The following is a 50,352-nucleotide window of genomic DNA, read 5'->3' on the forward strand; positions in this document are numbered from 1 at the left end:
CAAGCTGCCGCTGTGCGCCGAGATGTGCTCGACCAAGGCGCTCATCGCCGGCGATGCCAACGTCGTGGCCGACATCTTCCGCGAGCGGGTGCTGCGCCGTGGCACGGGTGCCGAGGTGTGGGGCTGGGATGCCGCCTATGGCGGCGGCGAGCGCAAGCAGGAGCGCAAGCGGGAGGGCCGGTCATGAGCACGCCAATACTGAAGCGGCTGACGCTGCTTGCCGTGGCGAGCGGGCTGCTCGGCGGTCTGGCCGCCTGCAGCGAGGTGCCTCAGGTCACGGTGTACGAGCAGGGCCAGTACAGTGGCAAGACCGATACCCGGCCCTGGGAGGGTGGCGCGTTCAACGGCGACCGCGAGGCCTGGGAAAAGGCGCTCAGGGAGCGCGCACGCGGCCAGTCCGAGTACAACCGCATCCAGTGAGGAGAGCGCCATGAGTGAATTCTCGATGCGGTGGCGGCCGAGCCGGCAGATGGGGCCGTTCGCCCTGCTGTTGCTCGCACTGACGCTGTGGCTGCTGGCGCTGCCGCTGCAGGCGGCCGAGCGCCCGCCCGGCAGCTCGGCGCAGGACCAGGTCGAACGCCAGCAGGAGCGCCCGCTCAACAACGCACCGGTGTGGCGCGCGGTGCGTTCGGGCGAGGAGCACACCACCAATGTGCGCAGCCCCGAAGCGGGTGTGCTGATCCAGAGCGAGGGCAACACCTGGCGCCAGCTGCGCAACGGCCCGATCACCGAGTACGGCGGCTGGCTGCTGATCGTCGTCCCGGCTGCCATCCTGTTGTTCTGGCTGGTGAAGGGCACGATGAAGCTGCAGGAGCCGCGCACCGGGCGCCTGATGAAGCGCTTCTCCGGTTTCGAACGCTTCGTCCATTGGGGGACGGCCATCACCTTCCTGCTACTGGCGGTGACCGGCGTGGCGATCCTGTTCGGCAAGCACGTGCTGCTGCCGGTCTTCGGTCACGGCGTGCTCGCGGCCCTGCTCGAGGTCGGCAAGGCGGTGCATAACTACGTCGGCCCGGTTTTCGGGGTGTTCGTGCTGCTGATGATCCTGACCTTCCTGCGCGACAACGTCTGGCAGGCGATCGACGCGGTGTGGATTCGGCGTGCGGGCGGGGTGCTCGACGGTGGCCACGTGCCGTCGGGGCGCTTCAACTTCGGCGAGAAGACCTGGTTCTGGATCGGTGTCACCTTTCTCGGCCTGACAGTGGCGATCTCCGGCCTGATCCTGGACTTCCCCAATCTCGGCGACTGGACGCGGGCCGACATGCAGACGGCGAACATCGTCCACTCGATCGGGGCGATCCTGCTGCTGGCCTTGTCCTTCGGCCACATCTACATGGGCACCCTGGGCGTCGAGGATGCCTACCAGTCGATGAAGACCGGCTACGTGGACGAGACCTGGGCGAAGGAGCACCACGAGCTCTGGTATCGCGATATCAAGGCCGGCAAGTCGGGACGGCCGTAGGGCGACACGCGCTTCTCTCCCTGTCCGGGCCTGCTCCAACCCTCCCTCGGGTCCGGCACATTCGACCTCGCACGGGCCGTGCCCGCGCGAGGTCGCGTTTTCTCCGGCGCCGGTTTCGTGCTCAGTGCGTGCCTTGCGCGCTGCGGATGGCGCGCATCGCATGCGCAGGCGGCATCCGCAGCCAGGGGCAGATCTCGCCGGCGGGCAGCGGCTGGGCGAACAGGAAGCCCTGGGCGACATTGCAGCGGTAGCGTGCGAGAAAGCGCAACTGCTCCTCGGTCTCGACGCCTTCGGCCACCACCCGCATGCCCAGGCCGTGGGCCAGCGCGATGGTGCCGCGCACGATGGCGGCATCGTCGCTGTCGTCGCTGATGTCGCCGACGAAGCTCTTGTCGATCTTCAGCTCCGAGATCGGGAAGCGCTTGAGCAGCGACAGCGAGGAGTAACCGGTGCCGAAGTCGTCCACCGCCACGCCGACGCCCAGGCCGTGGATGCTGCGCAGCAACTCGGCGACGCGCTCGCCCTCACCCATCGCGGTCGATTCGGTGAGTTCGACCTTGAGCATCCTCGGGTCCAGGCCGCTGTCGCCGAGCGCGCTGCGAATGGTGTCGACGATGCCCATGTCCGAGCACTGGCGCGCCGACACGTTGACGGCGAGCGGAACGGCATCGAGGCCCTCGGCGCTCCAGCGTGCGACCTGGCGGGCGGCCTCGTGGATCGCCCATTCGCCCAGGTTGCGGATGATGCCGCTCTCCTCGGCGGCAGGGATGAACACATCCGGGCGGACCACGCCATTGCCCGGCCGGTGCCAGCGCAGCAGCGACTCCAGGCCGACCAGGCGACCGCTCTTGATGTCGATCTGCGGCTGGTAGAAGAGCTCGAATTCACCGTTGCTGAGGCCATGGCGGAGCGCGGCCTCCATGCCCAGGCGCTCGCGCGACCAGGTGTTCATCTCGGGCGAGTAGAAGGTGTAGCGGCTGCCGCCCTCGAGCTTGCCGCGATACATCGCCTTGTCCGCCATCGACAGCAGGGCATCGGCGTCGGCGCTGTCGGCCGGTCCGACGCTGATGCCGATGCTGCAGGAGAGCACGAGGACGGTGGCGCCTTCGGTCTCGACTTCGCGCTCGAGCAGTTCGAGCAGCTTGTCCGCGACCGCCACCACGTCGCCGCGGTCGTGCAGGTTGTCCATCAGGATGATGAATTCGTCGCCGCCCCAGCGCGCCACCGTGTCGCCGCTGCGCACCGAGGCCGTCAGCCGCTGCGCCACGACCTGCAGCACCTGGTCGCCGACGGCGTGGCCGAGGCTGTCATTGATGCGCTTGAAGCGGTCGAGGTCCACGAACAGCAGCGCCACCAGGCTGCCGCGGCGCTGGGCATGGGCCTGCGCCTGGCGCAGGCGGTCCATCAGCAGGGCACGGTTCGGCAGGCCGGTCAGCAGATCGTGGGTGGCCTCGTGCTGCAGGCGTGCGGTGATGGCCAGGGTCTCGGTGATGTCGTTGAGCACGAGCACGGCGCCGTCGCCTGCTGCGCCCACCGGGGTGACGGTCAGGCGCAGCGCATAGTGCCGGCCCTGCGGGCCTTGCCAGGGGATCGGTTCGGGCCGGCGGATGGCCTGGCGATGCTGGAGGCAGCCGAGCACGGTGTCCACGACCAGCGGGGCCTGGTCGGTGAAGTCGCGCAGCAGCTCGCCCACCGGACGGCCTTTGGCCGCGCGCAGGTCCAGTCCCGTGAAGGTCTCGGCGACCGGGTTGAGCAGCACGACGCGGGTGTCCTCGTCGATCGTGAGCACGGCGTCGGCGATCGAGCGCAGCGTGGCATCGGCATCGAGGCGGGCGCGAGCGAGCGAGCCGCGCGTGCGCTCGAGGAAGTGCAGCAGCCACAGCAGTGTGCCCAGCAGCAGGGCGCCCAGCGCCCCTGCCGGGGGAATCCACAGGCGCAGCCCATGGAGGGCTGCACCGCTGGCGAGCGGCGGCAACAGGCACAGGCCGCCGAGCACGAGTGCGCCGCGCAGGCCGAAGCGGGGTTGGATCAGGGCCGCGAGCGCGACGAAGAACAGACTGAAACCGAGCACAAGACCAGTGTCGGCGCTGCGGTACACGAGACCGCTGCGCAGCGCCTCGAAGGCGCGGGCGTGGAACTCGACCGCGGCCATCAGCTGGCCCTGGGGCGAGCTCGGCGTGGCGAGTCCGGCGTCGATGCCGCCGGCGGTGGCGCCGACGAAGACGGCGCGCCCCGCGAGTTCGTGGACGCGCTCGGGCTGGCTCAGCAGGGTGAAATACGACCGCTGTTCCGGCCTGCTGGCGGCGTCGGGGAAGGGCAGCAGCAGCTCGTCCGCGCGTACCCAGCCAGGCTGGTACGCGACCCGGTGCAGCCATGCCGGCTGTTGCGCATTGAGGCTCGCGCCGTTGCGCAGCTCGTTTCCGGTCGCGCGCTTCAGCGTGGCGAGCGCGAGTGAGTCCCAGCTCGGGCTGGGGCTGCCGGCGCGGGCGAAGGTGCGGCGGACCAGGCCGTCGGCGTCGAGTTCGACGTCGACGTGGCCGAGGCCGGCGGCGCTGGCGCGTAGCAAGGGGTTGGGCAACAGCTCTGCGATTGCTCCGGTCTTGGCCCCGCCATCGGCGGCGCGCGGCGCCAGCGCCAGGATCACCCGGCCCGAGGCCTTCATGGCCGCGGCGAGTTGGGCGTCACCAGGTGCGGGCTCGGGGAACAGGATCGACATCCCGATCGCCGACACGCCGACCGCAGTCAGACCGTCGATGAGCTCGGCATGGACGCTGCGGTTCCACGGCCAGCGCCCGAGCGCGTCGACGCTGGCCTCGTCGATCGCGACCACGGTCGACGCCGGAGCCAGCGCGGCGGCGCGGAAAACGGGCTCGATCGTGTCGTACAGCAGCAGGTCGAGGCGCTTCAGGCCGTTCCAGCCCGGCAGCACGAGCAGGCTGGCGAACAGGCCCGCCAGCAACCAGGCGCCGCGGTCACCGAGCATGCCCCCCTGGCGCCTGCCCGGTTTCATAGCGCCAGCAGCAGGGGCAGCAGGATCAGCAACGCGCGCCAGTGCGTGTGTGGCACCTCGATCTGTTGCGCCTTGCCCCAGGGGCCGGGCGGGCTGCCCGTTTCCTGGCTGCGGATGCGTACATGCCACACGCCCGCGGCTGGCGTGGCGATGCGCAACTCGGCGGCCTGGGTGTCCAGTTCGTACTCGGGGGCAGCGAAGTCGGCCGCGCTGCTCAGTTGCACCTGATAGCGCTGCGCGCCGTCGCCCGCGCGCCAGCGCAGGTGCAGGGTGTCGCCGTCGATCTCCGGTGCCTCGGGCGCCGGGCCGGGCGGTGGGCGACGGAAACGCTGCACGTCGGAGAACGGCCCGCGCCCCTCGGCGGCGGTGCTGACCGCGATGCGCCAGAAGTAGTCGCCGGCGGCCAGCGCCTCGTCCAGCACCAGGCCTGGCGCGGTGAGGTCGTCGCGCTGCAGCACCCGGTCCTCGAAGTGGGCGTCGCGCGCAAGCTCGAAATGGTAGCGCTCGGCCTCGGCGTTGGCCGCCCAGGCAAAGGCGACGCCTTCGTCGGTGGCAAAGCCGTCGGGCGCCGGCAGGCGGGGGAAGGGGGCCTCGGGACGGGCGTCGATGACGATGCTGCGCTCGGCGTCGACGCCTTCGAGGCCGCGGCCGTCGATGGCGCGCACGCGCAGGCGATAGCTGCCATCGGCGAGCCCGGCATGGCCGAGCACGGCCGCTTCCGCCCCGCTGCGGTCGGAGACGATGGCACTGAAGCCCGTCAGCGGCGCGATCTGGGTGCGGTAGCCGCGGGCCCCTTCGACGGCCGCAATCGGCACCCGGAAGGGGACGCGCTCGAGGCGCTCGGGCAGGGCCTCGAGCTCGGGCGCCGGCAGCAGCGCCGACGCCTTCTCGGGCGCGCGACCGCGCGCGCTGAAGGTGCCGGTGCCGGCCGGCAGGCGGGTCTCGCCGCGCCTGTTGCGCAACGCCACCTCGCCTTCGAGGGTCTCGGCGCGCACGCCATCGGCCTCGGCGCTGACGCGGAAGTCGGTCCCGCGCACCGCCGCCACCGCCGCCGGAGTCTGGATCATGAACCGCCCCCCGCTGCGCTTGCCAGGGGTGACGGCACTCTCGACATGGCCCTGCTGCAGTTCGATGTGCACCTGTTGCGCGCCCGAGGCCCTCAACCGGCGTATCTCATCGAGGCGCAGCTCGGTGTTGTTGCCCACCAGGCTGCGGCTACCGTCGGCAAATTCGAGCGTGAGGCTGCCATCGGCGCCGCTGCGGAGGTGCGTACCCGGCGCCAGCGTCATGCCCGCCGCGAGCGGCGCCATCGTCCCGTCGACCCAGCGCTCGACCGTGCCGCGCACGTCGAGCACGCGTGCCGTGCCCCTGTCGCCACGCATCCAGGCGACGGGAGTACGCAGCCGTGTTCCGGGTTGAATCGCCAGCGGGTCGACGATGCGGTTGTAGTCCTGGATGCGTGGCCAGTAGTCGATGCTCTTCAGGTAGCGCTCGGTGATGTTCCAGGGGTTGTCGCCGGGGCGCACGACATAGATGACGTCCTGCGCCAGCGCCGCATTGCAGCACGCCGCGAGCGCAAGACCGAGCAGGGTGGCGCGGGTTCGCGCCGGTCGCGCTGATTCGGGAGGGCAGGCCTGCATGGCGGTTCCTGGATATGCAAATCGAGCAGCGTTGTTCTTCCTGGGGGTCATCGCGAATTGCCCCGGAATAATACATTGCGCTTGCTTCGAACAATATGTCTCGGCGATGCCGGCGGGCGCGGCGGGCTGCTTGTCGTGCGCCAGGCACGCGGCGCGGCGGTGCGCAGCGGAGCGGGCGCTACAATGCTGGCCTTACCGGCAAACGGAGCCGCTCATGGCCGAAGTGTTCTTCTCCCCCTGCCCGCGCGGACTCGAGGCCCTGCTCGCTGCCGAACTCGAGCGCCTGGGCGGGCGCGAGCTGCGCGCGCTGCATGGCGGGGTGAGCTGGCAGGGCGACTGGACGGCCTGCCAGCGCGCGAACCTCGAAAGCCGGCTCGCCACGCGCGTGATGTGGCGCGTCGCCCAGGGGCGCTACCGGGCCGAGATCGACATCTACAAGCTGGCCTACAGCGTCACCTGGGCGAAATGGTTCACCGCCGATGACACCATCCGCATCTACGTCACCGCGCAGAAGTCCCCGCTGAAGAGCCTGGAGTTCATCACCCTGCGCGTGAAGGACGCGGTGTGCGATCACTTCCGCACCGTGGCCGGCAAGCGGCCGAGCGTGGACACCGCGAACCCGGGGGTGCGCATCCACGTCTTCCTCACCGCGGACACCGTCACCCTGTACATCGACACCTCGGGCGAGCCGCTCTACAAGCGCGGCTACAAGCCGGCCGCGGTGGAGGCGCCGGTCAAGGAGAACCTCGCCGCCGGCATCCTGTGCCTGAGCGGCTGGCAGCCCGGCGAGGCGCTGCTCGACCCGATGTGCGGCAGCGGCACCTTCCTCATCGAGGCCGCGCAGATGGCGCTCGACATCGCGCCGGGCTTGGGGCGCGGCTTCGCGTTCGAGCGTTTCCGCCACCACGACCGCGCGGGCTGGGCGGGCGTGCGGGCGGCGGCCGAGCGCCGGCGCCAGCCGTCCCGGGCGCTGGCGGTGTTTGGCTCGGATGTGGTCGGCGAATGGGTGCGGCGCAGCCGCGTCAACCTCGAGGCGGCCGGGCTCGCCGACTGCGTGCAGCTCGAGCGCGCCGACCTGCTCGAGCGCCGGCCGCCGGCGGCCGAGGGGGTGATGGTCGCCAATCCGCCCTATGGCGTGCGCCTGGGCGAGACGGAAGAGCTCGCCGCCTTCTACCCGCGCCTGGGCGATGCGCTCAAGCGCAGCTGGGGCGGCTGGCGCTGCTATTTCTTCAGCGCGGACCCGCAGTTGCCCAAGCTCATCGGTCTCAAGGCGAGCCGGCGCACGCCGCTGTTCAACGGCGCGCTCGAGTGCCGGCTGTACGAATACCGCATGGTGAGCGGCAGCAACCGCAGCCGCGTGGCGCCGGACAGGGCGGCAGGCTGAGCGCCGGGCGCGGGCTCAGAGCATGCCGAGATTCTGCAGGCCGGAGCCCGGGTCCTGCTCGCCGTGGCGGCTGTTGAGCTTGATCTGCAGGCGCAGGTCGTTGATCGAGTCGGCATTGCGCAGCGCGTCCTCGTAGGTGATGAGCTCGTCCTCGTAGAGCTGGAACAGCGACTGGTCGAAGGTCTGCATGCCCAGCTCGCGCGAACGCTTCATGATCTCCTTGATCGCCGGGATGTCGCCCTTGTAGATCAGATCGGAAATGAGCGGCGAGTTGAGCAGCACCTCGACCGCCGGCACGCGACCCTTGCGGTCCTTCATCGGCAGCAGGCGCTGCGACACCATGGCGCGCAGGTTTAGCGACAGGTCCATCAGCAGTTGCTGGCGCCGGTCCTCGGGGAAGAAGTTGATGACGCGGTCGATGGCCTGGTTGGCGCTGTTGGCGTGCAGCGTGGCGAGGCAGAGATGGCCGGTTTCGGCAAAGGCGATCGCGTAGTCCATGGTCTCGCGGTCGCGGATCTCGCCCATCAGGATCACGTCGGGCGCCTGGCGTAGGGTGTTCTTCAGCGCCGCCTCCCAGGACTCGGTGTCCACGCCGATCTCGCGCTGCGAAATGATGCAGTTCTTGTGCGCGTGCACGAACTCGATCGGATCCTCGATCGTGATGATGTGGCCGTAGGTGTTTTCGTTGCGGTAATCGACCATCGAGGCCAGCGAGGTCGTCTTGCCGGTGCCGGTGCCGCCGACGAAGATCACCAGGCCGCGCTTGGTGAGGGCGATGTCGGTCAGGACCGGCGGCAGCCCGAGCTCCTCGAACTTGGGGATGCGCTGCGGGATGGTGCGCAGCACCAGGCCGACCCGCCCCTGCTGCACGAAGGCGTTGGCACGAAAGCGGCCGATGCCGGAGGGGGAGATGCCGAAGTTGCATTCCTTGTGCGCCTCGAACTCCGAGGCCTGGCGATCGTTCATGATCGCGCGCGCCAGTTCGGCCGTGTGCTGCGGCTGCAGTACCTGATTGGACTGCGGCACGATGCGGCCGTCGATCTTGATCGCCGGCGGAAAGCCGGTGGTGATGAAGAGGTCGGAGCCATTCTTCTGCAGCATCAGCCGCAGCAGATCGTTCATGAACTTGAGGGCCTGGTCGCGTTCCATCGTTCCAACTCCTGGCGCCGGCGGTCGCCGGCGGCCTGTTGCGCTTCCGACCGGCCGCCGCGGGGCGGGCGCCGTCGGGCCATGGGGGCGTCGGCCGCGCGCCTTGCGGCCGGCCGTGTGCCGTTATGCGAAATTGTCCTTGTTCTGCGCGCGGATGCGGGCCTCGGTGGCCGACACCACGTTGCGGCGGACGAGGTCGGCGAGGCACTGGTCGAGCGTCTGCATGCCGACGTTCTGGCCGGTCTGGATCGACGAGTACATCTGCGCGATCTTGTTCTCGCGGATCAGGTTGCGGATCGCGGGGGTGCCGATCATGATCTCGTGCGCCGCCACGCGGCCGGCGCCGTCCTTGGTCTTGAGCAGGGTCTGCGAGATCACCGCGCGCAGCGATTCGGACAGCATCGAGCGCACCATGTCCTTCTCGGCCGCGGGGAAGACGTCGACGATACGGTCGATCGTCTTGGCCGCCGACGAGGTGTGCAGGGTGCCGAACACGAGGTGGCCGGTCTCGGCCGCGGTGAGCGCGAGGCGGATCGTCTCGAGGTCGCGCAACTCGCCTACCAGGATCACGTCGGGGTCTTCGCGCAGCGCGGCGCGCAGCGCGTTGTTGAAGGACATCGTGTCGCGATGCACCTCGCGCTGGTTGATCAGGCAGCGCTTGGATTCGTGCACGAATTCGATCGGGTCCTCGACGGTGAGGATGTGGCCGTATTCGTTCTCGTTGACGTAGTCGAGCATCGCCGCGAGCGTGGTCGACTTGCCCGAGCCGGTGGGGCCGGTGACCAGTACGATGCCGCGCGGCTGGTTGGCGATGTCCTTGAAGATCTTCGGGCAGTTGAGCTCTTCGAGGGTGAGCACCTTGGTCGGAATGGTCCGGAACACCGCGCCCGCGCCGCGATTCTGGTTGAAGGCGTTGACCCGGAAACGCGCCAGATTGGGCACGGCGAAGGAGAAGTCGCACTCCCAGGACTCCTCGTACTGCTTGCGCTGCGCGTCGTTCATGATGTCGTACACCATGGCATGCACTTCCTTGTGCTCGAGCGGCGGCAGGTTGATCCTGCGCACGTCGCCGTGCACCCGGATCATCGGCGGCAGGCCGGCAGACAGGTGCAGGTCGGACGCCTTGTTCTTGACGGCAAAGGCGAGCAGTTCGGTGATGTCCATGGTGTCGGCGGCGCGCGGCGGCGCAAAAAGGAGGCAACGCGGCAATGCTATACTTTTTGCGCTTTGCCCTTGAGGAAATAGGCCACGGAATATGACGACAATTGCCGAGCGACTGCACGCGGTGCAGGCCCGCATCGCTGCCGCCGCGCGGGCCTCGGGTCGTGAGCCGGCGTCGGTCGATCTGCTGGCCGTGAGCAAGACCTGGCCGGCCGAGGCGGTGCGCGAAGCAGCCCTTGCCGGTCAGCGCCGTTTTGGCGAGAACTACGTGCAGGAAGGCGTCGACAAGATCGATGCCCTGCGCACGCTCGGTCTCGAGTGGCATTTCATCGGTCCGCTGCAGAGCAACAAGACACGGCCGGTGGCCAATGCCTTCGACTGGGTGCACAGCATCGACCGCCTCCGGATCGCCGAGCGCCTGTCGGCGCAGCGCGACGTGCATCTGCCGCCGCTCAATGTGTGCATCCAGGTCAACGTCAGCGGCGAGGACAGCAAGAGCGGCATCGCGCCGGGCGAGACGCTCGCGCTGGCCAGGGCGGTGGCCGCCTTGCCCCGGCTGCGCCTGCGCGGCCTGATGTGCATCCCCGAGCCGAGCGAGGATGCGGCGCTGCTGCAGGCGCGCTTTGCCCTGCTGCGTGGCCTGCGGGATGAACTCGTGGCCGCGGGCCTGGCCGTCGACACCTTGTCGATGGGCATGTCGCACGACCTCGAGGCGGCGGTCGCCGCGGGGGCGACCGTGGTGCGTGTGGGCACGGCCATTTTCGGCGAGCGCCGCGCGCCGGCTTCAACCCGGGCTTCAAGCCTTTCCGCCTGACGCCGGCATGCGGCGTCGGCTCATCCATCCAGGTCAGCTCATGAAGATCACTTTTCTTGGCGGCGGCAACATGGCCACCGCTCTCATCGGCGGCATGATCGAACGCGGCTTCGAGGCCGCCGCCATCCAGGTCGTCGAACTGGGTGCCGCGGCGCGCGAAGCCCTGGTGCAGCGCTTCGGCGTGCGCGCGATCGAGGCGGCAGATGACGCGGCGATCGCCTGCGAGGTGCTGGTGCTCGCGGTCAAGCCGCAGCAGCTGAAGGCGGCGCTCGCGCCCTTGGCCGGGCGCCTGCAGCAGCAACTGGTCATCAGCATCGCCGCCGGCCTGCGCCTCGACGCGCTGGGCCGCTGGCTGGGCAGCGCGGGCGCGCCCTACACCCGCCTCGTGCGCTGCATGCCCAACACGCCGGCCCTGATCGGTGCCGGCGTAACCGGCCTGTATGCCCACCCCGCGGTCGACGCCGCCGGTCGCGAGGCGGCCGAGCGCATCCTCGCCGCGGTCGGCAGCACGGTATGGGCCGACAGCGAGGCCCAGATGGATGCAGTGACGGCGATCTCGGGCAGCGGCCCGGCCTACGTGTTCCACTTCATCGAGGCGCTCGAGGCCGCCGGGCGCGCGCTCGGCTTCGATGAGGCGGCGGCGCGCCGTCTGGCGATCGACACCGCGCTGGGCGCGGCGAAGCTCGCGGCGAGCGCCGAGGATTCGCCAGCGCTGCTGCGCCAGAAGGTGACCTCCAAGGGCGGCACGACCGAGGCTGCGCTCGCCAGCCTGGCCGCGGCTGGCTGGCACGATGCGCTGATCGAGGCGGTGCGGGCGGCCGCGGCGCGCGGCCGCGCCCTCGGCGACGAACTCGGCAAGGACTGACACGATGCTTGCCAACATAATGCTGCTGGTACTCAACACCGTCTGCGGCTTCATCACGCTGATGCTGCTCGCGCGCTTCTACATGCAGTGGCAGCGCATTTCTTTCCGCAACCAGATCGGCCAGTTCGTCGTCACCACCACCGACTGGGTCGTGCGCCCGCTGCGCCGCTTCGTGCCCGGGGTGTTCGGCCTCGACATGGCCAGCCTGCTGCCGGCCTGGCTGGTGCAGGTGCTGCTGGTGGCCTTCGAGCTCAGCCTGCGTGGCGCCGTGTTCAGCGGCAGCGCGGGCGCGGTCGCGCTGGGCCTGGTCGGCGTCGGCCTGATCGAGACCCTGCGCATGATGGTGTATCTGCTGTTCGCCATCGTGCTCGGTTCGGCCCTGCTGTCCTGGGTCAGCCCGCACGCACCGCTGGCGCCGCTGCTGCATGCGCTCGCCGACCCCTTCCTGCGCCCCTTCCGCCGCGTGGTGCCGAGCATCGCCAACGTCGACCTGTCGCCGCTGGTGCTGCTGCTGGTGCTGCAGATCGTGCTGATGGTGCTCGCCGGCATGCGCAACAGCTTCGCGCCGCTGCTGTTCGGGGGCTGAAGGCACCTCACGGGGGGCGGCCGGCACCGGCCGGCGCCGGCTCAGTCGCCGTCGTACATCACCTGACCTTCGACCAGGGTGTAGCGCACCTTGCCCGGCAGCTCCATGCCGAGGAAGGGCGTGTTCTTGCCCTGGCTCTTCAGGTTGTCGCGCGTGATGGCGATGTGTGCCGCGGGGTCGAACACGCACACGTCGGCGCGCGCGCCCACCGACAGGTGGCCGGCCTTGGTGATGCCGACGATCCTGGCCGCGTCCGAGGTGATGCGGGCCAGCCCGTCGAGCAGCGACAGCCCGGCGCGCTCCGCCCACTTCAGGGTCAGCGGCAGCAGCAGCTCCAGCCCGGTGGCGCCGGGCTCGGATTCGGAGAACGGCGCCTGCTTGCCGTCATCGTCCACCGGCGTGTGGTCCGAGCACAGGGCATTGATGCGGCCTTCGGCCAGGCCCTGGCACAGCGCCTCGCGGTCGCGCTGGCTGCGCAGCGGCGGGATCAGGTGGCAGTTGGGATTGAAGTAGCCGATGTCCATGTCGCACAGGTGCACATGGTTGATCGACACATCGCAGCTGACGTCCATGCCTTCGGCGCGCGCCTGCTCGATCAGCGCGAGGCCGGCCGCCGACGACAGGCGGGTGATGTGCAGGCGTGCGCCGGTGATCTTGGCCAGCTCCAGATAAGTGTACAGCGCGACCGTCTCGGCCGCGACCGGGATGCCGGCCAGACCCAGCCGGGTCGCGACCTCGCCGTCGTGGGCATTGCCGCCGCGGGCGAGAAAGGGCGCGATCGGCTGCAGCCAGACGCGGAAATCGAAGGTCGCCGCGTACTGCAGCGCGCGCATCAGCACGCCGTTGTCGACGATCGGCACGTTGGCCTGGGAGAAGGCGACGCAGCCGGCCTCGACCAGCTCGGCCATCTCGGACAGGCGCTCGCCCTTGAGGCCGAGGGTGAGCGCGCCGACCGGGTAGATGTGGGCGCGGTTCAGCTTCTTGGCGCGGTAGGTGAGCATCTCGACCAGGCCGGGCTCGTCGAGCGCGGGGTCGGTGTCGGGCGGGATCGCCAGGCTGGTGACGCCGCCGGCCATCGCCGCTTCCATCTCGGATTCGAGCGTGGCGCGGTATTCGAAGCCGGGCTCGCGCAGGCGCGCGGCGAGGTCGATGAAGCCGGGCGCAACCACCAGGCCGCTGGCGTCGATGTGGCGCTGGGCGACGAAGCCATCCGGCGCGTGGCCGAGGGCGACGATCTTGCCACCGGCCACATAGAGGTCTTGCACCCGGTCGGTGCGATTGGCCGGATCGACGAGGCGGCCGTTGGAAATCAGGATGTTCATGCGTGATTGCCTATCGGTGACGGGCGCTCAGTGGCTGCCCAGCATGCTCATGACCGCCATGCGCACGGCGATGCCGAAGGTGACCTGGGGCAGGATGACCGCCTGCGCGCCGTCGGCCACCGCCGAGTCGATCTCGACGCCGCGGTTCATCGGCCCCGGGTGCATGACGATGGCGTCGGGCCTGGCGAGCGCCAGCTTGTCGGCGGTGAGGCCCCAGATCTTGTAGTACTCCTGCGGCGTGGGCAGCAGGGCGCCGTTCATGCGCTCGTTCTGCAGGCGCAGCATCATCACCACGTCCACACCCTTCAGGCCTTCGCGCATGTCGTGGAATACGCGCACGCCAAGGCGCTCGACGTCGGTCGGCAGCAGGGTCCGGGGGCCGATCACGCGCACCTCGGGCACGCCGAGCGTGGTCAGTGCGGCGATCTGGCTGCGCGCCACGCGCGAGTGCAGCACGTCGCCGACGATCGCCACCGTCAGGTTGGTGAAGTCGCGCTTGAAGTGGCGGATGGTGTACATGTCGAGCAGGCCCTGCGTCGGGTGCGCATGGCGGCCGTCGCCGGCGTTGACGACGCGGATGTGCTCGCGCCCGGTGTGGTGCAGGTGCTGGGCGATCAGCATCGGCGCGCCGCTGGCGGCGTGGCGCACGACGAACATGTCGGCCTGCATCGCGCACAGGTTGTCGACGGTGTCGAGCAGGCTCTCGCCCTTGGCCGCCGAGCTGGTGTTGATGTTGAGGTTCACTACGTCGGCCGACAGGCGCTTGGCGGCGATCTCGAAGGTGGTGCGGGTGCGCGTCGAGTTCTCGAAGAACAGGTTGAACACGCTCTTGCCGCGCAGCAGCGGCAGCTTCTTGACCTCGCGCTCGGCCACCTCGGTGAAGGGCGCGGCGGTATCGAGGATGGCGGTGAGGATGTCGCGCGGCAGACCGTCGAGCGTCAGCAGATGCTGCAGTTCGCCGTGCTTGTTGAGCTGGGGATGGCGCATCGGGCTTGCCTCGGAATCAGCGGTTGGCCGGGGCCGGTTGGGCTTGGGTGAGCTTGAGGGTGAAGCGGCCGGCGTCGTCGCGCAGCAGCTCCAGGTTCTGCTCGCGCGGCAGGGGCGTGGCCAGGGTATGGGCGCAGTAGCGCGCGGCGATCGGCAGCTCGCGGCTGCCGCGGTCGACCAGCACGGCAAGCTCGACCGCCGCCGGGCGGCCGAAGTCGAACAGCTCGTTGAGGGCCGCGCGCGTGGTGCGGCCGGTGTACAGCACGTCATCGACCAGGATCACGTGCGCGCCATCGACGTTGAAGGCGATGCCGGTGCGCTGCGGCCTGGCGTGCAGGCCCTTGCTCGCATAGTCGTCGCGGTAGAAGGAGACATCGATCGCGCCCAGCGGCTGGGCGATGCCCAGCTCGGCGTGCAGGCGCTCGGCCAGCCACAGGCCGCCGGTGTAGATGCCGACCAGCGCGGTGGCGGGCGTGGCGTGAGGGCGGATCTGTTCGGCGAGTTGCCGGCACAGGGCTTCGGCATCAAGTGCTTGCATGGCGACGGGCGTCCAGGAAGGTTTGCAGGATGATCTGTGCGGCGGCAGCGTCGAGCACTGCCTTGCGCTCGCGCCAGCCCTTGAGGCCGGCGTCGGCGAGTCCGGATTCGGCGGCGACCGAGCTCAGGCGCTCGTCCACCGTCAGCACCGGTAGCGCAAAGCGGCCGTGGAGCTGGTTGGCAAAGCGTCGGCAGCGCGCGGTGAGGGCGTGCTCGCGGCCGTCGAGATGGCGCGGAATGCCGACGATCAGCGCCACCGGGCGCCATTCGGCGATGAGGCGGGCGATGGCCTTGAAGCGGGCATCGCCCGCCTCGTCGTGCACGGTGGTCAGTGCGCTGGCCTGGCCGGTCTCGAGTTCGCCGGTGGCGACGCCGATGCGCGCAAGGCCGAAGTCGAAGCCGAGCAGGGTGCCGCGCTCGGGCAGCGCCGTGCCGGCGGGCGGGGCTGCAGGGGCGGTGGGCGCGGCGCGTGCCGCATCAGGCATGCCCGGCAACCTCGCTCAGGTTGGCGAAATCCACCCCCAGCTTCTGCATGGCGGCCGCCAGGCGCTCTTCGGGCGGCAGCTCGAAGATGATCGCCATGTCCGCCGGCACCGTCAGCCAGGCATTGTCCATCAGCTCCTGCTCGAGCTGGCCGGCGGCCCAGCCGGCGTAGCCGAGGGTGACGAGCACATCCTGCGGTTCGCCGCTGGCGCCGATTGCCTGCAGCACGTCGCGGCTGCTGGTGAGCCCGACCTCCTCATTGACCTTGAGCGTGGAGTGCCACTCGCCGATCGGGCGATGCAGCACGAAGCCGCGATCGGTCTGCACCGGACCGCCGAAATACACCGGCTGCGCGGCGAAGCCCTCGGCCTCGAGCGGCAGGTCGATGCGCTCGAACAGCGTCGCCAGCGTCATGTCGATCGGGCGATTGACGATGATGCCGAGCGCCCCCTGGTCGTTGTGTTCGGCGATGTAGGTGAGGGTGCGCGTGAAATGCGGATCGGCCATGTTGGGCATGGCGATCAGGAAGTGATGCGTGAAGTTGGCCGTGGGCGTGTCCATGCGCGGGATTTTACGCCCATCGCCCGCCTTCATGGGCAAGTGGTGCGTGATCGGAGTGGTCAGGATGGCGCATAATCGCAGATCTGTTTTGTCCAGGACAAACCATGCCTTCCGCCCTTGTCTGGTTTCGCCGCGACCTGCGCTGCTTCGATCACGCGGCGCTCCATCATGCGCTGCGCTTTGCCGATCGCGTGCATTGCGTCTTCGTCTTCGATCGCGAGATCCTCGACGCCTTGCCGACACGGGCCGACCGCCGGGTGGAGTTCATCCAGCGCAGCCTGCTCGAGCTCGATGCCGGGCTCGCGGCCCTGGCGCGCGACGTGGGGGTGGCCGGCGCCGGCCTGATCGTGCGCCACGGCCGCGCCGATGCCTTGATTCCGCAACTGGCGTGCGAGCTGGGCGTGGACAAGGTCTTCGCCAATCGCGACTACGAGCCGGCGGCCATCGTGCGCGACAGCCGGGTCGCGCAGCGGCTGGCGGAGGCGGGGATCGGCTTCGAGGACTTCAAGGACCAGGTCGTGTTCGAGCGCGACGAGGTGCTGACCCTGGCCGGCAAGCCCTTCAGCGTGTTCACGCCGTACAGGAATGCATGGCTGAAGGCGGTCGACGACGCGCAGCTTGCAGCCTGGCCGATCGAGCCCTACGCCGCGCGCCTTGCCCCTCGCCCGCCCGGCGAACACCTGCCGACGCTGGCCGACATCGGCTTCGAGCCAACCAATCTGGCCGACATGAAGATGCCGGTGGGCATGAGCGGCGGCCGTCAGCTGTTCGAGGACTTCCTCGGCCGCATCGACCGCTACAAGCGTGCGCGCGACTTTCCGGCGGTGAAGGGGGTGAGCTACCTGTCCACCCACCTGCGCTTCGGCACGGTGTCGATCCGCGCGCTCGCCGCGGCCGCCCGCGCCCGCGCCGGCGAGGGGGCCGAGAGCTGGCTCAACGAGCTGATCTGGCGCGATTTCTATCACATGATCCTGTGGCACAACCCGCATGTGCTCGAGCACGCCTTCCGGCCGGAATACGAGCGCATCGTGTGGGACGACGCCCCGGCGCTGTTCGAGGCCTGGTGCGAGGCGCGCACCGGCTATCCGATCGTCGATGCGGCGATGCGCCAGCTCAACCAGACCGGCTACATGCACAACCGCCTGCGCATGATCGTGGCGTCCTTCCTGGCCAAGGACCTGGGCATCGACTGGCGGCGCGGCGAGCGCTACTTTGCCGACCACCTCAACGACTACGACCTCGCCGCCAACAACGGCGGCTGGCAGTGGGCGGCCTCCACCGGCTGCGATGCCCAGCCCTGGTTCCGCATCTTCAATCCGGTGACGCAATCGGAGAAGTTCGATGCCGAGGGGCGCTTCATCCGCCGCTATCTGCCCGAGCTTGCGCGCGTGCCGGACAAGTTCATCCACGCGCCGTGGACCATGGGCGGCATTGACCAGGCCGCCTGCCGCACCCGGATCGGCGTCGATTACCCGGCGCCGGTGGTCGACCATGCGGTGGCGCGCGAGCGCACGCTGGCGCGCTTCGGCGTGCTCAAGCGGTGAGTGTCGGGGGGCGTGCTTCGCGGCCGGTCGCGGGGCGCTGATGGCGGGCGCCAGATGCGGGACAATGGCGCTGCGCCGCCCCTCTTGCCGCGCGTTCCCTGCTCCCCGGAATCCCCGCCATGACATTCGCCCCCACCGTAGCCGCTGACTTCGATTTCGACCGCATCATCGATCGCCGCGCGCTGCCGGGCGAGAAGTGGGGGCGCTACGCCGACCGTGATGTGCTGCCCTTGTGGGTGGCCGACATGGACTTCGCGGCGCCGCCGGCCATCATCGATGCGCTGCATGCCCGCATCGACCATCGCGTGTTCGGCTACACCGACGCCTGGCCGTCCTTGGTCGAGGCGGTGGTCGACGGCCTGCAACGGGACCATCAGTGGCGCATCGAGCCCGATTGGCTGGTGTGGCTGCCCGGGGTGGTGGCCGGCTTCAACCTCGCCTGCCTGATCGCCGGCGAGGCCGGGGATGGGGTGCTGACTGCGACCCCGGTGTATCCGCCCTTCCTGTCCGCGCCGGCCAATACCGGGCGGGTGCTGCAGCGCTGCGAGCTGGTCCTGCGCGACGGTCGCTGGCAATGGGACTGGGCGGCGCTGGAGGCCGCCCGCAGCGATCGCAGCCGATTGCTGCTGCTGTGCAGTCCGCACAACCCCGTCGGCCGTGTGTTCGACGAGGCCGAGCTGCGCCGGCTGGCGGACTTTGCCGCGGCGCACGACCTGCTGATCTGCGCCGACGAGATCCACTGCGGGCTCGTGCTCGACGCGGATCGCCCGCACCGCCCGATCGCGGCCCTCGACGAGGCCACCGCCAGGCGCACGATCACCCTGATGGCGCCGTCCAAGACCTGGAACATCCCGGCCCTTTACTGCGCGTTCGCGGTGATCCCGGATGCGCTCCTGCGGCGGCGCTATCGGCGTGCGATGCGCGGCCTCGTGCCTCATGTCAATGTGCTCGGCATGGTGGCGGCGGAAGCCGCCTATCGCGACGGCGACCCCTGGCGCCAGGCCCTGCTGGTCTACCTGCGCGGCAACCGCGATCGCGTGGTCGAGGCCGTCGGCGCGATGCCGGGCCTGCAGCTGAGCGTGCCGCAGGCGACCTACCTGGCCTGGATCGATTGCCGCAGCCTGATGGCGGAGCGGGGGGTGAGCGAGCCCGCGGCCTTTTTCGAGGCGGCTGGCGTCGGCCTGTCGGACGGCGCAGCCTTCGGCGCGCCGGGCTTTGTCCGGCTCAACTTCGGCTGTCCGCGCGCAACGCTCGACGAGGCGCTGGCACGCATGGCCCGCGCCCTCGCAGCTTGAGCGGGCCCGCGCCGGGGCCCGCGTCTCAGACCCGTGCCGGGGCCGGCCTGCGGGCCGTGTAGCGCGCCACCAGCGCCAGCAGCTCTTCCTCCTGGTAGGGCTTGCCGAGGTAGTGGTTGGCGCCGATCTCCTTCGCGTACTGGCGGTGCTTGTCCGCCAGGCGCGAGGTGATCATGACCACCGGCAGGTGCGCCAGGCGCGCATCGGCGCGGATGTTGCGGACGAGGTCGAAGCCGTCCATGCGCGGCATCTCGATGTCGGACAGGATCACGTCCGGCACGCTGTCGATGAGCTGTTCGAGCGCCTCGACGCCGTCCTTGGCGGTGATCACGCGGTAGCCCTCGCGCTCGAGCAGGCGGCCGGTGATCTTGCGCACGGTCAGCGAATCGTCCACCACCATCACCGTCGGTAGGTGCAGCGGCGGCGGGGCGGCCTCGAGGGCGAGGCTCGCGTCGCCGTCGTCCTCGCCCCCCCCGGCGAGCCCGCGGCTGGCGAGGGCGACCGGGTTGAGGATCAGTACCACTTCGCCGTCGCCGAGCACCGTCGCCCCGGACATGCCGATGATGCGGGTGAGCTGGGGGCCGGCGTTCTTGACGATGATTTCCTGGTTGCCGCGCAGGCTATCGACATGGAGGGCGAGCGTCTGCGCCCCGGCGCGCAGCAGCAGCACCCAGTTGTAGCGCTGCTCCTCGGGCCTGGCCTCGCGGTCGCCGAGCAGGCGCGGCAGGTAGCGGTAGGCGAAGCGCTCGCCCTGCCAGTCGATGCCGCGCTCTTCCTGCAGCTTGCGCAGGGCGTCGGGCTTGAGCTCCAGCGCCTGCGCCACCATGCTCGACGGGATCGCCCAGCTGCGGCCGCCGGCACGCACCAGCAAGGCCTGGGTCACGGCGAGGGTCAGCGGCAGGCGGATCTGGAAGCGGGTGCCTGCACCGCGGCGGCTGACGACATCGACGCGGCCACCGGCCGCCGCGGTCTGGGCCTTGACCACGTCCATGCCCACGCCGCGCCCGGACACGGCCGACAGCTCGGTGGCGGTGCTGAAGCCGGAGACGAAGATCAGGTTGGTCAGGCGCTTGTCGTCGGGATGCTCGTCGGCGGCGAGCAGGCCGCGGCTGCGCGCGCGCGCAGCGATGCGCTCGAAGTCCAGCCCGGCGCCGTCATCGGCAATCTCGATCGCGATCTCGTTGCCTTCCTGCGTCACCTTGAGGTCGATGCGACCGGTCTCCGGCTTGCCGGCGGCGGCGCGCAGCGCGGGGGCTTCGATGCCGTGGGCGACGGCGTTGCGCAGCAGGTGCTCGAGCGGCGCGGCCATCTGCTCGAGCACGCTGCGGTCGATCTCGATGCGGCCGCCGCGCAGGTCGAGGCTGGCGCGTTTGCCGAGCTCCTTCGCACTCTGGCGCACCACCCGGTAGAGGCGGCTGGCAAGACTGTCGAAGGGCAGCATGCGTACCTGCATCAGGCCCTGCTGCAGGTCGCGCGACATGCGCGCCTGGCCGTTGAGCGCAATGTCCGCGCCGTCGAGGTTGTGCAGCAGGTTCTGCTGCACGGTGGTGACGTCGTTGACGCTCTCGGCCATCATCCGCGTCAGTTCCTGCAGGCGGGTGTAGCGGTCGAGCTCCAGCGGGTCGAATTGGCCCTCGTGGGAGCCGGCCTGCGCGATGCGCGACTGCATCTGCACCTCGGCCTGAATCTCCACTTCGCGCAACTGGTTGCGCAGGCGGATGACGTTCTCGGTGAGATCGAGCAGCGAACGCCGCAGGGTGCGCAGTTCGCCATCGATGCGGCTGCGGGCGACGCCGATCTCGCCGGCCTGGTTGACGAAGCGGTCGATCAGCTCGGCGCGCACGCGCAGGGTGGGGCTGGCGATCGGTTCGGCCTCGACGGCGCGACTGGCGCTCGCCGGCGAAGGCGTGTCCGGTGCTGCACCGGCGACACGCGTGTCGGCGCTTGCGTCGGCTCCGGCCCCTTCCGCGTACTCAAGCGCGAGCGTGTCGACCATGTGCTCGCTGACGTCGAGGCCGAAGGCGAGCTCGTCGACCAGGCTGGCGGTGCCGTCCTTTGCGGTCAGGCCGTCCTCGAGCCGCGACTCGAGCTGGTGCAGGTGTTCGCCCAGGGTCATCGCGCCGGCCATGCGCGCGCTGCCCTTGAGCGAGTGCAGCAAACGGGCGACTGCACGCGCTGCCTCCTCGGCCTCGGCCGCGGGGGCGCCGCGCCAGCGGCGCAGGGTGGCGTGCAGCTCGCCGAGCAGCTCGGATGCCTCCTCGAGGAAGATCGGCAGCAACTGGCTGTCGATGTCGTCTTGCGGCGCCGCGCCACGCGCCGGCAGGGCGGGCGGCGGCGAGGCCGCCTCGGCGCCCGGCGCGGCGGGCTTGAGCGCCACGTCCGGTGGCGTGGGGGCCTGTGCGCGGGCCGCGTCCTCGTCACCGGGGACGTCCGCAAGCGCTGCGCGGGGGGCACGGAAGTGCGCGTCCAGCGCAGCGGCGAGCTCAACGGCGGGGGCCGGCAGCTGCAGGGCGCAAATGTCGGCGAGCATCCCGCGCAGGGTATCGAGGCTGGCCGCCAAGAGCGCCTGTTCGTCTGCGAGCGGGGCGCGATCGCCGTCGCGCAGGCGCTCGAGCGCATGTTCGAGCGCCCGCCCCAGCGCCTGCGCCTGGCTCAGGTGGGCGGTGCCCGAAATGCCGGCGAAAGTGTGGGCCGCGCGCAGCGCGGCGAGCGAGGGCGGCGCAGTCGGCCCGGCGCGCAGGCGGGCGAATTCCTCGCCCAGGGTGTCGAGGTGCTGCGCGGCTTCGGCGCAGTAGAGTTCGTGCAGTGCGCGCGAGATCGCGTGCTCGCCAAGCTGGACCACATCCGGAGGGGGCAGGATGGGCTCGGGCGACGCCTGCTGTGCCGCCGTCGGCGCCGTCTCCGCTTCCTCGCCGCCTTCCAGGGCCACGAAGCGATCGTCGGCCTCGGCGGCCTCCAGGGCGTCGATGGGTCGGGCCTCCTCGAGCGGCGCGAGCGCGTCGAGGCTGTCAGCCACTTCCAGCGCGTCAGGCTCCTCGAGCGCTTCCAGGCTCACGACCGGCTCGGCTGCGAGCGCGGCGTCCGCCTGCGCTGCGCGGTCCGGCTGCGACACGCCTGCGGGCGTGGGCGCGCCGAGCTCGCCTTCCATCAGGAAGTCGGCAGCCTCGATCACCATTTCGGCGGGCGCCGCCGGCTCGGCCGCTGGCGCGGGCTCGGGTTCGGGTTCGGGAATCAGCGGCAGGGCTTCGCCTTCGGGCGACGGCGGCAGCGTCGGGAAGCCGAGATCGCTGAGGACGAAGGGTTCCGCCTCGTCCGCGGCGGCAGGCGGCTCGGTCAGGGTCGGCGGTGCGCTGGACATGGGCTCGACAGGCGGCGTGTCTGCTGCGCGCAGGCGCTCGGCCTCGCTGACCAGCGCACTGGCGTCGAGCGCGATGCCACCTTGCTGCAGCGCGGCGACCCATGCGGCGAAGCGCTGCTCGCCTTCGTCGATCAGGTGCAGCAGCGCTGGTGTGACCGGCCAGTCGAGCTGCAACCAGCGGTTGAGTGTCTGCTCGACCGCCCAGGCCACTTCGCCGAGTGCGACCAGGCCCACCATGCGGCCGCTACCCTTGAGGGTGTGGAAGCTGCGACGGATGGTGACGAGGTGGGACGGCTCGGTCGGCTCGCTGCGCAGCAGCGCGAGGTGCTCGCGCAGCGTCGACAGCACCTCGAGCGCCTCCTCGATGAAGATGCCCAACAGCTCGGCGTCGACCTCGGCCGCGGTCGCAGGTGCCGCCCGGGGTGGCGTCGCCGGCAGGATGGCGGGCTGGGGCGGGGCAAGGTCGAATTCGAGATCTTCGACGAGGGTGATCACGTCGTCGCCGCCTTCGTCGCCGCCTGCGTCCAGGGCGGCCTCGAGCGGCGCTGCGGGGCGCTCGGCCTCGTCCGCGGCGAGCACGGCGGGCATCTCGGGTGCCGCGGGACCTTCGGCGACAGCGAGGCCTTCAGGGGCAGCAAGGCCTTCCGCTACGGGGAGGGCTTCAGGGACTGCCAGGCTTTCGGGGGCAGACAGCGCCTCGGGTGCATCAGGCAAGGCGAGGGGCTCGGCATCCGCCGGCTCCGCGGCGTGGGTCGCCGGCTTACCGCCGCTGGCCGTTGCCGCGCCGAACGCGAACGCGTCGGCGACGATCTCGGGCTCTGGCATGGCCTGCGTGGCTGGCTCGGATTCGATCACCGGCGCCTCCGACAGGGCGGCTGCGGTGCTCGGCGCCAGCAATGCGTCAAGTCGGGCGCCGCCGCGCGGCAGCGCCTCGATGTAGAAGCCGAGTGCCGAGAGTTGATGGGCGAGGGCTTCGAACTCGGCCTGGTCGGCGCTGCTGTCTGCACTGCCCATGCCGGCAATACGCACCGCGGCGTCGCGCACGAGGCCGAGCGCATCGGTCTCGCCGAGCATGCTCAGCGCGCCGATGATCTGCTGCAGGGGCTTGTGCAGCTGCAGCAGGGGTTCGCGCTTGGCCTGGTTGCGGAAGAAGTCGTCGAGGACCTGCTCGACATGGGCGAGGCTGGCCAGCATCTCCTTCGCAAGCTGGGCGATCGCGGCCTTTTCCTGCGATTCGCCGGCACCGGCGAGGCTGTCGAGGGCGCTGTCGGCGCCCACCGTCTCGCCGCGCTGCAGCGCGGCGAGGCGCGCCAGCGCGGTGTCGGCACGGGCGCCGAAGCTGCGCTCGGGCGGACGGCGCTCGAAGGCGGTCTCGAGCAGCAGCAGGCCGGTAGCGATCTCCAGGGCGCCGGCGTCGGAGAACTGCAGCGGGTCGCGGCGCAGCCAGTGGGCGAAATCGCGGACGCCGTCGACGAGGCGTTGCGCGGCCGGGCGGCCGAGTGGCGGTGCAGTCTCGCTGAGGGCGCCAATGGCGTCCTCGAAGCGCGCCAGGGCGACGGCAGTGCCCGAGCAGAATTCGTCCCAGTGCTCGCGCGCCACCGCGAGCTGGCGGTTGAGGGCGTCGAGCAGCGGCGCGATCGGCGTGTCCCCGATGCTGGCGCCGGCCTCGGGGATCAGCGCCTCGAGTTGCCAGCACGCCTTCACGGCCGCTTGCTGCTCGGTGTGGGCCGGCGTGATGGCAACCTGGTACAGCAGTTCGCGCAGCAGGCGGTCAGGCGCCGCCGGTGCGCCGCTCATCAGGCGGCGAAACTGCGCGTCGATCTGGGTGCACAGGCGCCTGATCGCCGGTTCGGACTTCAGGTCACCCTGCGCGAGGGCATCGAGAAAGGCGAGGCAGACCCACCACAGGCTGCGTGCGGCGGGCGTCGGCTGCACGGCCTCGACCTCGGCAATGGCGTCGCGCATGGCGCGCGCACCGTCGCCGGCGGCGCCCCGGCGCAGCCAGTCGAGCAGGCCGCGCTCGAAGCGGCTGCGCGCGGCCCGCAGTCTGTGCGCGGCGTCGCTGTCGGGCACCACGGTGGCGTGGGCGTCGCGTGCCGGCGGCCGGCGCGAAAGGTCGGGGTGGAACAGGTCGGCGGCGCTGGCGTCGGCCTGCCCGCGCGCGTCAGCCAGGGCGAGGTAATGCGGTGCCAGGCGCAAGGCCTGGTCGGGGGCGCCGTGCGCGAGCTCGTCCAGATAATTGCCGATCACCGCCAGCGAGCGGCGCACCAGGGCGCGCGCCGCGGCGTCGCCCGGGCGCTCGCCGCGGCTCATCGCGCCGAGCAACTGCTCGAGTGCGTCGGTGAACTGCGTCAGGCCGTCGAGGCCGACGATGGACAGCGCGCCGCGCACCTGGTGCAGGTGGGTCTGGGCGAACTGCAGGCCGGATGCGGCATCGTCGCCGTCAGCGCGCTCCAGCGCCTCGCCGGCACGCGTGAGGGCGGCGTCGATCTCGCCCTTGACCCAGATCAGCGGCCCCAGGTCCGCCTCGGTGGCGTGTGTCATGGTCGTGTTCCTGCTGCGTCACTCAGACCTTGAAGCCCGACACCGAGCCCTTGAGCTCGACGGCGAGTTCGGCGAGCTGGCCGATCGAGACGGCCGTCTGCTTGGTGCCGAGGGTGGTCTGTTCGGTGATGCTGAGGATGTCCTTCATGCTGGCGGCCACGCCCCCGGCGGCAGCGGCCTGCTGCTGGGTGTCGAGCGAGATCTGCTCGATCAGGCGCGCCGTCTCGAGCGAGACCTGGCCGATCTCGGACAGGGCCTGGCCGGCGGCGTCCGACAGCTGGGCCCCCTCGACCACGTTGCGGGTGGCGTTTTCCATCGCGCCGACCGCGTCCTGGGTGTCGGTCTGGATGGTCTTGACGATCGCTGCGATCTGCTTGGTGGCCTCGGCCGAGCGTTCGGCCAGGCGCTGCACCTCCTCGGCGACGACGGTGAAGCCACGCCCGGCCTCGCCGGCCGAGGCGGCCTGGATCGCCGCATTGAGCGCAAGGACGTTGGTCTGTTCGGTGATGTCCGAGATCAGCTCGACGATTTCGCCGATCTCCTGCGAGGATTCGCCCAGGCGCTTGATGCGCTTGGCCGTCTCCTGGATCTGGCTGCGGATGTCGTTCATGCCGCGGATGGTGTTCTCCACCGCGTCCGCGCCCTTGCGCGCGGCATCGAGCGAGCTGCGCGCGACCCGGGCCGACTGCAGCGCGCGCTCCGAGGATTCGGTCATCGACTGCGCCATGCGCTGCACGCTGTTGCCCGCGTCCTCGATCTCCTGCGACTGACGCTCGGTGGCCGACAGCAGCTCGGCCGAGGTCTTCTGCGCCGCCTCGGTGGCCGAGGTCACGCGCGTGGCGGCGTCGTTGATGCGGCGCACCAGCACGGAGAGCTCCTCGATGGTGTAGTTGACCGAGTCCGCGATCGCGCCGGTGATGTCCTCGGTGACGGTGGCGCGCACGGTGAGGTCGCCGTCGGCGAGATCGCCCATCTCGTTCATCAGGCGCAGGATCGCCTGCTGGGTGAGGTTGCGTTCGCCCTCGGCCTGCTGGCGCTGGCGCTCGGCCTCGAGCCGGCGGGCGGCGACGTCGTTGCCGTAGGCGCGCACCATCTGCACCAGCACCAGCACGGCGAGCAGCGCACTGACCGCGGCGAGCCCGTGCCACAGGGTGAAGCCGCGCGAGTTGAGCGTCAGCGCCTCGGTGACGGCCGCGCTGCGCGCGAGCAGCGGCACGGAGTCGTCGAAGATCTGGCTGCCGGCCTGCTTGGCCGAGGTCAGGGGCTGGATGTCGCCGAGCAGCTCGACCACGGTCTTCAGCAGCGGCTGCGAGCCCTCGTCGAAGGCGGCGATCTGGCGCCGCAGCTCGGGGTCGGCCGGCATGCGCTGCAGCAGCGCGAGGTAGGCACGCAGGTCGTCGGTGTCCAGGCCGAAGCGCATCGCCACCTCGGCGTCGATGGTGTCGGCAGCCTGTATCGCGCGCACGCCGGCGGCGATGCGCTGCACGAGCGGAACCAGGCTATGCGCCGCGGCGATCTCGCTCGCCGCGGCGCCGCTGCGCAGGGTGTAGGCCGCGATCTGCTCGCCGAGCAGGGCGAGCTCGGCCGCCCGGCTCTCGAGCGTGGATGCTGCGCTGCCGAGCGCGACCAGGCCCTCGGCCTGTCTCACCAGTTCGCCCGAATTGCGCTCGGTCTGTTGCCAGGCTTCACCGAGCTGCTGCAGCTGGGGGCGGATCGCGGACGGCGCCGCGGGCAGCCGGGTGCCGCCCACCGTGCCGCCCTCCTCGAGGGCCTGCAGCAGGCCGCTGTAGCGGTTGCGGGCGACGTCGAGCTCGGCGATCGCGGCCTGGTTGCCGCGCAGGGCGAGCTGCGCCGATTTGGCGATCTGCTGCGACAGGGTCTGCAACTCGCTCGCCGCGCTCACCTGCAGGGTGGCATCCGCGGCCTGCCGACCCTGGTGCACGAGCAGGCCGACGCTGGTGGTGGCGAGGAGGGCGAACACGATGCCCAGGCGGCTCAGCCGCGCGGTGAGCGATCCCTCGGCCGCTGCGGCTGCGGGCGCGTTGCGCGGTGTGCCGATGTCGATGATGGTGCTCGACTCGGTGCCGGCGACGTCGGGGGGCGTCTCTTTCTTGCTGGCGAACAGTTTCAGGGCCATTGCTTGTACTCGAAGTCCATCAGTGTAGGTCGGCGCTCGCGCGGCAGGACTCATTCGAGCCCGGCGTCGAGGAAGTCCGGGTGAGCGAGGAGGCGCGCGACGTCGATCTGCAGCCAGGGGCGCCCCTGCAGGTCGCGCCAGCGGCGGGCAACCCAGGGGCGCGGGTCGGGCACCGGGTCGGCCTCGAAGTCCTCGTGACTGCGCAGGCCGGTCGAGGCCGAGATCAGCAGCGCGCAGTGGATGCCGTGCCGTGCGCCCACCAGCAGCAGGCGGGCCCGTCCGGCGGGGACGATCGGTGCTTGCTGGTTGAACTGCGCGAAGTCGACTACGCCGTACAGGGTGCCGCGCACATTGGCCAGGCCGCGATACCAGGGGCGGGTCAGCGGCACCGTCGACAGCGGCGGCGAGGGCAGGATTTCGCCGGCCTCGGCAAGCTCGATCAGCCAATGCTCGCTGCCGCACTGGAAACCGAGCAGGCCGCGCCGCTCTGCCGTGCGGGCCTCTGCCAGCCGGCGGGCGAGCCGCTCCTGGAATTCGCGCAGGCTGCTGCGAGCCATCGCCGGCCTCAGCCGATCGCCCGGATGCGGGCGATCAGTTCGTCATGGTCGACCGGCTTCACCAGGTAGGCAAAGGCGCCCTGGCGCATGCCCCAGATCCGGTCGGTCTCCTGCCCCTTGCTGGTGCACATGATGATCGGGATGTCGCGCGTGTCGTCGTGGCGCGAGATGGTGCGCGTGGCCTGGTAGCCGTTCATGCCCGGCATCACGACGTCCATCAGGATCAGGTCGGGCTTGTCGGCCTGGCTGCGCGTGATCGCCTCCTCGCCGCTGTCGGCGGTGACGACCAGGTAGCCGTTGCGGGTCAGTACTTCGTGCAGTGCGAGGCGCTCGGTGGGCGAGTCGTCCACCACGAGAATCTTGCGGATCGGCATCGTCTGGGTCCTGCGTATGAGCGTTCAGCGCGCGCGGCTGCGCGCGCCATGGCTGGCGACGGCCTTGAGCAGGCTGTCCTTGGTGAAGGGCTTGGTGAGGTACTCGTCCGAACCCACCATGCGACCGCGCGCGCGGTCGAACAGGCCGTCCTTGGACGACAGCATGATCACCGGCGTCGATGACAGGCGAGGATTCTTCTTGATCAGCGCGCAGGTCTGATAGCCGTCCAGACGCGGCATCATGATGTCGACGAAGATCACATCGGGGTGGTGGTCGGTGATCTTCGCCAGGGCGTCGAAGCCGTCCTCGGCGAGCAGGACCTCGCAGCCCGCCTGGCCGAGGAAGATCTCGGCACTGCGGCGGATGGTGTTGCTGTCGTCGATGACCATGACCTTCAACCCGGCAATATCCATGCTGCGTTCCTGCTGCGATAGGGTGAAAAAGGGGTGAAAGAGCCAGTGCCGGAAGGCGGGTCACCGCCACCCCCGGCAGATCAGATCTCCACCATTTCGAAGTCTTCCTTGCGCGCGTGGCACTCGGGGCAGGTCCAGTTCGGCGGGACGTCTTCCCAGCGTGTGCCCGCCGCGATGCCTTCCTCGGGCAGGCCGGCGGCTTCGTCGTAGATGAAGCCGCAGATCAGGCACATGTAAGTCTTGTAGTCGTTATCGGCCATGGTTCGGCGTGACTTGAGGGTTGGCGGTAGAATTCGCCGCATCTTACCGCATTCACCCAGCCGCCCCCCGTGGCGCATTTCTCGTTCATGCCAATCGCGATTCCCGACAATCCGCCCAGCGTACTGTGCCTGTCGGCGGCCGATGCCACCGGCGGCGGCGGCCTGGCGGCCGACATGCTGACCCTGGCAAGCATGGGCTGCCACCCGCTGCCGGTGCAGACGGCGGCCCTGGTGCGCGACACCCGCGGCATCGACGACGTGTGGCCGACCGAGCCCGAGCTGCTCGTCACGCAGGCGCGCGCGATCCTCGAGGACGTGCCGGTGGCGGCGTTCAAGCTCGGTTTCTGCGGCAGCGTGGAGAACATCGCCCTCATCGCCGAGATCCTGTCGGACTACCCGGATGTGCCCATGGTGGTCGAGCCGGTACTGCATGCGGCGGTGCTGCTCGGTGACGCGGGCGAGGAGATCGCCCCCGCGCTGGCTGACCTCATCCTGCCGCAGTGCACGCTGCTGGTCGGCGGCTACCATGATCTGTGGGTCCTTGCCGGCATGGCCGATGAGGAGCCGCGGGCAGAGCAGTACGACGAAGAGGCCGCATTCGACGAGGCGATTGCGGAGCTGGTCGGCGACGAGGTCCTGGCGCGCCTGCTGGGCAGCGGCACCGAGTTCGTGCTGCTCACCGGCAGCGCGGCACACGGGCCGCAGGTGGTCAACACGCTGTTCGGCCACGAGGGCGTGGTGCGCACCGACGCCTGGCCACGCCTGCCCGGCCCCTTCCTCGGCGCCGGCGCCACCCTGGCAGCGGCTGCGGCAGCCGCCCTGGCGCATGGCATGGAACTGCCCGAGGCCGTGCGCGAGGCGCAGGAGTTCACCCAGCAGAGCCTGCGCCACGCCTATCGCGTCGGCATGGGACGGGCTTTGCCCGATCGTTTCTTCTGGGCGCGTGGCCGCGCCGGCGACGATGTCTGAGCTGCGGACCGGGCGCGCGGGCCTGCGCGGACTCTATGCCGTGACCCCGGACGAGGCGGACACCGTGCGCCTGCTCGCGCGTACCGAGCGTGTGCTTGCCGGCCACCCGGTGCTGCTGCAGTACCGCAACAAGGCGGCCGACGCCGCCCTGCGCCGCGTCCAGGCGCGCGCGCTGCAGGCCTTGTGCCGGCGCGCCGGCGTGCCCTTCATCATCAACGACGACCTCGCGCTGGCGCTCGAGCTCGACGCCGACGGCGCCCATCTCGGGCGCGACGACGGCGCGCCCGCCGCCGCCCGGCTGGCCCTGGGGGCGGACCGCATCCTCGGCCTCACCTGCTATGCGGACTGGGCACGCGCTACCGAGGGGGCGGCGGTGGGCGCCGACTACATCGCCTTTGGCGCGATGTTTCCGTCGCAGACGAAGCCGAATGCGCCGCCCGCACCCTTCGGGCTGATCGCGCGTGCGCGGCGCGAACTCGGCCTGCCGGTGGCGGCGATCGGCGGCATCACGCTCGACAACGCGGCCGAGGTGCTTGACGCCGGGGCCGATCTGCTGGCGGTGGTCAACGACGTCTTCGGCGCGACCGACCCTGCCGCGCGCGCCCAGGCCTACCGCCGCCTGTTCTGATCCCGCGCGCCGGCGCAGCGGCCGTTCTTGATGTGGACGGTGGACCCGGCCCGCATGCGGGCGCCACAATGTCGGCTTTCGCAAGCAGTCCAGGACGAACGCACCATGACCAGTCGTAACGAAACCCTCTTCCAGCGCGCCCAGCAGACCATTCCCGGCGGCGTCAATTCGCCGGTGCGCGCGTTTCGCTCGGTGGGCGGCACGCCGCGCTTCCTTGCGCGCGCCGAAGGCGCCCGCGTGTGGGACGCCGACGGCAAGGACTACATTGACTACGTCGGCTCCTGGGGGCCGGCGATCGCCGGCCACGCCCACCCGGCCATCGTCGAGGCGGTGCGCGAGGCGGCCTTGAAGGGCCTGTCCTTCGGCGCACCGACCGAGAGCGAGGTCGAGATGGCCGAACTGATCTGCGAGCTGCTGCCCTCGGTGGAGATGGTGCGCCTGGTCAGCTCCGGCACGGAGGCGACGATGAGCGCGATCCGGCTGGCGCGCGGCTTCACCGGCCGCGACGCGATCGTCAAGTTCGAGGGCTGCTACCACGGCCACGCCGACAGCCTGCTGGTGAAGGCCGGCTCCGGCCTGCTGACCTTCGGCAACCCGTCCTCGGGCGGCGTGCCGGCCGACTTTGCCAAGCACACCATCGTGCTCGACTTCAACGACCTGCAGCAGGTCGAGGACGTGTTCAAGGCGCGCGGCAGCGAGATTGCCGCCATCATCGTCGAGCCGGTGGCGGGCAACATGAACCTGGTAAAGCCGCAGCAGGGCTTCCTCGAGGGCCTGCGCCGCATCTGCACCGACTACGGTGCGGTGCTGATCTTCGACGAGGTGATGACCGGCTTTCGCGTCGGCCCGCAGGGCGTGCAGGGTCTGTACGGCATCACCCCCGACCTCACCACGCTGGGCAAGGTGATTGGCGGCGGCATGCCGGTGGGCGCCTTCGGCGGCCGCCGCGACATCATGGAGAAGATCGCCCCGCTCGGCAGCGTTTACCAGGCCGGCACATTGTCGGGCAGCCCGGTGGCGGTGGCGGCAGGCATGGTGTCGCTGAAGCTGACGCGCGCGCCCGGCTTCTACGACAGCCTGGCGGCGCGGGCGCAGCGCCTGGTGTCCGGCCTTTCAGCCGCGGCGCGCGATGCCAGCGTCTGCTTCAGTGCGGATTCGGTGGGCGGCATGTTCGGTGTCTATTTCGCCGACAAGGTGCCGGCGTCATTTGCCGACGTGATGGCCTCGGACAGGGAGCGCTTCAATCGCTTCTTTCACGCCATGCTGGAGGCCGGCCACTACTTCGCGCCCTCAGCCTTCGAGGCGGGCTTCGTGTCGGCGGCGCATGGCGAGGCGGAGATCGATGCGACGGTTGCAGCGGCGCGCGAGGTGTTTGCGAAGCTGGGCTGATTGTTCCAGCGCTTGCATGAAACCCGCCGGGGCTGCGTGGGGCATTCCTTCCGAGGCTGCGGAACTCGCCCTTCGGGCTCGGACAGTCCTCGCCTCTTCACGAATGCCCCACACATACCCGGCTACCGCCTCGCGTATCCCGAGGCAGTAAAACCATAAGTGTTCGTCGATTCTTGGTTTCCGTTGGGCAACACTCACGCTTCTCGGAGGCGTGCGGGGTGTTCCTGAAGGGGCGAGGACTGTCCGAGCGAAGCGAGTTCCGCAGCCCCGGAAGGAATACCCCGTGCGCCTCCCCGCAGCGAGCGGTTGAGCGGAGACATCTCCCTCAAAGCAGGAACAGCGTCGCCAGCCCCAGGAAGATGAAGAAGCCGCCCGAATCGGTAAGCGCAGTGATCAGCACCGAGCTCCCCAGCGCCGGGTCGGCCCCCAGGCGGATGCGGATCATCGGGATCAGCACGCCGGCGCTCGCGGCCAGCAGCAGGTTCAGGGTCATCGCCGCCGTCATCACCACCCCCAGCTCGGCGTTGCCATAGAGCCACCACGCCAGCACACCGAGCAGGCTGCCCCACACCAGGCCGTTGAACAGCGCCACGCCGAGCTCCTTCTTCAGCAGGCGGTTCATTGCCGACTGCTCGACCTGGCCCATTGCGATCGCGCGCACGATCATGGTGATCGTCTGATTGCCCGAGTTGCCCCCGATGCCGGCGACGATCGGCATCAGCGCGGCGAGCGCCACCAGCTTCTCGATCGAGCCCTCGAAAGCGCCGATCACGCGTGAGGCGATGAAGGCCGTGACCAGGTTGATTGCCAGCCAGGCCCAGCGGTTCTTCACCGAACTCCACACCGAGGCGAAGATGTCCTCCTCCTCGCGCAGTCCGGCATGGCTGAGGATCTCGGCCTCGGATTCCTCGCGGATGAAGTCGACCACGTCGGCCACCGTCAGGCGGCCGATCACGCGCTTCTCGCCGTCGACCACCGGCGCCGACACGAGGTCGTAGCGCTCGAAGGCCTGGGCCGCCTCGTCGGCCTCGTCCTCGGGGGTGAAGCTGATCACCGTCTCCGCGCGCATCACATCGCCGACCTCGAGTTCGGGGTCGTTGATGAGCAGGGATTCGAGCGTCAGGATGCCCTTCAGGTGATCCTCGCGGTCGACCACGAAGAGCTTGTCGGTATGGTCGGGCAGTTCATCGAAGCGGCGCAGGTAGCGCAGCACGACCTCGAGCGTGACGTCGTCGCGCACCGTCACCATGTCGAAGTCCATTAGTGCGCCGACCGAGTCCTCGGGGTAGGACATGGCCGTGCGCAGCTGCTCGCGGCCCTCGCTGTCGAGCGACTGGAAGACGTCCTGGATGACCTCCGGCGGCAGGTCGGGGGCGAGGTCGGCAAGCTCGTCGGCGTCGAGCGACTCGGCCGCCGCCTTCAGCTCCTCGGGCGCCATGGTCTCGATCAGCGACTCGCGGACCGCGTCCGAGACCTCGAGCAGGATCTCGCCGTCGCGCTCGGCCTTGACCAGGTCCCACACGTACAGGCGCTCGTCACGCGGCAGGGCCTCGAGGATGTAGGCGATGTCGGCCGGGTGCAGGCTCTCGAGCTTGGCGCGCAGCCCCGCCTCGTGCTGCTTGTGCACCAGGCTCTCCACCAGCTCGTGGCGCGGCATGTCCTGGCGGTGCACGAGGTCTTCCACCACCTTCTGACGGGCGAGCAGTTCCTGCACTTCGCGCAGGTGGTGCTGGACGTCGTCGGGATGGAGTTCTTCGGGCTCGGTCATCGCACGGCCTTGTGAAGGGGAAGCGGGGCGGGCGGGGCGGAAAACCGGAATTCTACGGGCTCGGGCCGGCACACGCGACCCTGATCGTGTGGGCGCGAGTGAAATCCCCCTTGTGCGGCCTCAGGGCACCTGCGAGTGGATCATGCGCCGCTGCACGCGGCTGGCGTGGGCCGCCATGCGGGGGCCGAAACGGTGCTCGTAGAGGCGGGGGTTGGGCAGCATGACGGCCAGGCGCGCCGCCTCGGACGGCCCCAGGCTGGCGGCGGAGCGGCCGTAGTAGTGGCGTGCCGCCGCCTCGGCGCCGAACACGCCGTTACCCCATTCGGCGACGTTCAGATACACCTCGAGGATGCGGCGCTTGTCCCAGGTGGCCTCGATCATCAGCGTGATCACCGCCTCCTGGCCCTTGCGCAGCCAGCTGCGCGAGGGCGACAGGAAGAGGTTCTTGGCCAGTTGCTGGCTGATCGTCGAGCCGCCGGCGGCCAGCCGGCCGCGCTCGGCATTGCGCTCGAGCGCGCGCTGGATGCCTTCCCAGTCGAAGCCCTGGTGGTCGAGGAAGCGGTCATCCTCGGCGGCGACCACCGCGCGCTTGAGGTGGAGCGAGATGCGCTCGTAGGGCACCCATTCGTGCCTGAGCTGCGCCTTGGGCTCAGTCTTGCGCAGTTCGGCCAGGCGCATGCGCATGAAGCTGGTGCTGCCCGGGTCGAAGCGGCTCCACCAGATGACCTGGGTGAAGATCACCGCCTGCCAGAACAGCAGCAACAGCAGCGCGACGACAAGGCCGCGGCCGAGCCAGCTCAATGCGCGACGCATGGCATCTGCCGGCCCGTCTCAGCTGCCATCGATCTGGCGGCGCAGTTCGGCCAGCACCGGTGCGGTGTCGGGGCGCACGTCGCGCCACAGGGTGAAGCTCTCGGCCGCCTGTTCGACCAGCATGCCGAGCCCGTCGGCGACGCGGGCGGCGCCGTCGGCGCGCGCGGCCGCCATGAAGGGGGTGTCGCCACGGCCGTACATCATGTCGTAGGCGAGCGCGCCCTCGGCGTACAGGCCGGGCGGCAGCGGCGGCAGCGCGCCGGCGAGGCTGGCGGAGGTGGCATTGATGACGAGGTCGAAGCGGCGCCCGGCGAGGGCGTCGAAACCGCAGGCGTCGAGCGTCGCTGCGCCGGCCTCGGGGGCGAACAGCGCGGCCAGGGCGGCGGCCTTGTCCACGCTGCGGTTGGCGATGGTCAGCGCCGCGGGCTGGCTGGCGAGCAGCGGCAGCAGCGCGCCGCGGCAGGCGCCGCCCGCCCCCAGCAGCAGGATGCGGCAGCCGGCGAGCGCCAAGCCGAGATTGGCCTCGAGGTCACGCACCAGGCCGGCGCCGTCGGTGTTGTCACCGAGAATGGCGTCGGCCTCGAAGGCGAGGGTATTGACCGCGCCCGCCATCTCTGCCCGCGGCGTGCGCCGGGTGGCCAGCGCGAAGGCCTCGAGCTTGAAGGGCACGGTGACGTTCAGGCCACGGCCGCCGTGGGCGCGGAAGTCGGCGACGGTGCGGGCAAAGCCGTCGACCGGTGCGAGCAGGGCTTCGTAGCGCAGCGCCTGGCCGGTCTGGCGGGCGAAGGCAGCGTGGATCTGCGGCGAGCGGCTATGAGCGATGGGGTTGCCGACGACGGCGTAGCGGTCCATGGCGGTCCTCAGTTGGCGCGCACCTGGTCGCTGTTGGTGAAGGTCCAGGTGCGGGTGATCTCGATGACGTCGTAGTCCTTGCGGATGTCGGGCGGAAAGGGGGCGTAGGGCGCCGCCATCCGGACGATGCGCAGCGCGGCCTCGTCCAGCACCGGGTGGCCGGAGCTGCGTTGCACGCCGACCTTGTCCACCGAGCCGTCGGCGCGGATCGTCACCGACAGTAGCAGGCTGCCGTAAAGCTTGCCGCGCGCGGCCTCGGGGTAATTGACCGTGCCCACGCGTTCGACCTTCAGCCGCCAGTCCTCGACGTACTGCGCAAAGCGGTATTCCTGCGCCCGTGCGCCGATGAACTTCTTGCGCGGGCGCTTGGCGAGGTCCTGCAGGTCGCGGTCGATCTCGGCCTCGAGGCGGGCCACGGCGGCGGCGCTGTCGAGCAGGTCGAGACCGCTGATGGTGGGCGTGGGCTCGGGCGTGGGCACCGGCTGTTCGACCTTCTTCGGCGCGGCGGCGACCTTTGCCGGTGCTTTCTCGCGCGTGATGACCTGCTTCTGCTCGCGTACCGGCTCGGGCGTGCGGCGCTTGGCTTCGACCAGCGCATCGCCGTCCTGGCGGTTGGGCTGCGGCGGCAGCGGGGTGCTCGGCCGCGCGTCCTGTTCGGTGTTGCCGCCGCCGTCGACGTTGGTCTGCGCCAGCACCTCCGGCTTGTCCGGCGCCTGGGCGTGGCGGGTATTGACGAGCACGACCTCCAGGCCCTTGTCGCGCGTCGGCTTGCTCTCGGGCAGGCGGAACTGGATCAGCAGCAGCAGCCCGTGCAGGCCGATCGACAGCGCAAACGCGGCCAGCAGCAGAGGGCCGCCGAGGCGGCGCAGCCGGCCCCTGAGGTGGCCGTTGGGCCGACCCCGCCCGCTGTTGCCGGCGCCGGCCGGCAGGGCGGGGGGCGGGGTGGTGGCCGCGCGCATGGGCTCGTCAGGCGAAGCCGAAGCCGGATTCCGTGATGGTTTCCGGATCGGGTTCGGACAGGGTCCGGACGAAGCGCGCGTCGACCTCGACGTCGAGCAGGTCGGTGCGCTCGACGCACAGCTTGACGCGGCTGCCCGGTATCTGCAGCGGCATCGACGGCACGCGGAACACGAGCGGGATCTCGGTCAGGCGCACGACATTCTCGCGCAACACGGTGGCCTCGACCTCGCCGCGGCTGTGCTGGCGTAGCCAGCGCAGGCACCAGTAGCGCTCCATGCCGCGCTGGAACTCGGCGTACTCGGCATAGGTGAGCTCGAAGTCGCGCAGCGCCGCCATCAGGTCGGCCGAACGGGGGGCGAAGGCGGGTGCGCCGCCCTGCAGCACCGAAACGATCTGCCATTGATTGACCAGATCGACGTAACGGCGCAGCGGCGAGCTCGACCATGCGTAGCAGTCCACCCCCAGGCCCTCGTGCGGCGCGGCGACCGTGGTCATGCGCACCTTGCCGCCGCCCTGGGCGCGATACAGGCCGGGGATGCCGGCGCTGTCGAGCAGTTTGCCCCAGGTCATGTTGGCGTAGATCATCATCTCGGCCACCAGCTTGTCCATCGGCGAGCCGCGCAGCCGCCGGCCGATGCTGACCCGGCCGGGGCCGTCGGCCGTGTCCTGCATCCAGTCCACGCTGAAGCCGAAGTCGATGCGGTCCTCGTTGCCGGCCGCCTTGCCGCGGCCGGCCTCCATCACGGTGGCGAGGTCCCACAGCAGCGTGAGTTCGCGCTTCCACGGGAAGTCCGGCCCCTCGCCATGGACGGTGTCGTCATTGAACAGCGGCTCGATGTCGTGGTGGCGCAGGTTGGCGACGATCGGCACGGACTCGACGCGACTCTCTTCGCCCACGATCGCCAGCCCCGGCGTGATGTCGAGGTAGAGCGACACCGCCGGACAGTCGCGGCCAGCGGCCAGCGTGAAGGTCTGCACGACCTCGTCGGGCAGCATGGTGATCTTGTTGCCCGGCATGTAGACCGTGGACAGGCGGCGGCGGGCGATCGCGTCGAGCCCGGAGCCGCGCGCGAAGCCCAGCGCCGGCGCCGCGATGTGGATGCCGATGCGCCAGCCGCCCTCGGCGCGCGGGCTCACCGAGAAGGCGTCGTCGATCTCGGTGGTCGAGGCGTCGTCGATCGAGAAGGCTGCGACCTCGGCCCGCGGCAGGCCGTCGGGCAGGGTCGCCGGCTCGAACGGCGGGAAGGCCGGCCCCTCGGGGAAGTGTTCGAACAGGAAGCGGTTGTAGTGGAAGTCGTAGCTGGAGGCGAGCGCGCCGCACTTGAGCAGCAGGCGCGCGGCCGACAGCCCGGTGTCCACGCAGGCGGCTTCCAGGGCCTTGATCTCGGCGCGGTTGCGGTCGGGGCGGTAGAGCGCCTGCGGCAGCAGCGCGGCGAGCTCGGCCGGCAGGCGGCCGCCGACCAGCTCGCTGCGCATGTGCTCGATCGCGGCGGCCTGCTGGCGCTTCTTCTCGAGGCCGGCCAGCGCGGCCTGCAGGATGTCGGCGGGCGCCTTGCGAAAACGCCCCTTGCCCTTGCGATGGAACCAGATCGGCGAAGCGTGCAGGCGCAGCAGCAGGGCGGCGGATTCGACCGCGGTCGGGCTGTGGCCCTGGTATTCGGCGGCGAAGTCGGCGAAGGCAAACTCCTCGTCGCCGCACACCTCCCACAGGAACTCGATGTCGAGCTCGTCGGCGCCGGCCTCGGCGCGCTTGAGCAACTCGCCGGGGCCGGGTTCGCGAAACTCGAGCAGCACATGGGCGCGCTTGAGCTTCACCCGCTTGCCGTGGGTGTTCTCGATCTGCAGCGTGGCTTCGTTATCGGCGAGGATCGTGCCGGCCTTGAAGGCTCCGTCCTCTTCATACAGCACGAACATCGGCATCCGCCTGGTGAAAGCAAGCTCGCTAGTTTACTGGATTCGGCGCACTTGCCCCAAAAGCGCGTCACCGCTACCCGGCTTTGATGCGGCGGCAGCCAGGGCCGTTCCGCTCGAGGCCTATCCGGATGCTTCAGCGCCGCCCGCGCGCGGCGCGCACGAGGTCGGCCGAATACAGCGCAAGCGCAAGCCAGATGAGGGCGAAGCCGATCAGCTGGGTGGTGTCGAAGGGCTCGCGGAACAGCCACACCGCGACCACGAAGTTGAGGCTGGGCGCGATGTACTGGAGAAAGCCGACGGTGGCCAGGGGCAGGCGGCGGGCGCCGATGGCGAACAGCATCAGCGGCACCGCGGTGAGGATGCCGGTGAGCGCCAGCAGCCAGTCGGTGTGGGCGCCGCTGCCGAAGCTCAGGCTGCCGTGGTGCTGCAGCCACAGCAGCCAGCCGAGGGCGAGCGGGGCGACCAGCAGGGTCTCGATGAAGAGCCCGCTCACCGCCTCGACCGGCGCGCGCTTGCGCAGCAGGCCGTAGAGGCCGAAGGTGCCGGCCAGGAAGAGCGGGATCCACGGCAGGCCGCCGAGCTGCCACACGCGCCACGCCACGCCGGCGCAGGCGATCGCCACCGCCAGGGCCTGCAGCGGGCGCAGGCGCTCGCCCAGGAACAGCGCCCCCAGGGCGACGCTCACCAGCGGATTGATGAAGTAACCCAGGCTGGCCTCGAGCAGGCGGCCGGCGTCGATCGCCCAGATGAAGACCAGCCAGTTGCTGCCGGTGAGGAGCGCGGTGAAGCCGAGCAGGCCGACCAGGCGCGGCTGCGCGAGGACGCCGCGCACGCGGGCGAAGCCTCCGGTCGAGGGCAGGACGGCGATCAGGGCGGCGAGAAACAGCGCCGACCACAGCATGCGGTGGGCGACGATCTCGAAGGGCGGCACGCTGCCGATGGCGCGAAAGTACAGCGGCGCCAGCCCCCAGATGAGGAAGGCGCCGAGGGCGGCGAGCATGCCGTTGCGGGCGGCGGTGTCGGCTGCAGTGCCCGGGGCGGGCCGCGAGGGGGAGGTGTCTGGCAAGGGGGCTTCCGCGTTGGCGTCAGTGCGGGCGGCGGGCGACGGCGACCAGGGTGCGCGCCGGCAGCAGGTAGCCGCCGCGACCATCGTCGCAGCGATGCGGCTCGAGATCTTCGATGACCGCCGCGCGCAGGGCCTGCTGCGTTGGCTCGGGCAGGCGGCCGAGGGCCTCGGCGGCGCCGCCGGCGAGGTCGAGGAAGGCCTGCCAGTAGGCCTCGGCATCGTCGAAGTGGCAGGCGAAGGCGCACGGCCGGATGTCGATGTCGTCGAAGCCGGCGGCGGTGAGGGTGGTTTCGAGCAGCTGCGGCGCGCCGAAGCGGAACACCGACGGCCGTGCGACCTTGGGCGGCGGCAGCAGGCGGGCGATGCAGTCCTGAGCGCGGTGGATCAGGGGCACATGCTCGCGTTCGGCCCAGACCGACAGCGCAAGGCGCCCGCCCGGCACCAGCACGCGGTGCATCTCGGCCAGCGCGCGCGCGGGCTGCGGGAAGATGAACAGCGCCAGGCCGGCGAGCACGCGGTCCATGCTGGCGTCGGCCAGACACAGCTGCTCGGCATCGGCGGCGGCGAAGCAGGGCGTGTCGTCGTGTCCGCCGCAGCGGCGCGCGCCTTCGGCGAGCATGCCTTCGGCGATGTCGGTGGCGAACACGCTGCCGCCGGGGGCGACGCGCAGGGCGGCCGCGCCCGCAAGCAGGCCGGGGCCGCTGGCGAGGTCGAGCACACGCTGGCCGGGCGCGAGCGAGGCGGCCTCGAGCAGCGCGTTGGCGAGGTCGGCGCGCAGATGGGCGCCGTCGGCATAGCGTGCGGCGATGCGGTTGAAACCGGCGCGCTCCATGGCCTTGAAGCGGCGCGCATCGAAGCCGGGGACGGCCGCCGCCGGCCCCGGGGTGGCGACGGTCGGCCGTGACCTGCGGTCGGGCTTGTCCATCATGCCCCGTCCGTGTCGGGGCCGGTAACCGGCGCTCGTTCGCCGAGTCCGGCGAAGGCAATCACCGCGTCCAGATAGTCGTTCCAGCGCGAGAAGCCGTGATCGCCGCCTTCGAGCACGGTCTGGTGGGCGCCGGCATATTTGCTGACCGCATGACGGTAGTCGAGCACTTCGTCGCCGGTTTCGACCAGCAGCCAGAAGCGTTCGGGATGGGTGATGGTGGGCACCTCGATTGCGCGCAATTCGTCGAGGTGCTCGCGGGTGAACTCGAAGCGGTCGCCGGTGTACATGTTGTCCTGCATGCCGACGTAGGCGCCGAGCTCGAGCGGCGCGACCACCGCCGGATTCACCAGCGCCGCGCGCAGCGCGTGGCGTTCGGCGAGCCAGGTGGCGTAGTAGCCGCCAAGCGAGCTGCCGACCAGCGTGGGGCTAAGGCCCGCAGCACGGGCGCGGGCGATCTCGGCCTCGGCCAGGGCGATTGCGGCGCGTGGCGACACCGGCAACTGTTCGCACCAGAAGCGGTCGGCAAGGCCTCGCTCGACCATGCGTGCCCTCAGGGCCCGCGCCTTGATCGACGCCGGGGCGGAGCGGAAACCGTGCAGATAAATGATCATTGCGTTTCTCCCGTTCAGGGTTCGGACCATTCCACCCAGCCGAAGTACCAGGTTGCGAGCACGAAGAGGCCGAACGCGATGCGGTACCAGGCGAAGACGATGAAAGTGTGGTTGGAGATGAACCGGATGAAGCCCTTCACCGCCCACATGGCGGCGAAGAAGGAGGCGATGAAGCCGACCGCGAACACCGGCAGGTCCTCGAGTCGCAGCAGCGCCCAGTTCTTGTACAGATCGTAGGCGGTGGCGGCGAACATGGTCGGGATCGCCAGGAAGAAGGAGAACTCCGCCGCCGTCTTGCGCGAAAGGCCGAAGATCAGGCCGCCCATGATGGTGGCGCCCGAGCGCGAGGTGCCGGGGATCATCGCCAGCGCCTGGGCGAAGCCGACCTTGAGCGCATCCGGCCAGCGCATGTCGTCCACGTCGTTGATGCGCGGGTGGTAAGCGCGCTTTTCCACGTACAGGATGATGAGGCCGCCGACCACCAGCGCGGTCGCCACCGTGATCGGGTTGAACAGCAGGCCCTTGATCGTGGAGTGGAACATCAGGCCGAGGATGGCCGCGGGCAGGAAACCGATGAACAACAGCCACACGAAGCGTTGCGCGCTGGGCTGGGTAGGCAGGCCGGTGGCGACCCGGATCAGGCGCTCGCGGTAGTCCCAGCACACGGCGAGGATGGCGGCGAGCTGGATGACGATCTTGAACACCTTGCTGGTGTCGTCGTTGTAGCCGAGCAGGTCGCCGACGATGATCAGGTGGCCGGTGGAGGACACCGGCAGGAATTCGGTCAGGCCTTCGACGATGCCGAGGACGAGGGCGACGAGGAGGAGGGAGACGTCCATGCAGCAGCCAGGTTGGGTCGGGAAAGCGCGCGATTATAGCGGGCGGGATGTTGCGTTGCGGTGTCGATGCGGCACACTTCAGCCGGAGGTCATGATCTCGAGCCGGGCCAGGAAGTGCATCGCCTGTGCAGCGCTGTCGCCGCACATGTCGATCGCGGGCTGCAGGCTGGCGCACACCGCTGGCCGGCGCGGGTCGCCGAACAGCCGGCAGCGGTTGGCGGCGTCGAGCTGGATGCAGCGCATGCCGGCGGGCTTGCCCGCGGGCATGCCGGGGATGGGTGAGGAGATCGATGGCGCGATGCAGCAGGCGGCGCAGCCGGGGCGGCAGTCCACCGCTCAGCCGCCGGTCTGCAACTCGGACCACCAGCCGAGGATGGCGTCGAGGGCGGGTGGCAGCAGGCTGCATTCGCCACCGGTGAATTGCGCCCAGTCGTCGAGGAAGCGTTCGCCCACGGCGGTCAGCAGCGGCACGCCGGCGAGCACGGCCTCGCCCATCTCGTCACGCAGGCCGGCGCCGAAGGCCTCCTGGGCGCCGAACTTGTTGATGATGATGAGCTGGGCGCCGCGCGACAGGGCGCCGCGCACCGCGATCGAGCCGCGCGCGAGCGCATCGGGGTCGACGCGGCACGACACCGAGCCGCTGCCCAGATCCTGCGACAGCGGGATGCTCTCGCCGGTCTCGAGGTTCTCGAGTTCCATCGCGCAGGGGTCGTCGGGCACCGAGGCGATGTCGTGCTGGAGCACACCGCCGAGCTTGATGCCGCGAGCGGCGAGCGTGCGCGCGGCCTCGGCGAGCAAGGCCTCGATGTTGTCGGTGGGCTTGTAGACGACGGCGGCGATGGCGTGGGCGGACATGATCGGGCTCGGCTTGCAGCGCGTGCAGGGACGGCGGTCATTGTCGCACCGCGGCGCCAACAAGGCGACGATGCGGAGGATAATGCGCGCCCTGACGACGCTGAAACGGATCCATGAGGGCTGAACACCGGGGCGCACGGCGCCCGTCCGACCTGCCGACTTTCGACGACTGCCTGAGCGCCGATCGGCCGCGCCTGCGCCGCATGGCGCGCGATCTGGCGCGCCCGCCGCGCGCTGCCGGCGCGGGCAAGGCGGTGTCGCAAGCGCCCCGTTCCGCCGAGGATGCGCGCGGGCCGGGGCCCGCTACGGTCGCCGATCGACAGGCGCGCCTGCAGGCGGACTTGGATGCGCTGCTCGAACGCTCGCGCGCGGCGCTGCTCGCCCGCCGCGCGGCGCTGCCGGTGCCGGACTTCCCGTCCGAGCTGCCGGTATCCGCCCGTCGTGACGAGATCGCCGACGCGCTCGCCGCGCACCAGGTCATCATCGTCTGTGGCGAGACCGGCTCGGGCAAGACCACTCAGCTGCCCAAGATCGCGCTGACGCTGGGGCGCGGTGTCGCCGGCCTGATCGGCCACACCCAGCCGCGCCGGCTGGCGGCGCGCGCCACCGCCAGCCGCATCGCGCAGGAGCTCAACAGCCCGCTCGGCCAGGTGGTGGGCTACAAGATCCGCTTCACCGACAAGACCAGCGAGCGCAGCCACATCAAGCTGATGACCGACGGCATCCTGCTCGCCGAGACCCAGACCGACCCGCTGCTGGCTGCCTACGACACCCTGATCATCGACGAGGCGCACGAGCGCAGCCTGAACATCGACTTCCTGCTCGGCTACCTGAAGACCCTGCTGCCGCGCCGGCCGGACCTGAAGGTGGTGGTGACCTCGGCGACGCTCGATGCCGAGCGCTTCGCCAGGCATTTTGCCGACGCCGCGGGCAAGCCGGCGCCGGTGATCGAGGTGTCGGGAAGGTTGTATCCGATCGAGATGCGTTACCGGCCAGTGGAGAGCGAGGAGATCGACCCTGCCGCGGCCGCACGAGGCGCCGCCAAGGGGGGCAAGGACGGCGCAAGGGACAAGAGCCGCGACCTGATGGAGGCGCTGGTCGATGCGGTCGACGAGGCCCAGCGCTGCGGCCCCGGCGACGTGCTGGTCTTCCTGCCCGGCGAGCGCGAGATCCGCGAGGCCGCCGAGGCGCTGAGGAAGGCTCACCACCTGCCGGGCACCGAGATCCTGCCGCTGTTCGCGCGCCAGTCGGCGCAGGAGCAGGCACGGGTGTTCTCGCCCTCCAACGGACGCCGCGTGGTGTTGTCGACCAACGTTGCCGAGACCTCGCTGACCGTGCCCGGCATCCGCTACGTGGTCGACACGGGCCTGGCGCGCATCAAGCGCTATTCGCCGCGCAACAAGGTCGAGCAGTTGCAGGTGGAGAAGGTGGCGCAATCGGCCGCGCAGCAGCGTGCCGGGCGCTGCGGGCGGGTGATGGACGGCATCTGCATCCGCCTGTACGACGAGGACGACTTCAAGCGCCGTCAGCCGCACACCGACCCCGAGATCCTGCGCTCCTCGCTCGCCGGGGTGATCCTGCGCATGAAGGCCTTGAGGCTCGGGGCGGTGGAGGATTTCCCCTTCCTCGACGCGCCCGGATCGCGCCTGATCGGCGACGGTTACGCGCTGCTCGCCGAGCTCGGCGCGGTCAGCGATGACGATGAGCGCAAGCTCACGCCGATTGGGCACGAGCTTGCCAAGCTGCCGCTCGACCCGCGGATCGGCCGCATGATCCTCGCTGCGCGCGACCGCGGCGCACTGGCCGAGCTGCTGGTGATCGCCGCCGCGCTGTCGGTGCAGGACCCGCGCGAGCGCCCGCAGGACAGTCCCGGCGCCGCCGACCAGGCGCACGCGAAGTTCCGCGGCGGCGAGCAGGACCAGAAGTCCGAGTTCCTGTGGTACTGGCACCTGTGGAAGGCCTGGGACGAGGTCCAGCGCCACGAGTCCTCCAGCAAGCAGAAGGCCTGGTGCAAGAAGCATTTCTTGAACTACATGCGCATGCGCGAGTGGCGCGACGTGTTCACCCAGCTGCATTCGCTATGCGCGGAGCACGGCTGGAAGGAAAACGAACAGCCGGCGAACTACGAGGCCATCCACAAGGCGCTGCTCGCCGGCCTGCTCGGCAGCATCGGCTGCAAGGTGGAGGACGCCTCGGGCCCGCAGGCGGGTTCGTATCTGGGCGCGCGCGGCATCAAGTTCTGGCCGCATCCCGGCTCGGCGCTCGCAAAGAAGGCCGGCAAGTGGATCATGGCCGCGGAGCAGGTCGAGACCTCGCGCCTGTTCGGCCGCTGCATCGCGCGCATCGAGCCGGAGTGGGTGGAGGAGGTCGGTAGCCACCTGATCAAGCGCCAGGTTTTCGAGCCGCACTGGTCGAAGTCCTCGGGCGCGGTGCGCGCCTGGGAGCGCGGCACGCTGTACGGTCTGGTGATCTATCCGCGCCGCGGCGTGGCTTATCGCGACATCGACCCGGCGCTGTGCCGCGAGCTCTTCATCCGCGAGGGCCTGGTGCAGGGCGAGATCGCCGAGGGGCCGGCGCGCGCGATGGCCTTCCTCGCCCACAACCAGCGCCTGGTGGCGGAGATCGAGCGCCTCGAGCACAAGTCGCGCCGCCCCGACGTGCTGGTGGATGAGACCCTGATCGAGGCCTTCTACGACAGCAAGATCCCGGAAGACGTCTGCGATGTCGCCGGCCTGGAGGCGTGGCGGAAGAAAGCTGAGAAGACCGAGCCGAAGCTGCTCCACCTGTCGCGCGAGCAGCTGATGCGCCACGAGGCCGAAGGCGTCACCACCGACCGCTTCCCGCCGGCGCTGGAGGTGCTGGGGCAGAAGCTGAAGCTCGCCTACCTGCATCAGCCCGGCGAGGCCGACGACGGCGTCACGCTCGCCGTGCCGCTGGCCATGCTCAACCAGATCCCCGCCAACCGCTGCGAGTGGTTGGTGCCCGGCCTGCTGGAAGAGAAGGTCGCCGCGCTGATGAAGACCGTGCCGCAGAAGCACCGCCACCGCCTGCAGCCGGTGGCCGAGAGCGCGGCGGCCTTCATGGCGGCTTTCGAGGCCGGCGCGTTCGACACCGATGAGCCGCTGCTGAAGATGCTGCAGCGCTTCGTCGAGGAGCGCGTGCAACTCAAGCTGCCGCTGGAGAGCTTTCGCGCCGAGAACCTCAAGCCGCACTGCTTCATGAATTTCCGCGTCATCGACGAGCACGGCCGCGTGATGGGGCAGTCGCGCAACCTGATGGAGCTGCGCGCACGCTTCCGCGAGCAGGTGGCGGCGCGCTTCTCGACGGCGAAGATCGGCGGTGCGCTCGCGGGCGCGCTGTCGGCCGCGAGCGTCGGGGATGCGGAGGCGGCTGCGGGGCAAGGGCGTGGCGAGGGCCGTGGTGAGGGCGCACGGGGCGCCGGCGGCCGGGGGCGGAGCGCGGCGGCTGGCGAGGCGGGCGGTCGCGGGCGGTCCAGCGCCGCCGCGGGTGAGGATGGGGCGGCGGGGCGCAAGGGGCGCGGCAAGGCGGAGGACGAAGGCGCCGCGCCAGTCGAGTTGCCGGCGCAGGCGCTGTCCGGCTTCACCGCCTGGACCTTCGGCGCCCTGCCCGAGCTGCTCGAGGTGCGCGTCGCCGGCCGCGAGGTGATCGGCTTTCCCGCGTTGCACGACGATGGCGGCAGCGTCTCGCTGCGCCCCCACGACACGCCCGAGGAGGCCGCGCGCGTGCATCGACGTGGCCTCGCGCGCCTGTTCGCGCTCAACCTCAAGGATCAGGTGCGCGCGGTCGAGCGTCTGCCCGGCCTGCGCGAACTGGCGCTGCAGTACATGAGCTTCGGCACCGAAGCCGAACTCAAGGCCCGCCTGGTCGAGGCGACGCTGAGCCGCTGCTGCCTGCTCGAGCCCTTGCCGACGGATGCGGACGCGTTCGCGAAGCGCTGCGCGGAGGCCAAGTCGCGTGTGAGCCTGGTCGCGCAGGAGTTCATGCGGCTCACCGCCCAGCTGCTGGTCGAGCATGCGGCGCTGCAGAAGCGGCTGTCCGGCCTGAAGTCCTTCCCCGAGGTGGTCGCCGACATCCAGGCCCAGCTCGGCGCGCTGCTGCCGAAGGATTTCCTCGTCGCCTTCGAGTGGGACAAGCTGGCGCACTTCCCGCGCTACCTCAAGGGCGCTTCGGTGCGACTCGACAAACTTCGCAACAATCCGGCGCGCGACGCGCAACTCATGGCCGAGTGGAAGTCGCTCGCCCAGGCCTGGGAGCGCGAGCGCAACGCCCGCCGGCGGGCGGGCGTGGAGGATCCGGCGCTGGAGGAATTCCGCTGGCTGCTGGAGGAACTGCGCGTAGGGCTTTACGCGCAGGAACTGAAGACGCCGATGCCGGTGTCGGTCAAGCGTCTGCAGAAGATCTGGGACAGCCGAACGTACTAAAGCAACGGAACGCGCGGGACGACGGGTTGGCCCGACATGCGCGCATCGCCTGCGGCGTCGATGGCGATTCGCGGGCGGCGCTCTTTCGTCGCCTCAGCGCAGCGGAATGACGATCGGCGGGATGTCGACACCGATCACCACCGCCGGTGAGCGGCTGTAGCTGTACGGGCGGTAGGCGGGCTCGTAATAGTGATTGTGCACCACCGTCTCGCGGTAATGGCGCGGACGTTCGTGCACAATCACGCGCTCATGCACCACGCGGCGTTCGTCCCAGCCGCGATGGCCGCGCTTGTGCGAATGCTTCTCCTTGTACTTGTAGCTGTGCGAATACTTGTGCTTGTCCCAGCCGCGATGGTCGCGATCGCCGCGCGCCTCGGCGGCGCCGGCGCTGATGAGCAGGCCGCCACACAGCACGGTGGTGAGCAGTTTCTGGGTAAGAGTGGCCTTCATGGTCTGCCTCGTTTTGCGTTGTTGTGTTGCAGGGCAACGCCCCGATGAGCGAATGGTAGGTGTGGCGCGGGTTTCATGGGGGTCGTGAATGTAAGCAGGATTTTGTAAGCGACACCTTGCTGCTGGCGCGCGAAAGGCGTTGCTTTGATTTTGCAGGGTTTCTTGTTATAGTCTTCGGCTTCCCTTGCTCCACCGGATTCGCATGCCGGGGGGCTGCTTCACTCAACCGCAAGGAGTCTGCATGCGACACTACGAAATCGTATTCATCGTCCACCCGGACCAGTCGGAACAGGTTCCGGCAATGGTCGAGCGCTACAAGACCATCGTGACCAGCCGCAACGGTCAGATCCACCGCCTGGAAGACTGGGGTCGCCGTCAGATGGCCTACCCGATCCAGAAGGTGCACAAGGCCCACTACGTGCTGATGAACATCGAGTGCGACGGCGAGACGCTGGCCGAACTCGAGCACGCGTTCAAGTTCAACGACGCTGTGCTGCGCCACCTCACCATCAAGATGAAGAAGGCGGTCACCACGCCTTCACCGATGATGAAGGAAGAGAAGTCGCGCTCGCTGAGCACCGGGTCCGACGAAGCCAAGCCGGCCGACAGCGAAGCCGCTGCCGCCTGAGTTGCCTGAGCCGGGTCTGAACGAACTGCGCCTCGATGCGCGTGTGGCCGAAGTGCTGCCGCTGCGTCGAACGCCTGCCGGTGTGCCAGTTGTGAGTTGCATCCTGGCGCACGAATCGAAACAAGTCGAAGCGGGTTTGAGCCGCGACGTTTCGGTGGAAGTGCAGGCGGTGGCGCTGGGCGATCTGGCGGCGGTGCTGGCTGCGGCGGTTCCGGGCAGTGCGCTGCGCGCCACCGGATTTCTCGCCGCGAAGAGTCTGCGCAGTCGAACCCCGGTTCTGCATCTGAACACAATCGAATTTCTCGAAGGAAACTGAAAATGGCCTTCAAGCCCAAATCCAAGTTCAAGAAGAAGGACGACCGTGGTGGTCGTGGTCTGTTCAAGCGTCGCAAGTTCTGCCGCTTCACCGCGGAGAAGATCGAGGAGGTCGACTACAAGGATGTGGACATCCTGAAGGACTTCATCACCGAAAACGCCAAGATCATGCCGGCGCGCATCACCGGTACCAAGGCGGGTTATCAGCGTCAGCTGTCGGTGGCGGTCAAGCGTGCCCGCTTCCTGGCCCTGATGCCCTACACCGACCTGCACCAGTAAGAGGAGAACGAACCCATGCAGATCATTCTTCTCGAGAAGGTGGTGAACCTCGGCGGCCTCGGTGACGTGGTCAAGGTCAAGGACGGCTATGCCCGCAACTTCCTGATCCCGCAGGGCAAGGCCAAGCGCGCCACCCAGGCCAACCTGGCCGAGTTCGAAGCCCGTCGCGCCGAGCTTGAGCGCGTGCAGGCCGAAAAGCTCGCGGCTGCGCAAGAGCTTGCTGCGAAGCTGGAAGGCGTCAGCGTCCAGGTCGCCCGCAAGGCAGGCATGGATGGCCGCCTGTTCGGCTCGGTCGGCAACGCCGACATCGCCGAAGGGCTGGTTGCCCAGGGCTTCGACATCGATCGTTCCGCGATCCGCATGCCGGACGGCCCGCTGAAGCAGGTTGGCGACACGCAACTCGAGGTCTCGCTGCACGCTGACGTGCTGGCCACCATCACCGTCTCGGTGGTTGGCGAACAGTAAGTCCGCTGCATCCTCCAGCAAGAAGGGCTGCCTCGTGCAGCCCTTTTTGTTGCTCGCTTGCGACCAGGAAGTGCTGCGGCCCTGCGGCGCGGCGCGGCGCTCACGTGCGACCGCTACAATGGCCGCTTCGCTCCGGATGGTGTCCCGATGAGTTCCGATTCTTCCCGTTTTCCCGATTACTCCAGCGACCCGCAGATTGCCGGCATCAAGCTGCCGCCGCATTCGCTGGAGGCCGAGCAGTCCCTGATCGGCGGCATCCTGCTGGACAACCAGGCTTGGGAGCGTGTCGCAGACCTCGCCACCGAGGCCGATTTCTATCGCGATGATCATCGGCGCATCTATCGGCATATCACCCGGCTCATCGACCAGGGGCGACCTGCCGACGTGGTGACGGTGTTCGAGTCGCTCGAGAAAAACGGCGAGGCCGAGCAGGCGGGCGGGCTCGCCTATCTGGCCGAGATCGCCAACAACACGCCCTCTGCAGCCAACATCCGGCGCTATGCCGAGATCGTTCGCGAGCGCGCCATCCTGCGCAAGCTGGTGGCCGTCGGCGACGAGATCGCCGCGAGTGCCCTCAGCGCGTCGGGCAAGGACGCCAAGGCGCTGCTCGATGAGGCCGAAGCCAAGGTGTTCGAGATCGCCGAAGCCGGTGCGCGCCATGCGAGCGGCTTCGTGTCCATTCAGCCCATCCTCAAGCAGGTGGTCGACCGCGTGCAGGAGTTGTACGACAGGGACAATCCATCCGAGGTGACCGGCGTGCCTACCGGCTTGGTTGACCTCGATGAGAAGACCTCGGGTCTGCAACCCTCGGACATGATCATCGTCGCCGGTCGTCCGGCGATGGGCAAGACCACGTTCGCCCTCAATCTTGCCGAACATATCGCGATCGAGCAGCGCCTGCCGGTCGCGATCTTCTCGATGGAAATGCCGGGCACCCAACTGGCGACGCGCTTCATCTCGTCGGTCGGGCGCATCGACATGCAGAAGATCCGCAGCGGCCGCCTGACCGATGATGACTGGCAGCGCCTGACGATGGCGATGGGAAAGCTCTACGATGCGCCGCTCTTCATCGACGAGACGCCCGGCCTCAATCCGATCGACCTGCGCGCGCGCGTGCGCAGGCTCGCACGCCAGTGCGGCAAGCTGGGGCTGGTCGTGATCGACTACCTCCAATTGATGAGCGGCACCCGGGAAGGTGACAACCGCGCCTCCGAACTGTCGGAGATCTCGCGCTCGGTGAAGTCGCTGGCCAAGGAACTGCACGTGCCGATCATCGCCCTGTCGCAGCTCAATCGGAGCCTCGAGCAACGCCCGAACAAGCGCCCGGTGATGTCCGACCTGCGAGAGTCGGGTGCGATCGAGCAGGATGCGGACATCATCATGTTCATCTACCGCGATGAGGTCTACAACCCGGACTCGCCCGACAAGGGTACGGCGGAATTGATCATTGGCAAGCATCGTAACGGTCCGACCGGCACGGTCCGCCTCACCTTCATCGGCGAGAACACCCGTTTCGAGAATTACGCCGCAGCGCCGGGAATGTACTGAGCGGGCGGACTTGTCCTTGCGTGCCCGCCTGGAGGGGCGACGGCTGCCGGGTCTCCCACGAGCTTATGGGTTGATAGATTTTCCGATTGTTTTTTGGTGTTGACGTTGTTTGTTGGGGGTCTATAATGCGCACCTCTTCAGCGCTGCGGCGGTTTCTTCGGAAGGCGATTCGGCGGTGGAGGGGGAGGC

Annotated in this window: 45 protein-coding genes (1 of these 45 only partly in view); 18 read left to right on the plus strand and 27 right to left on the minus strand. The window is 69.7% G+C overall.

Annotated features, from left to right (window positions below):
- The 3 genes in view from fdh3B to ACMV5O_RS04140 are tightly spaced (at most 10 nt apart) and all read left to right on the plus strand, a layout consistent with a single transcriptional unit that may run on beyond the window.
- On the plus strand, nucleotides 1-187 hold the final stretch of the coding sequence (gene fdh3B, locus ACMV5O_RS04130; protein ID WP_416162290.1) for a formate dehydrogenase FDH3 subunit beta. Its footprint begins 440 nt before the window's first position; only the last 187 of its 627 coding nucleotides appear in the window; its start codon lies beyond the left edge, outside the window; the stop codon is at nucleotides 185-187.
- Nucleotides 184-420 (plus strand): hypothetical protein, encoded by a 237-nt coding sequence (locus ACMV5O_RS04135; protein WP_416162291.1) that lies wholly within the window; start codon nucleotides 184-186, stop codon nucleotides 418-420. Before fdh3B ends, ACMV5O_RS04135 begins: the two co-directional genes overlap by 4 nt.
- Before the next feature lie 10 nt (nucleotides 421-430).
- Nucleotides 431-1,462, plus strand: coding sequence for a formate dehydrogenase subunit gamma (locus ACMV5O_RS04140; protein WP_416162292.1), 1,032 nt, complete (start codon nucleotides 431-433; stop codon nucleotides 1,460-1,462).
- A 121-nt stretch (nucleotides 1,463-1,583) separates the two neighbouring features.
- Here ACMV5O_RS04140 and ACMV5O_RS04145 read toward each other — a convergent pair whose 3' ends face one another.
- Together ACMV5O_RS04145 and ACMV5O_RS04150 are read right to left on the minus strand one after the other, a co-directional pair.
- Complete coding sequence (locus ACMV5O_RS04145) at nucleotides 1,584-4,445, minus strand: EAL domain-containing protein (RefSeq protein ID WP_416162293.1); 2,862 nt, start codon at nucleotides 4,443-4,445, stop codon at nucleotides 1,584-1,586.
- Nucleotides 4,446-4,468: 23 nt separating this feature from the next.
- The gene (locus tag ACMV5O_RS04150; protein ID WP_416162294.1) at nucleotides 4,469-6,112 is read right to left on the minus strand and encodes a FecR domain-containing protein; all 1,644 of its coding nucleotides are present in this window, start codon (nucleotides 6,110-6,112) and stop codon (nucleotides 4,469-4,471) included.
- 214 nt (nucleotides 6,113-6,326) lie between these two features.
- Here ACMV5O_RS04150 and ACMV5O_RS04155 point away from each other — a divergent pair, with 214 nt between their 5' ends.
- Nucleotides 6,327-7,496, plus strand: coding sequence for a THUMP domain-containing class I SAM-dependent RNA methyltransferase (locus ACMV5O_RS04155; RefSeq protein ID WP_416162295.1), 1,170 nt, complete (start codon nucleotides 6,327-6,329; stop codon nucleotides 7,494-7,496).
- Nucleotides 7,497-7,511: 15 nt separating this feature from the next.
- Here ACMV5O_RS04155 and ACMV5O_RS04160 read toward each other — a convergent pair whose 3' ends face one another.
- Both ACMV5O_RS04160 and ACMV5O_RS04165 read right to left on the minus strand, forming a co-directional pair.
- Nucleotides 7,512-8,645 carry a PilT/PilU family type 4a pilus ATPase gene (locus tag ACMV5O_RS04160; RefSeq protein ID WP_416162296.1) on the minus strand — a complete coding sequence of 378 codons (1,134 nt, stop codon included), beginning with the start codon at nucleotides 8,643-8,645 and terminating at the stop codon, nucleotides 7,512-7,514.
- Nucleotides 8,646-8,768: 123 nt separating this feature from the next.
- Nucleotides 8,769-9,809 carry a type IV pilus twitching motility protein PilT gene (locus ACMV5O_RS04165; protein ID WP_416162297.1) on the minus strand — a complete coding sequence of 347 codons (1,041 nt, stop codon included), beginning with the start codon at nucleotides 9,807-9,809 and terminating at the stop codon, nucleotides 8,769-8,771.
- A 91-nt stretch (nucleotides 9,810-9,900) separates the two neighbouring features.
- On the opposite strand from ACMV5O_RS04165, the gene ACMV5O_RS04170 reads away from it, so the two are divergent.
- The 3 genes from ACMV5O_RS04170 to ACMV5O_RS04180 are packed head-to-tail and all read left to right on the plus strand — an operon-like array spanning nucleotide 9,901 to nucleotide 12,071.
- Entirely contained in the window at nucleotides 9,901-10,620 is a 720-nt protein-coding gene (locus ACMV5O_RS04170; RefSeq protein ID WP_324538877.1) for a YggS family pyridoxal phosphate-dependent enzyme, read from the plus strand.
- Between the two features lie 40 nt (nucleotides 10,621-10,660).
- A complete protein-coding gene (proC, locus tag ACMV5O_RS04175) occupies nucleotides 10,661-11,485 on the plus strand; it encodes a pyrroline-5-carboxylate reductase (RefSeq protein WP_416162298.1) in 825 nt (274 codons plus the stop codon).
- 4 nt (nucleotides 11,486-11,489) lie between these two features.
- Nucleotides 11,490-12,071, plus strand: a complete 582-nt coding sequence (locus ACMV5O_RS04180) for a YggT family protein (RefSeq protein WP_324538871.1) — start codon at nucleotides 11,490-11,492, stop codon at nucleotides 12,069-12,071.
- A gap of 41 nt (nucleotides 12,072-12,112) precedes the next feature.
- Here ACMV5O_RS04180 and ACMV5O_RS04185 read toward each other — a convergent pair whose 3' ends face one another.
- The 5 genes from ACMV5O_RS04185 to ACMV5O_RS04205 are packed head-to-tail and all read right to left on the minus strand — an operon-like array spanning nucleotide 12,113 to nucleotide 15,961.
- The gene (locus tag ACMV5O_RS04185; RefSeq protein ID WP_416162299.1) at nucleotides 12,113-13,393 is read right to left on the minus strand and encodes a dihydroorotase; all 1,281 of its coding nucleotides are present in this window, start codon (nucleotides 13,391-13,393) and stop codon (nucleotides 12,113-12,115) included.
- Nucleotides 13,394-13,420: 27 nt separating this feature from the next.
- Nucleotides 13,421-14,380, minus strand: coding sequence for an aspartate carbamoyltransferase catalytic subunit (locus ACMV5O_RS04190; RefSeq protein WP_416162300.1), 960 nt, complete (start codon nucleotides 14,378-14,380; stop codon nucleotides 13,421-13,423).
- Between the two features lie 16 nt (nucleotides 14,381-14,396).
- A complete protein-coding gene (gene pyrR / locus ACMV5O_RS04195; protein ID WP_416162301.1) occupies nucleotides 14,397-14,918 on the minus strand; it encodes a bifunctional pyr operon transcriptional regulator/uracil phosphoribosyltransferase PyrR in 522 nt (173 codons plus the stop codon).
- A complete protein-coding gene (gene ruvX / locus ACMV5O_RS04200) occupies nucleotides 14,905-15,402 on the minus strand; it encodes a Holliday junction resolvase RuvX (protein ID WP_416162302.1) in 498 nt (165 codons plus the stop codon). The genes pyrR and ruvX overlap by 14 nt, the downstream gene beginning before the upstream one ends.
- Entirely contained in the window at nucleotides 15,395-15,961 is a 567-nt protein-coding gene (locus tag ACMV5O_RS04205) for a YqgE/AlgH family protein (RefSeq protein ID WP_416162303.1), read from the minus strand. The genes ruvX and ACMV5O_RS04205 overlap by 8 nt, the downstream gene beginning before the upstream one ends.
- A 104-nt stretch (nucleotides 15,962-16,065) precedes the next feature.
- On the opposite strand from ACMV5O_RS04205, the gene ACMV5O_RS04210 reads away from it, so the two are divergent.
- Both ACMV5O_RS04210 and ACMV5O_RS04215 read left to right on the plus strand, forming a co-directional pair.
- The gene (locus ACMV5O_RS04210) at nucleotides 16,066-17,505 is read left to right on the plus strand and encodes a cryptochrome/photolyase family protein (RefSeq protein WP_416162304.1); all 1,440 of its coding nucleotides are present in this window, start codon (nucleotides 16,066-16,068) and stop codon (nucleotides 17,503-17,505) included.
- A gap of 119 nt (nucleotides 17,506-17,624) precedes the next feature.
- Complete coding sequence (locus tag ACMV5O_RS04215) at nucleotides 17,625-18,800, plus strand: MalY/PatB family protein (protein ID WP_416162305.1); 1,176 nt, start codon at nucleotides 17,625-17,627, stop codon at nucleotides 18,798-18,800.
- Between the two features lie 25 nt (nucleotides 18,801-18,825).
- On the opposite strand, the gene ACMV5O_RS04220 is transcribed toward ACMV5O_RS04215, so the two are convergent.
- The 6 genes from ACMV5O_RS04220 to ACMV5O_RS04245 all read right to left on the minus strand — a co-directional run bounded on the left by ACMV5O_RS04220 (nucleotide 18,826) and on the right by ACMV5O_RS04245 (nucleotide 28,417).
- Nucleotides 18,826-24,702: an Hpt domain-containing protein gene (locus tag ACMV5O_RS04220; RefSeq protein WP_416162306.1), complete on the minus strand. Its 5,877-nt coding sequence runs from the start codon at nucleotides 24,700-24,702 to the stop codon at nucleotides 18,826-18,828.
- A gap of 22 nt (nucleotides 24,703-24,724) precedes the next feature.
- The gene (locus ACMV5O_RS04225; RefSeq protein WP_416162307.1) at nucleotides 24,725-26,839 is read right to left on the minus strand and encodes a methyl-accepting chemotaxis protein; all 2,115 of its coding nucleotides are present in this window, start codon (nucleotides 26,837-26,839) and stop codon (nucleotides 24,725-24,727) included.
- A 50-nt stretch (nucleotides 26,840-26,889) separates the two neighbouring features.
- Nucleotides 26,890-27,396, minus strand: coding sequence for a chemotaxis protein CheW (locus tag ACMV5O_RS04230; RefSeq protein ID WP_416162308.1), 507 nt, complete (start codon nucleotides 27,394-27,396; stop codon nucleotides 26,890-26,892).
- 8 nt (nucleotides 27,397-27,404) lie between these two features.
- Nucleotides 27,405-27,770: a response regulator gene (locus tag ACMV5O_RS04235; RefSeq protein WP_416162309.1), complete on the minus strand. Its 366-nt coding sequence runs from the start codon at nucleotides 27,768-27,770 to the stop codon at nucleotides 27,405-27,407.
- Between the two features lie 24 nt (nucleotides 27,771-27,794).
- Nucleotides 27,795-28,184, minus strand: coding sequence for a response regulator (locus ACMV5O_RS04240; RefSeq protein WP_416162310.1), 390 nt, complete (start codon nucleotides 28,182-28,184; stop codon nucleotides 27,795-27,797).
- An 80-nt stretch (nucleotides 28,185-28,264) separates the two neighbouring features.
- A complete protein-coding gene (locus ACMV5O_RS04245; protein ID WP_416162339.1) occupies nucleotides 28,265-28,417 on the minus strand; it encodes a rubredoxin in 153 nt (50 codons plus the stop codon).
- Nucleotides 28,418-28,531: 114 nt separating this feature from the next.
- Here ACMV5O_RS04245 and thiD point away from each other — a divergent pair, with 114 nt between their 5' ends.
- The 3 genes from thiD to hemL all read left to right on the plus strand — a co-directional run bounded on the left by thiD (nucleotide 28,532) and on the right by hemL (nucleotide 31,430).
- Nucleotides 28,532-29,413, plus strand: a complete 882-nt coding sequence (gene thiD, locus ACMV5O_RS04250; protein WP_416162311.1) for a bifunctional hydroxymethylpyrimidine kinase/phosphomethylpyrimidine kinase — start codon at nucleotides 28,532-28,534, stop codon at nucleotides 29,411-29,413.
- Entirely contained in the window at nucleotides 29,406-30,041 is a 636-nt protein-coding gene (gene thiE, locus ACMV5O_RS04255; protein ID WP_416162312.1) for a thiamine phosphate synthase, read from the plus strand. The genes thiD and thiE overlap by 8 nt, the downstream gene beginning before the upstream one ends.
- A 105-nt stretch (nucleotides 30,042-30,146) precedes the next feature.
- Nucleotides 30,147-31,430 carry a glutamate-1-semialdehyde 2,1-aminomutase gene (gene hemL, locus ACMV5O_RS04260; RefSeq protein ID WP_416162313.1) on the plus strand — a complete coding sequence of 428 codons (1,284 nt, stop codon included), beginning with the start codon at nucleotides 30,147-30,149 and terminating at the stop codon, nucleotides 31,428-31,430.
- 325 nt (nucleotides 31,431-31,755) lie between these two features.
- Here hemL and mgtE read toward each other — a convergent pair whose 3' ends face one another.
- From mgtE to ACMV5O_RS04315, 11 genes are all read right to left on the minus strand, one after another.
- Nucleotides 31,756-33,198, minus strand: a complete 1,443-nt coding sequence (gene mgtE, locus ACMV5O_RS04265) for a magnesium transporter (protein WP_416162314.1) — start codon at nucleotides 33,196-33,198, stop codon at nucleotides 31,756-31,758.
- Between the two features lie 120 nt (nucleotides 33,199-33,318).
- The gene (gene mtgA / locus ACMV5O_RS04270) at nucleotides 33,319-34,011 is read right to left on the minus strand and encodes a monofunctional biosynthetic peptidoglycan transglycosylase (RefSeq protein WP_416162315.1); all 693 of its coding nucleotides are present in this window, start codon (nucleotides 34,009-34,011) and stop codon (nucleotides 33,319-33,321) included.
- 18 nt (nucleotides 34,012-34,029) lie between these two features.
- Nucleotides 34,030-34,863 carry a shikimate dehydrogenase gene (gene aroE / locus ACMV5O_RS04275; RefSeq protein ID WP_416162316.1) on the minus strand — a complete coding sequence of 278 codons (834 nt, stop codon included), beginning with the start codon at nucleotides 34,861-34,863 and terminating at the stop codon, nucleotides 34,030-34,032.
- Nucleotides 34,864-34,871: 8 nt separating this feature from the next.
- Nucleotides 34,872-35,822: an energy transducer TonB gene (locus tag ACMV5O_RS04280; protein WP_416162317.1), complete on the minus strand. Its 951-nt coding sequence runs from the start codon at nucleotides 35,820-35,822 to the stop codon at nucleotides 34,872-34,874.
- A gap of 7 nt (nucleotides 35,823-35,829) precedes the next feature.
- Nucleotides 35,830-37,737 carry a ribonuclease catalytic domain-containing protein gene (locus ACMV5O_RS04285; RefSeq protein WP_416162318.1) on the minus strand — a complete coding sequence of 636 codons (1,908 nt, stop codon included), beginning with the start codon at nucleotides 37,735-37,737 and terminating at the stop codon, nucleotides 35,830-35,832.
- A 133-nt stretch (nucleotides 37,738-37,870) separates the two neighbouring features.
- Nucleotides 37,871-38,737, minus strand: coding sequence for an EamA family transporter RarD (gene rarD / locus ACMV5O_RS04290; protein WP_416162340.1), 867 nt, complete (start codon nucleotides 38,735-38,737; stop codon nucleotides 37,871-37,873).
- A gap of 85 nt (nucleotides 38,738-38,822) precedes the next feature.
- Nucleotides 38,823-39,731: a class I SAM-dependent methyltransferase gene (locus tag ACMV5O_RS04295; RefSeq protein WP_416162319.1), complete on the minus strand. Its 909-nt coding sequence runs from the start codon at nucleotides 39,729-39,731 to the stop codon at nucleotides 38,823-38,825.
- Nucleotides 39,728-40,342 carry a YqiA/YcfP family alpha/beta fold hydrolase gene (locus ACMV5O_RS04300; protein ID WP_416162320.1) on the minus strand — a complete coding sequence of 205 codons (615 nt, stop codon included), beginning with the start codon at nucleotides 40,340-40,342 and terminating at the stop codon, nucleotides 39,728-39,730. Before ACMV5O_RS04300 ends, ACMV5O_RS04295 begins: the two co-directional genes overlap by 4 nt.
- Nucleotides 40,343-40,356: 14 nt before the next feature.
- Nucleotides 40,357-41,181 carry an undecaprenyl-diphosphate phosphatase gene (locus tag ACMV5O_RS04305; RefSeq protein WP_416162321.1) on the minus strand — a complete coding sequence of 275 codons (825 nt, stop codon included), beginning with the start codon at nucleotides 41,179-41,181 and terminating at the stop codon, nucleotides 40,357-40,359.
- Between the two features lie 78 nt (nucleotides 41,182-41,259).
- Nucleotides 41,260-41,514 carry a YkgJ family cysteine cluster protein gene (locus tag ACMV5O_RS04310; RefSeq protein WP_416162322.1) on the minus strand — a complete coding sequence of 85 codons (255 nt, stop codon included), beginning with the start codon at nucleotides 41,512-41,514 and terminating at the stop codon, nucleotides 41,260-41,262.
- A 3-nt stretch (nucleotides 41,515-41,517) separates the two neighbouring features.
- Entirely contained in the window at nucleotides 41,518-42,036 is a 519-nt protein-coding gene (locus ACMV5O_RS04315; protein ID WP_416162323.1) for a DUF2478 domain-containing protein, read from the minus strand.
- A gap of 113 nt (nucleotides 42,037-42,149) precedes the next feature.
- Here ACMV5O_RS04315 and hrpA point away from each other — a divergent pair, with 113 nt between their 5' ends.
- Entirely contained in the window at nucleotides 42,150-46,478 is a 4,329-nt protein-coding gene (gene hrpA, locus ACMV5O_RS04320) for an ATP-dependent RNA helicase HrpA (protein WP_416162324.1), read from the plus strand.
- A 93-nt stretch (nucleotides 46,479-46,571) separates the two neighbouring features.
- Here hrpA and ACMV5O_RS04325 read toward each other — a convergent pair whose 3' ends face one another.
- On the minus strand, nucleotides 46,572-46,928 hold the full coding sequence (locus ACMV5O_RS04325) for a hypothetical protein (RefSeq protein WP_416162325.1): 357 nt from the start codon (nucleotides 46,926-46,928) through the stop codon (nucleotides 46,572-46,574).
- A gap of 241 nt (nucleotides 46,929-47,169) precedes the next feature.
- On the opposite strand from ACMV5O_RS04325, the gene rpsF reads away from it, so the two are divergent.
- From rpsF to dnaB, 5 genes are all read left to right on the plus strand, one after another.
- Complete coding sequence (gene rpsF / locus ACMV5O_RS04330; protein ID WP_324538821.1) at nucleotides 47,170-47,556, plus strand: 30S ribosomal protein S6; 387 nt, start codon at nucleotides 47,170-47,172, stop codon at nucleotides 47,554-47,556.
- Nucleotides 47,557-47,599: 43 nt separating this feature from the next.
- Nucleotides 47,600-47,872, plus strand: a complete 273-nt coding sequence (priB, locus tag ACMV5O_RS04335; protein WP_416162326.1) for a primosomal replication protein N — start codon at nucleotides 47,600-47,602, stop codon at nucleotides 47,870-47,872.
- Between the two features lie 2 nt (nucleotides 47,873-47,874).
- A complete protein-coding gene (gene rpsR / locus ACMV5O_RS04340; protein ID WP_002933051.1) occupies nucleotides 47,875-48,150 on the plus strand; it encodes a 30S ribosomal protein S18 in 276 nt (91 codons plus the stop codon).
- A 15-nt stretch (nucleotides 48,151-48,165) separates the two neighbouring features.
- Nucleotides 48,166-48,615 (plus strand): 50S ribosomal protein L9, encoded by a 450-nt coding sequence (gene rplI / locus ACMV5O_RS04345; RefSeq protein WP_416162327.1) that lies wholly within the window; start codon nucleotides 48,166-48,168, stop codon nucleotides 48,613-48,615.
- A gap of 147 nt (nucleotides 48,616-48,762) precedes the next feature.
- Nucleotides 48,763-50,163 carry a replicative DNA helicase gene (dnaB, locus tag ACMV5O_RS04350; protein WP_416162328.1) on the plus strand — a complete coding sequence of 467 codons (1,401 nt, stop codon included), beginning with the start codon at nucleotides 48,763-48,765 and terminating at the stop codon, nucleotides 50,161-50,163.
- Nucleotides 50,164-50,352: the final 189 nt, after the last annotated feature.

This window comes from Thauera sp. WH-1, from assembly GCF_047806685.1.
GTDB lineage: Bacteria > Pseudomonadota > Gammaproteobacteria > Burkholderiales > Rhodocyclaceae > Thauera.

Bases quoted from the DNA above. Each gene is read 5' to 3' on its own strand.
- ACMV5O_RS04135 (WP_416162291.1), top strand. From the start codon at position 184: ATGAGCACGCCAATACTGAAGCGGCTGACGCTGCTTGCCGTGGCGAGC.
- ACMV5O_RS04140 (WP_416162292.1), top strand. From the start codon at position 431: ATGAGTGAATTCTCGATGCGGTGGCGGCCGAGCCGGCAGATGGGGCCG.
- ACMV5O_RS04145 (WP_416162293.1), bottom strand. From the start codon at position 4,445: ATGCTCGGTGACCGCGGCGCCTGGTTGCTGGCGGGCCTGTTCGCCAGC.
- ACMV5O_RS04150 (WP_416162294.1), bottom strand. From the start codon at position 6,112: ATGCAGGCCTGCCCTCCCGAATCAGCGCGACCGGCGCGAACCCGCGCC.
- ACMV5O_RS04155 (WP_416162295.1), top strand. From the start codon at position 6,327: ATGGCCGAAGTGTTCTTCTCCCCCTGCCCGCGCGGACTCGAGGCCCTG.
- ACMV5O_RS04160 (WP_416162296.1), bottom strand. From the start codon at position 8,645: ATGGAACGCGACCAGGCCCTCAAGTTCATGAACGATCTGCTGCGGCTG.
- ACMV5O_RS04165 (WP_416162297.1), bottom strand. From the start codon at position 9,809: ATGGACATCACCGAACTGCTCGCCTTTGCCGTCAAGAACAAGGCGTCC.
- ACMV5O_RS04170 (WP_324538877.1), top strand. From the start codon at position 9,901: ATGACGACAATTGCCGAGCGACTGCACGCGGTGCAGGCCCGCATCGCT.
- proC (WP_416162298.1), top strand. From the start codon at position 10,661: ATGAAGATCACTTTTCTTGGCGGCGGCAACATGGCCACCGCTCTCATC.
- ACMV5O_RS04180 (WP_324538871.1), top strand. From the start codon at position 11,490: ATGCTTGCCAACATAATGCTGCTGGTACTCAACACCGTCTGCGGCTTC.
- ACMV5O_RS04185 (WP_416162299.1), bottom strand. From the start codon at position 13,393: ATGAACATCCTGATTTCCAACGGCCGCCTCGTCGATCCGGCCAATCGC.
- ACMV5O_RS04190 (WP_416162300.1), bottom strand. From the start codon at position 14,380: ATGCGCCATCCCCAGCTCAACAAGCACGGCGAACTGCAGCATCTGCTG.
- pyrR (WP_416162301.1), bottom strand. From the start codon at position 14,918: ATGCAAGCACTTGATGCCGAAGCCCTGTGCCGGCAACTCGCCGAACAG.
- ruvX (WP_416162302.1), bottom strand. From the start codon at position 15,402: ATGCCTGATGCGGCACGCGCCGCGCCCACCGCCCCTGCAGCCCCGCCC.
- ACMV5O_RS04205 (WP_416162303.1), bottom strand. From the start codon at position 15,961: ATGGACACGCCCACGGCCAACTTCACGCATCACTTCCTGATCGCCATG.
- ACMV5O_RS04210 (WP_416162304.1), top strand. From the start codon at position 16,066: ATGCCTTCCGCCCTTGTCTGGTTTCGCCGCGACCTGCGCTGCTTCGAT.
- ACMV5O_RS04215 (WP_416162305.1), top strand. From the start codon at position 17,625: ATGACATTCGCCCCCACCGTAGCCGCTGACTTCGATTTCGACCGCATC.
- ACMV5O_RS04220 (WP_416162306.1), bottom strand. From the start codon at position 24,702: ATGACACACGCCACCGAGGCGGACCTGGGGCCGCTGATCTGGGTCAAG.
- ACMV5O_RS04225 (WP_416162307.1), bottom strand. From the start codon at position 26,839: ATGGCCCTGAAACTGTTCGCCAGCAAGAAAGAGACGCCCCCCGACGTC.
- ACMV5O_RS04230 (WP_416162308.1), bottom strand. From the start codon at position 27,396: ATGGCTCGCAGCAGCCTGCGCGAATTCCAGGAGCGGCTCGCCCGCCGG.
- ACMV5O_RS04235 (WP_416162309.1), bottom strand. From the start codon at position 27,770: ATGCCGATCCGCAAGATTCTCGTGGTGGACGACTCGCCCACCGAGCGC.
- ACMV5O_RS04240 (WP_416162310.1), bottom strand. From the start codon at position 28,184: ATGGATATTGCCGGGTTGAAGGTCATGGTCATCGACGACAGCAACACC.
- ACMV5O_RS04245 (WP_416162339.1), bottom strand. From the start codon at position 28,417: ATGTGCCTGATCTGCGGCTTCATCTACGACGAAGCCGCCGGCCTGCCC.
- thiD (WP_416162311.1), top strand. From the start codon at position 28,532: ATGCCAATCGCGATTCCCGACAATCCGCCCAGCGTACTGTGCCTGTCG.
- thiE (WP_416162312.1), top strand. From the start codon at position 29,406: ATGTCTGAGCTGCGGACCGGGCGCGCGGGCCTGCGCGGACTCTATGCC.
- hemL (WP_416162313.1), top strand. From the start codon at position 30,147: ATGACCAGTCGTAACGAAACCCTCTTCCAGCGCGCCCAGCAGACCATT.
- mgtE (WP_416162314.1), bottom strand. From the start codon at position 33,198: ATGACCGAGCCCGAAGAACTCCATCCCGACGACGTCCAGCACCACCTG.
- mtgA (WP_416162315.1), bottom strand. From the start codon at position 34,011: ATGCGTCGCGCATTGAGCTGGCTCGGCCGCGGCCTTGTCGTCGCGCTG.
- aroE (WP_416162316.1), bottom strand. From the start codon at position 34,863: ATGGACCGCTACGCCGTCGTCGGCAACCCCATCGCTCATAGCCGCTCG.
- ACMV5O_RS04280 (WP_416162317.1), bottom strand. From the start codon at position 35,822: ATGCGCGCGGCCACCACCCCGCCCCCCGCCCTGCCGGCCGGCGCCGGC.
- ACMV5O_RS04285 (WP_416162318.1), bottom strand. From the start codon at position 37,737: ATGTTCGTGCTGTATGAAGAGGACGGAGCCTTCAAGGCCGGCACGATC.
- rarD (WP_416162340.1), bottom strand. From the start codon at position 38,737: ATGCTCGCCGCCCTCGGCGCCTTCCTCATCTGGGGGCTGGCGCCGCTG.
- ACMV5O_RS04295 (WP_416162319.1), bottom strand. From the start codon at position 39,731: ATGATGGACAAGCCCGACCGCAGGTCACGGCCGACCGTCGCCACCCCG.
- ACMV5O_RS04300 (WP_416162320.1), bottom strand. From the start codon at position 40,342: ATGATCATTTATCTGCACGGTTTCCGCTCCGCCCCGGCGTCGATCAAG.
- ACMV5O_RS04305 (WP_416162321.1), bottom strand. From the start codon at position 41,181: ATGGACGTCTCCCTCCTCCTCGTCGCCCTCGTCCTCGGCATCGTCGAA.
- ACMV5O_RS04315 (WP_416162323.1), bottom strand. From the start codon at position 42,036: ATGTCCGCCCACGCCATCGCCGCCGTCGTCTACAAGCCCACCGACAAC.
- hrpA (WP_416162324.1), top strand. From the start codon at position 42,150: ATGAGGGCTGAACACCGGGGCGCACGGCGCCCGTCCGACCTGCCGACT.
- ACMV5O_RS04325 (WP_416162325.1), bottom strand. From the start codon at position 46,928: ATGAAGGCCACTCTTACCCAGAAACTGCTCACCACCGTGCTGTGTGGC.
- rpsF (WP_324538821.1), top strand. From the start codon at position 47,170: ATGCGACACTACGAAATCGTATTCATCGTCCACCCGGACCAGTCGGAA.
- rpsR (WP_002933051.1), top strand. From the start codon at position 47,875: ATGGCCTTCAAGCCCAAATCCAAGTTCAAGAAGAAGGACGACCGTGGT.
- rplI (WP_416162327.1), top strand. From the start codon at position 48,166: ATGCAGATCATTCTTCTCGAGAAGGTGGTGAACCTCGGCGGCCTCGGT.
- dnaB (WP_416162328.1), top strand. From the start codon at position 48,763: ATGAGTTCCGATTCTTCCCGTTTTCCCGATTACTCCAGCGACCCGCAG.